Raw genomic sequence first — 55,549 nt, forward strand, 5'->3', positions numbered from 1 at the left:
TCACCTCGGCCAGGCCGGCCGCCAGCTCGCGCTGCGGCAGCGTTTCCAGCGTGGTGGTATCGGCCAGCACCACTTTCGGCTGGTAGAACGCGCCGATCATGTTCTTGCCGAGCGGGTGGTTGATGCCGGTCTTGCCTCCGACCGAGGAATCGACCTGCGACAGCAGCGTGGTGGGCACCTGGATGAAGTCCACGCCGCGCATGTAGGAGGCGGCGGCAAAGCCGGTCAGGTCGCCGATCACGCCGCCGCCCAGCGCCACCAGCGTGGTCTTGCGGTCGCATTTGTTGGCCAGCAGCGCATCGAAGATCTGCATCAGGCTGGACCAGTTCTTGAATTCCTCGCCGTCTTCCAGCACCACGGAGATCACGTCCTTGCCGGCTGCCGCCAGTGGCGCGGCGAGGCGCTCCAGGTACAGCGGCGCGACGGTGGTGTTGGTCACGATCGCCACCTTGCGGCCGCCCACGTGGCGCGCCAGCATGGCGGCATCGTCGAGCACGGCCGGGCCGATCGAGATCGGGTAGCTGCGCTCGCCGAGGTCCACGGTCAGGAGGATGTTGGTCTGTTCGTTCATGGAGGATTGTGCCTGCGTCATACAGTTCGGGGCATCCTGGCAAGCCAGGGCGTCCAGCTGGTTGATGATGATCTGGACCATCGATTGTACGTTAGGTCGGCCCGTGTCGACGACGAGGCGCGCCATCTCCAGGTACAGCGGCTCGCGCTGGGCCATCAATTCCTCGAGTTTCCTGCGCGGGTCGGCGGTCTGCAGCAGCGGCCGGTTCTTGTCGTGGCCCGTGCGGGCAAGGATGCTGGTGATGCTGGCGCGCAGGTAGATGACGGTGCCGCGCTCCTGCAGCAGCGCGCGCGATTCCGGATTGAGGATGGCGCCGCCGCCGGTGGCCAGCACGATGCCTTCCTGGGCACTCAGGTCGCGGATCACCTCCGCTTCGCGGCGCCGGAAGCTCGCTTCCCCTCGATCTCGAAGATCCACGGGATCGTGGCGCCGGTGCGCTCCTCGATCTCGTGATCGGAATCGACAAAGCGCATGCCCAGTTTGCGGGCGAGCAGGCGACCGATCGTCGTCTTGCCCGCCCCCATCAGTCCTACCAAAAAAACGTTTTGCATCGCGGATCAGATAAGTACATTTCGTACCATTGTAATCCGAGTGGCTGAAGAGACGGCTGTATGTAATCCGCCAGGACATGCTTTCACCCCAACGGCGAAAGGCTGGGGTCAGACCCGGCGGGTCTGACCCCAGATTCTGCAATTGGTTTTTTTGCCAAGTTCAGCGGGCGGAAAGCTTGTCGGCGACGATCTTGGGCGTGATGAAGATGAGCAATTCGGTTTTCTCGCTCGTGCGGCTGCTGGTCTTGAACAGGTTGCCGAGCACGGGCACGTCGCCCAGCAGCGGCACCTTCGAGACCGTGTTGCGCTCGGTCTGCTGGTAGATACCGCCCAACACGACGGTGCCGCCGTTTTCCACCATCACCTGCGTCTTCACGTGCTTGGTGTCGATCGCGAAGCCGGCACGGGTTTCGGCGCCCACGCTGTCCTTGTTGACGTCGACGTCGATGACCACGTTGCCGTCCGGCGTGATCTGCGGGATCACTTCGAGGCGCAGGTTGGCCTTGCGGAACACGATCGACGTGGCCCCGCTGCTGGTGGCCACCTGGTACGGCAGCTCGAGGCCCTGCTCGATCGTGGCCACCGACTTGTCGGCCGTGACCACGCGCGGGCTGGAAATGATCTTGCCCGTGCCATCGGCTTCCAGCGCCGACAGTTCCAGGTTCAGGAAACGGTTGGCCGCCGAGTTGAACAGGCTGACCGCCAGGCTGCCCGCCGCCACGCCGTTGATCGGCGCCGCCGGCAGGTTGATGAACTGGCTGTTGGTGAAGTCGTTGGCCGCGTCGGACGATGCCACCTGGCCCGTCAACCGGCCTACCCCGGTCATGTTGCCGCCGACGAGCGCGTGGTTGCCGCCCGCCGTGCCCTTGAAGTCGGCGAAGCCCAGCTTGGCGCCCAGGTTGCGCGTGAAGCCGTCGTTGGCTTCGACGATGCGGGCCTCGATCAGCACCTGTTTGGTGGCGATGTCGGTCTTGGAAATGAGCTTGCGCACTTCTTCCAGGCGGGACGGGATGTCGGTGACGAACAACTGGTTGGTGCGCGGCTCGATGATCGCGCTGCCGCGGCGCGACAGGATGCGGTTCTTCGCATCGCTGGCGCCATCCAGGCCGAACACCAGCTTGAACGATTCCGCCTTCTGGTAGTTGAGCTGGAAGATCTCCGACTTCAGCGGTTCCAGGTCGGCGATCTGCGCACGCTGCTCCAGTTCCAGTTTTTCCTTCGTCAGCAGCTCTTCCTTCGGCGCGATCCAGACCACGTTGCCGTTCTTGCGCATGTCCAGGCCCTTGGCCTGCAGGATCACGTCCAGCGCCTGGTCCCACGGCACGTCCTTCAGGTGCAGCGTAAGGCTGCCCGTCACGCTGTCGGACGACACGATGTTCAGGCCCGACATGTCGGCCACCGCCTGCAGCGCGGCGCGCACTTCGATGCTCTGGAAATTGAACGATACCTTCTCGCCCCGGTAGCCCTGGGTGCCCTGCACCAGCTGGTTCGGGTCTTCCTTGATCGGCTTCACTTCGATCACCAGTTGCGTATCGCTCTGGTACACGTTCTGTTCCCACAGGCCGGTCGCTTCGACTTGCAGCCGCACGTTGTCGCCCTGCGGGGCCGTGGTCACGCGCGTGACCGGGGTGCCGAAATCGGTCACGTCCAGCCGGCGGCGCAGTGTTTCGGGCAGGCCCGTCTTCAGGAAGTCGACGGTGACGCCCCTCGGACCCTGCTTCACATCGACGGCGACGGCATTGTGAAGCAGGTCGACGACGATGCGGCCTTCGCCGCCGGTACCGCGGCGGAAGTCGACCGCGCGCAATGCCGGCTTGCCGGCCGCCTTGGCCGGGGCCGTGGACGCAACGGGAGCGGCGGCGGCGGCGGGAACGCCGCGCGCATCGAGCGCGGTGGCGGCTGCGCCGGAGCCTTCGATCGTGAGGATCACATTGCGGCCATCGACCACCGTCGCGTAATTGAGTGCGCGTTTCAGGTTGAACACGAGACGCGAGCGGTCGCCCGCCTGCACCGCGTTCACGCTGCGCAGGTCACCCAGCTCGATGTCCTGCGCCGTCTTGCCGGTGGCATTGCCGGTCTTGCCGAAATCGAGCGCGATGCGCGGCGGGTTCGCGGTGGCGAAACCGGCCGGCGCCGCGACGGGGGCATGCTCGAGCGCGATCTTCACGATCACGTTCGTGCCCTGCCGGCTGGCGGTCACAGATTCGATCGCATTGCCCACCTGCGCATGGGCAAGGTTGCTGGCGCCTGCGCAGGCCATTGCGAGTGCCAGCGCCACCAGGCGGCGCACGGTAGTCATCGCGATCATTGGGTATTCTCCTTGCTTTCCTGCAGTTCCAGCGTGGCGATGCGTTCGACCCATTCGCCGCTCGCATCCTGTACCGTTTCCTTCACGTCGACGGCGCTTTCGGTCACCGACGTCACGAGGCCGAAGTTCTGGCCCAGGCGCTGTCCGGCCTGCACCTGATAGACGGAGCGGTCGATCTGCAGCAGGGCCACGACGGTGCGGCCCTTCTTCAGCATGCCCACCATCCGCATCGTATCGAGGGGAAAGCCCTCGAGGAATTCCTTGCGCCGGTTCGTGTCCGGCGCCACGCCGGTGCCGGGGCGTGCACCGGCGCGGTCGGTCAGCAGCTTGTTCGGGTTGAACGGGTCGGCCTCGTTGACCGACGCGTAGGCGAACGGCACGAACGTCTTCGGTTCGGCCAGCGGCTTGACGGCCACGCGCGTCGTCGCGTCCACTTCCTTCATCCACTGGCGCACTTCCTGTTCGTCGCGGTCGCCACATCCGGTCAACAGCGCGGCCAGCGATGCGGCGAGCAGCATGGTCATCGTCCGCTTCATTTCCTGGCACCCTTCTTCTTGTCGGCCGCTGCCTTCTTTTGCGCGGCGATTTCGTCCCCGTCGAGGTAGCGGAAGGTCTTGGCGACCGCGTTCAGCGTCAGCGCGCCATCCTTGTTGGTCACCAGTTCCAGGTTGTTCAACGTCACGATGCGGGGCAGGTTCGCCATGTCGCCAGCGAATGCGCCGATGTCGTGGTAGTTGCCGGTGACCTTGATGTCGATCGGCAGCTCGGCATAGTAGTCGCGGGCCACGACCTGGCCCGGCTTGAACAGCTCGAACTGCAGGCCGCGGCCGACGCCGGCCTGGTTGATGTCGGACAGCAGCGCGGCCATCTCGGCCTTGCTGGGCAGCTGCTTCTCGAGGCGCACCACGTAGCGGTCGACCTGCGCCTTCTGCGCCGTCAGCGCATCGAGGTTGATCGCCTGCGCCGTCTTCATGCGGTATTGCTCGCGCAGCTGCTGCTCCTGGGCGGCACCCGCCTCCTGCTCTTCGAACTGGCTGCTCCAGTAGCCGAAGTAACCCAGCACCAGCATGCCGCACGCCACGCCGATGCCGCACAGGATGCGCGGCGCCAGCGGCCACTGGCCGGGGTGCACGCCATTGAGCCCCTGGAACTGGGCGCCGAGCGAGCCTGCCAATTGTTTCATTTCAACCGCCATGTCAGCCTGCCTTTGCGGCGGCCGGGGTGCCGGCCTTGCCATCGTCTTCGCGGCTGTCGCCGTCCTTGTCGCGCGGTCGCTTGATATTGACCACGAGCGAGAATTCCACGACCTTGCGTGGGTTTTTCGCCTGGCCGATCGTGCCGGCCTTCACCTCGATGAGGTCGGGGCGCTCCAGCCACGGCGAGGCGCCGGACAGGTTGCGCAGCAGTTCGGAGACGCGTTCCTGCGATTGCGCATAGCCGTCGATGGCCACGCGCTGTCCGTCCTGCCGGAAGCCCTTCAGGTAGACGCCTTCGGGGGTTTGCCGCACCAGTTCGTCGAGCAGGTAGACCGGCTGGTTGCGGTCGCCCTGCAGGTCTTCCACGGCTTGCTGGCGCGCCTTCAGTGCATTGATTTCCTGCTTGAGCGTGGCGATGCGGGCAATCTTCACGTCCAGCGCGGCGAGTGCCGTCGTCAGTACGGCATTGCGCTGCTCCTGCACGGCGATGGCGCGTGCGTTATAGCCGCCGACCAGCAGCACGATGCCGACGCCGGCCAGTGCGGACAGCACGAGCAGGGCCAGGAACGCGGCCTTGCGCTGCTTGCGCTTTTCCTCGCGGTGCGGCAGCAGGTTGATGCGGACCATCAGTCGAACCTCCTCAATGCCAGGCCGCAGGCGACCAGGTAGGCCGGCCCGTCGGTGCGCAGTTGCTGGTCGCGCACGGTGGGCGCGAGCGCCATCCCCTGGAATGGCGAGATCACCGTGCTGGCGATGCGGGTGCGCCCCGCCACGATCTCCGGCAGGCCGGGCAGCATCGCGCAGCCGCCGGCCAGGAAGATCCGGTCGATCTTCGTGTAGGGCGTCGACGTGAAGAAGAACTGGATGGCCCGCGTGACTTCCAGCGCGGCCGATTCCAGGAAAGGTTGCAGCACGTCGGCCGCATAATTTGCCGGCAGATCGGTACCTTGCGGGCCGGCCGCCTGCAGACTCCATGCTTTTTTGCGCGCCTCCGCTTCCTCGAATGCCAGGCCATAGGCGCGCACGATGTCCTGCGTGAGCGAATTGCCGCCGAACGGCTTTTCGCTTTCCCAGACCGTCACGCCATCGATCAGTATCGAGACATGCGTCGTCGACGCGCCGAGCTGGAACAGCGCGATCACCTGTCCAGGGGCGGCACCGGGCATCTGCCCCGCCACGCGCGTTACCGCCGCGCGCGCGGCATACGATTCGATATCCATCACCGATGCCTTCAGGCCCGATGCCTCGGCCACGGCGACACGGTCCTCGATCTTTTCGCGGCGCGCGGCGGCCAGCATGACTTCGATATCGTCGTGCGAGCTGGCGACGGGGCCGATGACGTCGAAGTCCAGGCTCACGTCGTCGAGCGCGAAGGGAATGTACTGGCTGGCCTCGGACTCGACCTGCACCTCGAGCTGTTCCTCGGACAGGCCGGCGGGCAGCACGATCTTTTTCGTGATGACGGCAGCCGGCGGCATGCCCAGTGCCACGTGGCGCGCGCGGGTGCCGCTTTTTTTCAGCAGGCGGCGCACCGCGTCCACCACCTGGTCCAGGTTTTCGATGTTGCCGTCGGCAACCGCGCCGCGCGGCAGCGATTCGACCGCGCAGCGTTCGACACGCAGGCCTTCCTTGCCGGCATCGGCGAGTTCGACCAGCCGCACACCGGAGCTGCTGATGTCGAGGCCGACGAGCGGCGGCGCTGCACCGCCGAACAGGGTCTTCCAGTCTGGCATCATCGATGGGTTCCCGGTCCGGCGCGGCATGAGAACCACCCCGGAATAATTAGCATAAAGAGAAAAAAACGTTTGAAAACCGTCGCTTACGTGAATAATTCCGGACGGCAAGATGGATGCTAGCAATTCCCTACGGCAACTGTAAAGTCATTTCCGCAGTGCCCGATTACTTTCATGTGCGCAGGAAACCACACTTGCCGGCCGACGTGTGGCCGGGCAAATAACACAGTTGTCAGCTTGCTCACCGATACCACTGGTATTGCCGCGCGGACGTGCCGGGGGGAGCGGCTCGCTTATAATGCGTGCACAAAATTTCAAAGGTTTTCCCCGCATGACTCCTCCGAACAACGCTTCCAAGAAGACCAGGTCCAAGTCCCCCAGGAATCTGCTCATGATGGCACTGGGCTCCGTGGTCGGGCTGGTCCTGGTGCTGGTGCTGCTCGTGGTGTTCGGGCTGGCATTGGCCTACCCGAGCCTGCCATCGCTCGATACGCTGACCGATTACCGACCCAAGATGCCGCTGCGGATCTATTCGGCCGACAATGTGCTGATCGGTGAATTCGGCGAAGAACGCCGCAACCTGGTGCGCTTCAAGGACATCCCGGACGTGATGAAGAAATCCGTGCTGGCGATCGAGGACGACCGCTTCTACGAGCATGGCGGCGTGGATTACCTGGGCATCCTGCGGGCGGCGTTCCACAATGCCACCGGCGGCGCGCGCCAGGGCGCATCGACGATCACGCAACAGGTCGCGCGCAACTTCTTCCTCTCCAGCGAACAGACCCTCAAGCGCAAGGCCTATGAGGCGCTGCTGGCGTGGAAGATCGAGCAGAACCTCACGAAGGATCAGATCCTCGAGGTCTACATGAACCAGATCTACCTGGGCCAGCGCGCCTATGGCTTCGCGTCGGCGGCGCAGATCTATTTCGGCAAGAACCTGCAGGACATCTCGATCGCCGAGGCGGCGATGCTGGCCGGCCTGCCGAAGGCGCCATCCGCCTACAACCCGGTGGTCAATCCGAAGCGGGCCAGGACGCGCCAGCAGTACATCCTGCAGCGGATGGCGCAGCTGGGCTATATCACGCCGGCGCAGTTCGAGGAAGCAAAGAACGAACAGCTGAAGGTCAAGACCGACAGCAGCGAGTTCGGCGTGCATGCCGAATATGTGGCCGAAATGGCACGCCAGCTCGTCTACGAACAGTTCAAGGAAGACACGTACACCCGGGGCCTGAACGTCTTCACCACGATCACCAAGTCCGACCAGGATGCCGCCTACCTGGCCTTGCGCAAGGGTGTGATGGACTACGAGCGCCGCCATCCCTACCGCGGTCCGGAAGCCTATGTGGACCTGCCGAAGAACCGCGCCGAGGCGGACGAGGTGATCGAGACCGAACTGGCCGAGCATCCGGACAGCGACGACATCGTGGCCGCGATGGTGCTGTCGGCATCGCCGACGAAGGTGACGGCGATGACCGCCTCCGGCGAGGAAATCACGATCACGGGCAGCGGCCTGGCGATGGGCAAGGCCTGGTTGTCCGAAAAGGCCGCGCCGAACCGCCGCATCCGCCGCGGCGCCGTGATCCGCGTGATGCAGGAAGAGAAAGACTGGCAGATCACGCAGATGCCGGAAATCGAATCGGCCTTCGTGGCCGCCAGCACCGAGGACGGCGCCATCAAGGCGATGGTGGGCGGCTTCGACTACAACCGCAACAAGTTCAACCACGTGACGCAGGCATGGCGCCAGCCGGGTTCTTCGTTCAAGCCGTTCATCTACTCGGCCTCGCTGGAACGCGGCCTGTCGCCGGCGACGATCATCAACGACGCGCCGATTTCGTTCGATGCCGGCCAGACGGGCGGCCAGCCGTGGGAACCGAAGAACTACGACGGCCGCTACGAAGGCCCGATGACGATGCGCCGCGGCCTGACGAAGTCGAAGAACATGATCTCGATCCGCATCCTGCACAAGATCGGCGCCAAGTATGGCCAGGAATACACGACGCGCTTCGGTTTCGAAGGCGACAAGAACCCGCCTTACCTGACCCTCGCGCTGGGCGCCGGCGCCGTGACGCCGCTGCAGATGGCCGGCGCCTATGCCGTGTTCGCGAACGGCGGCTACAAGGTCACGCCCTACCTGATCTCGAAGGTGACCGATGCCAACGGCCGCATCCTGTCACAGGCCGCGCCCGACCGTGCCGGCGTGGAAGGCAACCGCGTGATCGACGAGCGCAATGCCTTCCTGATGGACTCGATGCTGCGTGACGTGGCGCGCTACGGCACCGCCGCCAAGGCCCAGCAGGTGCTGAAGCGGCCCGACCTGGCCGGCAAGACGGGCACGACGAACGACTCGATCGACGCGTGGTTTGCCGGTTACCAGTCGAAGCTGGTGGGCATCGCCTGGATCGGCTACGACCAGCCGAAGAATCTGGGCAACCGCGAAACCGGTGGCGGCCTGGCGCTGCCGATCTGGATCGGCTACATGCAGAAGGCGCTGAAGACGATTCCGGTCGAGGAACGGCCGGTACCCGACGGCATCGTGATGGCCAATGGCGATTATTACTATGCCGAGAATCCGCCGGGCGTGGGCGTGGAAAGTCTGGAAGGCGCTACCCGCGGCACCCCGGAAGAAGAAAAGGCCCGCGACGCCGTCAAGAACGAACTGTTCTAATTTAATCCAAGCAAAACCGGGGACGTACCCCTGTTTTCAGGAAATTTCCTGGAAACAGGGGTACGTCCCCAATTTTTTCAGTGGCCAACATCATGTCTTCACCAACAAGCGCGCAATTGCGCACCGATGTCCTGTCGGGCATCACCGTTTCCCTGGCGCTCGTGCCGGAGGCGATCGCCTTCGCGCTGCTGGCCCAGGTGAGCCCGCTGACGGGACTGTATGCCGCCTTCATCGTGTGCCTCGTCACGTCCGCGCTGGGTGGCCGGCCAGGGATGATCTGCGGTGCCGCCGGGGCGCTGGCGGTGGTGATGACGAGCCTCGTCGTCACGCACGGCCCCGAGTACCTGTTCGCGGCGGTCGTGCTGATGGGCGTGTTCCAGCTGCTGTTCGCCGCCTTCAAGCTGGGCAAGTTCATCCGCATGGTGCCGCATCCAGTGATGCTGGGCTTCGTCAATGGCCTGGCGATCGTGGTCTTCATCGCCCAGTTCGGGCATTTCAAGATGAACGGCCAGTGGCTGCAAGGCAGCGCGCTGTGGACGATGCTGGGGCTGGTGGTACTGACGATGGCGATCATCTACGCGCTGCCGCGGCTGACGAAGGCGCTGCCGGCCTCGCTGGCGGCAATTCTGGTCATCTCCGGGCTCGTGGCCGCGCTGGGCATCGACACGAAGACCGTCGGCGACATGGGCTCGATCGCCGGCGGCCTGCCTTCGTTCCACGTGCCGCAAGTGCCCCTGAAGCTCGACACACTGTACGTGGTCCTGCCCTACTCGCTGATCCTGGCTGCCATCGGCCTCATTGAAACCTTGCTGACGCTGAACCTGATCGACGCCATCACCGACACGCGCGGCCGGCCGAACCGTGAAAGCATGGCGCAGGGCCTGGCCAATGTCGCCAGCGGCTTCTTTGCCTCGATGGGCGGCTGCGCGCTGGTGGGACAGAGCATGATCAATATCGACAATGGCGCCCGCCACCGCATTTCGGGGATCACGGCGGCCGTCTTCCTGCTGGGCTTTATCGTGCTGCTGTCGCGCTGGATCGAGATGATTCCGCTGGCGGCGCTGGTGGGGCTGATGTTCGTCGTCTGCGAAAAGACGTTTGCCTGGGGCAGCCTGCAAACGCTGCGCAAGATCCCGCGGCAGGATGCCGTGATCGTCGTGGGCGTGACGGTGATCACCGTGCTGACGGATCTTGCCGTGGCCGTGCTGGCCGGCGTGGTGTTCGCGGCGCTGGTGTTCGCGTGGCAGCACGCGAAGGAAATCCGCGCCGAGGTGTCAACCGATGCGCGCGGCTGGAAAGTCTATACGCTGAAGGGCTCGCTGTTCTTCGCCTCCACGGCGAACTTCGCGGCGCTGTTCGATCCGAAGAACGATCCGGCACACGTGGTGATCGAATTCCGCGATGCGAAAGTGGTCGATCACTCGGCCGTCGAAGCCATCGACACACTGGCCACGCGCTACCAGCAGGCCGGCAAGACGCTGCATCTGCGGCACCTCTCGCCGGATTGCCTGGACATCCTCGGCAATGCCAAAAGCATGGTCGAGGTGAACGAGTTCGAGGACCCGCACTACCACATTGCGGATGACAGGCTGGCGTAACGAAAAAACCGGTGACAGACACCGGTAATCCTGGAACATATGTTTCAGAAAAACTGGTGTCTGTCACCGGTTTTCCGGCGACGTTGCGCTGGTGTTACAGGTTCTCGCTGACGATCACCGGTGCCCCGCCCGACTGTTCGGTGGCAATCTGCGACAGCGCATCGAACAGCTCGCCGCCGTCGCGCGTGTTGATCCAGCGGCCATCGACGCGGCGGTAGTGGAAGCCGCCGGAGCGCGCGGCCACCCACAGTTCCTGCATCGCGGCCTGGCTGTTGACGATGACCTTCGAGCCGTTGTGAAGGAACTCGATCTCGAGCACGTTGCCGTTGCGGCTGCATTCGACATCGAGCCGGTTGTCGTCGTTCAGGCGGTCCAGCGCGGCTTCGATCGCGTTCAGCGTGCTGTCGGCCAGGTCCAGGAATTCGGTTTCGGTCATGCTACACTCCAAGGGTTCAGTAATAACGAGATTCTAATCGTGAAGTCCACTCCAGCGCGTGTCTTGATTTCCATGCTGATTGCCGTGTCGCTCGCAGCTTGCGGCCAGACCGGTGCCCTGTACCTGCCGAAGCAGCCCGTCAAGGCGGATTCGCCGACCGGCAAGCCGGGCGTGGCGCCTGCTTCCGCCCCGTTGCCTTCGACGCCTCCAGCATCACAACAATAATCCCCAGCAGACCATTCAGTTCAATAATGTCCCACTTTGATTATCAGAACGGCGTGCTGCACGCCGAAGGCGTTGCCCTGCCCGCCATCGCGGAAACGTTCGGCACGCCGACGTATGTGTATTCCAAGGCCCAGTTGCTGGACAACTTCGATGCATACGCGAACGCCTGCGCCGGCCGCGACGCGCTCGTGTGCTATGCGATGAAGGCCAATTCGAACCTGGCGATCCTCGACCTGCTGGCCCGCCGCGGCGCCGGCTTCGACATCGTTTCCGGCGGCGAACTGCTGCGCGTGATCGCCGCCGGCGGCGATCCGAAAAAGGTGATTTTCTCGGGCGTGGGCAAGAGCGAGGCGGAAATGCGCCTGGCGCTCGAACACGACATCCTGTGCTTCAACGTCGAATCGATCCCCGAACTGCACCGCCTGGATGCCGTGGCCGGCGCGCTGGGCAAGAAGGCACGCGTCTCGCTGCGCGTGAACCCGAACGTGGACCCGAAGACGCACCCGTACATCGCCACCGGCCTGAAGGCCAGCAAGTTCGGCGTGGCGTTCGACGATGCGCTGGCCACCTACCGCACCGCCGCGCAGCTGCCGAACCTGGAACCGGTCGGCATCGACTGCCATATCGGCTCGCAACTGCTGGACGACACGCCGCTGCTGGAAGCACTGGACCGCCTGATCGAGCTGATCGACACGCTGGCGGCCGAAGGCATCCACCTGCACCACCTGGATATCGGCGGCGGCCTGGGCATCGACTACGGCGTGGCCGGTGAAGACCAGCCGGTGCCGGCCGGCGAATACCTGAACCGCGTGTTCCAGCGCGTGGAAGCATGGCGCGCGGAAAAGCACGATGGCCGCGGCATCAAGGTGATCTTCGAGCCGGGCCGCTCGATCGTCGGGAATACCGGCGTGCTGCTGACGAAAGTGGAATTCATCAAGCACGGCGAGGAAAAGAACTTCTGCATCGTCGACGCGGCAATGAACGACATGGCCCGCCCCGCCCTGTACCAGGCGTGGATGGACATGCAGCCCGTAGTAAAACGTGAAACCACCGGCGCCATGTTCGACGTGGTCGGCCCGATCTGCGAATCCGGCGACTGGCTGGCGCGCGACCGCGAACTGCCGGTCGAAGCGGGCGACCTGCTGGTCATGAAGACGGCCGGCGCCTATGGCATGACGATGGCATCGAACTACAACACCCGTGGCCGCGCGGCCGAGGTGATCGTCGACGGCGACCAGGTGCACCTGGTGCGCCGGCGCGAGAAGGCGGAAGAGCTGTTTGCGCTGGAATCCGTGATTCGTTAAAAATTTCCAAAGTTCGGGGTCAGACCCCGAATTGAAGAAATGTTTCCTGAAATCGGGGTCTGACCCCGGTACTGGGAAAGATTCAGGCGCTGGCGCGAGCCGGCGCTTTGCTTTTCTGCCGCGCCCACCACAGTCGCATGAGCAGCAGCGTGGCGACGATGCAGGCGAACAGCAGTGGCTGCGCCAGGTCGTTCTTGGCGGACTTCATCCACCAGTAGTGCAGCACGCCGAGCGGCGCGATCGCGTAGATCAGCCGGTGCAGCCACAGCCACTTCCTGCCGCCCAGCCGTTTCACCATCGCGTTGGTGCTCGTTGCGGCCAGCGGAATGAGCAGCACGAAGGCGATGAAGCCGACGAGGATGAACGGCCGCTTGGCCACGTCCTTCAGCATCGTCGCCACGTCGAAGAAATGGTCGAACCACAGGAACGTGGTGAAGTGCAGCAGGCCGTAGAAGAACGCATACAGGCCCAGCATGCGCCGCAGCTTCAGCACCCAGTTCCACTTCGCCAGGCGCCGCAGCGGCGTCACGGCGAGCGTGATGCAGAGGAAGTACAGCGTCCAGTCGCCGGTCGAGTGCGTGATGTATTGCAGCGGTTCGACCAGCGCGTCGGTGAACACGAGCCAGACGAGGCGGGCCAGCGGCACCAGTGCCAGCACATGCACCAGCACCTTGATGGCGGTGACCTGTTTCGCGGATGGCTGCATCAGGATCTCCGTCTCAGAACCACTTCTTCAGGTCCATGCCCGTGTACAGCGAGGCCACGTCGTTGTAGCCATTGAACGGCAGTGTCTTGCGCTTGCGGGACAGGAAGGAATCCTCGCCGATGCGCCGCTCGGAAGCCTGCGACCAGCGTGGGTGGTCCACGTCCGGGTTCACGTTCGAGTAGAAGCCGTATTCGGACGGTGCGGACTTGTTCCATGCGGTGCGCGGCATGTCGCGGGTAAAACGGATCTTGACGATGGACTTGGCGGACTTGAAGCCGTACTTCCACGGCACCACGATGCGCACCGGCGCGCCGTTCTGGTTCGGCAGCACGTCGCCATACATGCCCAGCGTGAGCAGCGTGAGCGGATGGTTCGCTTCGTCGATGCGCAGGCCTTCCACGTAAGGCCAGTCCAGCACGCGGCTGCGGATGCCGGGCATCTGCTGGCGGTCGGCCAGCGTGATGAATTCCACATATTTCGCGTTACCGGTCGGTTCCACGCGCTTGATGATCTCGGAAAATGAGTAGCCCACCCATGGAATCACCATCGACCACCCTTCCACGCAGCGCAGCCGGTACACGCGCTCTTCCAGCGGGGCAAGCTTGAGCAGCGAGTCGATATCGAGCGTCATCGGCTTTTTTACTTCGCCTTCGATCGCCACCGTCCAGGGCCGCGTGCGCAGCGTGCCGGCGTTTTCGGCCGGATCGCTTTTGTCCGTGCCGAACTCATAGAAATTGTTGTAGGTGGTCGCGTCCTTGCGCGGCGTGTGCTTGTCCAGCGCCGAGTAGGCGGGATTGAGTTTCGCCGCCAGCTTCGGGCTGGTGCCCTGGGCGAATGCTTCGCGCGTCAGCATCTCGACCAGCGCTCCGCTGGCGATCGACCCCGCGGCGATCTGCCGGATGAAGTCGCGCCGCGATTCGAACACGTGGCGCGGCGTGATTTCCGATGAAAACGGCAGGTCGATGCCGTTGGGGAACGTTTGATCAGCATGATGGCTCCGGGCGATGGATTATGAAGGTTCGATACAGCGACCTTACACCAAACCCGGGAACCATTCGTTTAGGACAGCATTAAGGCTGCCCCCTGCCTCGCTTACAGCTCGCCGTAGGAATGCAGGCCCGACAGGAACATGTTCACGCCCATGAAGGCGAATGTGGTGACCACCAGGCCGACCAATGCCCACCAGGCGGCCACGCGGCCGCGCAGGCCGGACATCAGCCGCATGTGCAGCCATGCCGCGTAGTTCAGCCACACGATCAGTGCCCACGTTTCCTTCGGGTCCCACGACCAGTAGCCGCCCCAGGCCTCGGCGGCCCACAGCGCGCCCAGGATCGTGGCGATGGTGAAGAACGCGAAGCCGGCCGAAATCGACTTGTACATGATGTCTTCCAGCACTTCGGCATCCGGAATGCGGTCGGCCAGCCGGTTGCGCAGCAGGTTCGTCACGGCGAACAGCACGGCCAGCCCGAAGATGAACTTGCTGGTGCCCACCGTCGAGCTACGAATGGCCTCGCTGGCGCCGGTGGCGAACGCCACCAGGTTGATGACGGCGATGAACCCCAGCGGCACGGCCACCAGCCAGATCCACATGGTGCGCGGCCGTTCGTATTTCAGCAGGAACGCCCAGCCCAGCATCGCCGCCAGCGCGAACGTGCCGTAGCCGATGAAGTTGGCCGGCACGTGGATCTTCATCCACCAGCTCTGCAGCGCGGGCACCAGCGGCTGGATCTCGTGCGCATCGCGCGTGACGGTGTACCACAGCAGGAAACCCACCGCGGCCGAGACGATCAGCATCACGAACGGGCCGAGCTGGCGTGTCGCGTAGCGCCCTTCGTAGTACAGGTGGAACATCGCGGTGATCAGGCAGAACAGGATGAACACTTCATACAGGTTCGAGATCGGGATGTGGCCCACGTCCGGCCCGATCAGGTAGGACTCGTACCAGCGCACCATCATCGCGGTCCAGCCCAGCAGCAGGCCACCCCAGCACAGCCGCGCGCCGATCGCGCCGCCGGCGGCGGAGCGCGCGACCAGGCCGATCCAGTAGAACAGCGTGGACAGGAAGAAGAATACGCTCATCCACAGGATCGCGGACTGGCTCGACAGCATGTAGCGCAGCCAGAAGCGCTGCTCGCCGGCCGCCAGGCTGCCGCCATACATGGCGATCGCCCCCAGGGCCAGCACCGTCATGGCCAGCATCAGGGTGCGCATCGGTTTCCAGTGCCAGCCCAGCACCGCGAACGTGGGCACGGACAGCAGCAGGATCGCCTTTTCATAGACGTCCATGTAGGCGCCATAGCGGTTCAGGCCGAACAGCGCGCCGAACAGCAGCGCCAGGCCGAATACCCAGTCGTAAGCCGACAGCCGGCGGAAGTAGCCGGGATCGGCCGCATAGGGTTGCTTTTGGGTGATGTCCATCATGGTCTCCAGCTCTTCATTTTCCTGCTTGTCCACTGCTGCGTTACTGCGGCTGCGTTGCCGCCGGCCCGCCGCGGTTCCGCCAGCTTACGCCTTCAGCGGCAGCTTTTCCTTCAGTTCGTTGAATTCGCGGTCGAAATCGAGCGTGCGGCGCTGCGTGCTCATCGCCATCAGCGCATGCGCGCCGCCCGTGCCGCCATCGTCGGCCCGCACCCATACCCACAGGCGCCGCTCGCGGATATAGAACATGGCGAACACGCCCAGCACGAGGAACAGGCAGCCCAGGTACACCACCGACTTGCCCGGCGAGCGCGTGACCTGGAAGACCGAGGCCTTCACCTGCTCGAATTCGTCGAGCTGCAGGTACACCGGCGCGCCATAGAAGAAGCTGTCGGACAGGCCGTTCATCGCCAGCTGCAGCCAGCGGGCATGGGGCTCGTCCGGCGCGATGGCGGCCAGGCCGTCGCGCTCGCGCGCCACGTTCCACAGTTCCCACAGCGTGCCGTTCAGGATCTTCATGAAGATGTCGGCGGCCTTTTCCTGCTCGGCCTGCGGCACTCTTTCCAGGAAGCGGCTGACCGACATGTAGCCGCCCGCCGCCTTGTCGCCGGCGAAGATCTCGAGGCTCTTGCGGGCCGACAGCGCCAGTTGCGACTGCACCGTTTCAGCCTTGCCATCGCCCCTGCCCGCCCCCGGCGACATGCGGCCCGCATACGCGTTGGCAGCGCGCTCGCGCAGCGCCGGGTCGTGCAGCGCGGCGCGCAGGCGCATCCAGTCGCGCACGCTGTGCTCGTCGTCGGCGGGAATGCGCAGGTAGCTGAACGGATCGCTCGGGCTGGCGCGCACGCCGGACAGGAACATCGGCACGCCGTCCAGCGTGACCGGCTGCATGTAGTTCTGGTATTCGCGCGCCTGGCCCGTGCTGTCGCGCACCTTGTACTGCACGCTCGGGCCGACGTTCTTCAGGTCCTTGTTGTTGGCGTTCTTGGCGGCCGAGCCCAGGTGCTTGTCGAGGCCCAGGGCAAAGGCGCTGCCCAGTTTCTCGCCCTGCTTGACGGCGCGCACATCCTGGTTGGCCGTGTTTTCCACGTTGAACGGCCGGAAGTCCGCCCACTCGATCGTGTGCGCATCGTCCAGTTTCGTGGCTTCGCCGACGACGCCGTCGAGCGCGAACTGGCTGCTCTTCGTGCCGAGCATGGGAAAGCCCGTCAGTTTCAGCTTGCTGCCGCCATCCTCGAAGCTGGCCTGGTACACGGCCAGCCCTTTCCAGATCAGCGGCTTGTTCACTTCGATGGTGGCGCTGCGCGTTTCGCCGGTGACGCGGTCGCGCACGACGACGTCGCTGGCGAACAGCTTCGGCATGCCGGTGCTGTAGAAATCGATCGTGAATTTCTTCAGCTCGATGACGAATGGCAGATCCTGGATCAGCACGCCATCGGGCCGCGACAGCACGGCGGACGCACTGGCCTGCCCTTCCGGAATCACGGTATTGCCGCGGAAGGTGGGGTTCGACACACCCAGCCGGTGTTTTTCCGGGATCTCCGCGATCAGGCCGTTGCCCTTGAACGGCGCCTTGTCCAGCGCCCATTCCTGCACGCGGATCGGGATGTCCGAATCAAGCAGCCCGCCCACGCAGATGATCACGATCGCACTGTGCGCGAAGATGTAGCCGAACTTGTTGGCCGCGCCGCGCTTGGCCGCCACCAGCAGGCCGCCATCCTTGGCCACCACCTTGGCCTGGTAGCCCGCATGCACGAGGCGCTGCGCCAGCTGGCCGGCCAGTGCATCGGGCGCCAGCGCCGTCTGCCACTCGGCCTTGTGGTGGAAATTGCGCAGCGACTGTTCGCGCACGTTCTCGCGCCAGCTGCGCATGTCCTTCACCATCTTCGGCGCATTGCGCAGGATGCACAGCGACGTGGAGACGACGAGGACGCCCATCATCACCAGGAACCACCAGGCGGAATAGACGGCATACAGGCCCAGCTTGCCGAACACGTCGAACCAGAACGGGCCGAACTGGTTCACGTAGTTCGACATCGGCTGGTTCTGCTGCATGATCGTGCCGATGACGGAGGAAATGGCGATCATCACCAGCAGCGCGATCGCGAATCGCATCGAGGACAGCAGTTCGAACGCTTCGTTCAGCGCCGGGCGGCGGGTATTGAGACGGATGCCCGTCGTGGAGGTGCTCATTCAGTGGTGCTCATTCAGTGGTGCTCAATCAGGGTGCTGACGTCAAACCCGGCATTTTGTATACAATTTCGCCAGGCATAGTAACAAAAAAAATGGCGGCCCCGTCGTGGTAGCCGCCCTTTTTTCATGCATATTGCCAATTCTTTTGACGAATGAATCGCGTGTGCCCGGTCTTCAACCCAGGCACCCGCTCACTTCAGCCCCGCCACGTAATCGGCCACGGCCTTGATTTCATCGTCGGACATGCGCTGCGCGATCGTCGTCATCTCGGCGCTGTTCTTGCGGCCATGGCCCTTGAACGCGCCCAACTGGGCAATCGTGTAATCCTGGTGCTGGCCGCCGATGCGCGGGTATTTCGACGGGTTGCCGGCACCCGCCGGCCCGTGGCAGCTGGCGCAGGCCGGCACGGCCTTCTCGGCCAGGCCACCCCGGTAGATCTTCTTGCCCAGCTCGATCGAGTCACGGACCTTGGCGGCACCCGGCTTTTGCGACTGCGCGGCGAGGTAGGCGGAAATGTTTTTCTTTTCCTCGTCCGTCAGCATCTTCGCGTACGTGGTCATGATGGGCTGCGCGCGCTCCGGTTTCGTGAAGTCCACCAGCTGCTTGTACAGGTAACCCTCGGGCTGGCCCGCGAGCTTGGGATTGGCGACGATCGTGGAATTGCCGGCGGCGCCGTGACAGGAAAGACAGGAAGGCAGGCCGCGGGCGGGATCGCCGTCGGCATACAGCGTGGCGCCCTTGGCGGGATCCACCTTGGGCGCCTGCGGCGTGGCGGCGCCGGCCGCTCCCGCAAAGGCCAACATTGCAATGAACATCGAGCGTACCACTGGTGAATACTTACGATACATTCAGCACCTCATTCAGACAGCGTAGGGAAACTTACGGAAACGAGTCAATAAAATGTCGCAATGTTCGGGCGCGCCGGCCCACAGGGAAGCGGGTCGTAACTCCTTATTGTACAATAGCTTCCCGGCATAACTGCCTGTTCTCGTAGCAATTCTTCATGTCCAAGCTCTGGCAAGCCCGCTTCTTCACGACCGTCAACCACCTGCGCGACCTGCCCCGTACCACGGTGCCGGAAATCGCCTTCGCCGGCCGTTCCAACGCAGGCAAATCGACCGCCATCAATATCCTCTGCAACCAGAAGGGGCTGGCGTTCGCATCGAAGACGCCGGGCCGCACGCAGCACATCAACTTCTTTTCGATCGGCGGCGCGCACGTGGCGATGCACCGCCATGATCCGATCAACATGGATGAACTGCGCTGCCTGGTGGCCGACCTTCCCGGCTACGGCTATGCCGAAGTGTCGGGCAATGCCAAGCTGCACTGGCAACGGCTGCTGGGTGACTATGTACAGCAGCGCGAACAGCTGGCCGCGCTGGTGCTCATGATGGATGCGCGCCGCCCGTTCACCGACCTGGACATCCAGATGCTGGAATGGTTCGCCCCGACGGGCAAGCCGATCCACTGCATCCTGACCAAGTCCGACAAGCTGACCCGCAACGAAGCCGTCAACGTGCTGCGGCAGACGCAGGCCAAGCTGGACAGCTATGTCGACGAAGACGGCGAGGGTTTCCCGTTCACCGTGCAGCTGTTCTCCGCGCTCAAGCGCGTGGGCATCGAGGAAGCCACCGCGAAGATCGAGGAGCTGGTCGGCCTGAACGATGAACCGGACAATGCAGCGGACGACGCAGCGGCACAGGAACAGGATGCTGGTGACAAGACCGGGGACGGCGCGCCCGCCGACACCGATCCGCCCTCCTCCACCTGACTCGGAATCACACGATGCACAGCCCACATTTCTCCGCCCAGTTCCCCGCAATGCGCATGCGCCGCATGCGCCGCGATCCGTTCTCCCGCGCGCTGATGCGCGAAAATGTCGTCACCGCGGCGGACCTGATCTACCCGGTATTCATCCTCGAAGGCACGAACGTGCGCGAGCCGGTGCTGTCGATGCCGGGCGTGGAGCGCGTGTCGGTCGACCTGCTGCTGAAGGTGGCCGAAGAATGCGTGGCGCTGGGCATTCCGGTGCTGGCGCTGTTCCCCGTCATCGACGCGGCGCTGAAGACGCCGGACGGCATCGAGGCAACGAATCCGGAAGGCCTGGTGCCGCGCGCCGTGCGCGAGCTGAAGAAGAACTTCCCGGAACTGGGCATCCTCACCGACGTGGCGCTCGATCCGTACACGAGCCATGGCCAGGATGGCCTGATCGACGATGCCGGCTATGTCATCAACGACATCACCACCGACATGCTGGTGCGCCAGGCGCTGGCGCAGGCCGAAGCCGGCGTGGACGTGGTGGCGCCATCGGACATGATGGATGGCCGCATCGGCGCGATCCGCCTGGCGCTGGAAGGCAAGGACCACATCCACACGCGCATCATGGCTTACTCGGCCAAGTACGCTTCAGCGTTCTACGGCCCGTTCCGCGACGCCGTCGGTTCCGCGAAGAACCTGGGCAAGGGTGACAAGAACCAGTACCAGATGGACCCCGCCAACAGCGACGAGGCGCTGCGCGAAGTGGCCGGCGATTTGCAGGAGGGGGCGGACATGGTGATGGTCAAGCCCGGCATGCCGTATCTCGACATCGTGCGCCGTGTAAAGGACGAGTTCAAGGTGCCCACCTTTGCCTACCAGGTTAGCGGCGAGTACGCGATGATCAAGGCGGCCGCGCAGAATGGCTGGCTCGATCACGACAAGGTGATGATGGAATCGATGCTGGCGTTCAAGCGCGCCGGCGCCGATGGCGTGCTGACCTACTTCGCGCTCGATATCGCGCGCAAGCTGAAATCCCTTTGAGGGGAATCGTGTCCTCGATCAAGCGGGCCAATGGCCCGCTTTTTTATTGCCCAGCTGGTTGCAAAACAACACCGGGGACAGTCCCCTTATTTTGGCAACTTTCTTGCAGGAATAAGCAGGCAACGCGTCGACGAGTGATAGCGAAAAGTCGCCTATTCGGGATGTTGCCAAAAATCGGGGACAGTCCCCGGTTTCAGGAAACATTAATGACAGGCAGGCAAAGGTCCGGCTCGCCCGCCAGCCGTGCCGTGATCCACTCGACGAACACGCGCAACTTCGGCGCGGCCGTGCGCCCTTGCGGGTACAGCAGCGACACGGGCATCGGCGCCGGCGGTGTATCGGCCAGCAGTTCCACCAGTTCACCCCGCTCGAGGTGGCCGCGCACCTGATAGCGCGCGGCCTGGGTGATGCCCAGCCCCTGCAGCGCGCATGCCACGTTGGCATCGGCGTTGTCGACCGCGATGCGCCCCGGCACGTGCGCTTTCACCTCCTTCCCGCCGACAATGAAATCCCAGTCGAACGGCCGGCCCGTGCGACCGGAAAAGTGCACGATGCCCTGGTGATTCGCCAGGTCCTCGATTGACCGCGGCGTGCCGTGCCGGCCGAGGTAGGCCGGCGCCGCGCACGTGACGAAGCGCATGCTGCCGATAGGCCGCCCGACCAGCGCCGAATCCTGCAAGTCGCCGACACGCAGCGCGCAATCGATGCCCTGCTGCGTGAGGTCGACGAGGCGGTCGGAAAAACTGAACGCCAGCGCCAGCTCCGGCCACGCATCGGCAAAGCCGCCGATGTGCGGCAAGATCACGTGGCGGCCGACGGCATCGGGCAAGTCGACCCGCAGCCTGCCGCGCGGCGCGGCGCCGGGCCGGAACGCCTGCTCCGAAGCGACCACCGCGTCGAGGATCTGCACGCATTGCGCATGGTAGTCGGCGCCGTCGGGTGTCAGCGCCAGCTTGCGCGTGGTCCGTTGCAGCAGCGTGGTGCCCAGGTAGGCCTCCAGGTTCTTGATCGTGGCCGTCAGCGCCGCGCGCGGCAGGCCCAGCGTTTCCGCCGCCCGGGTAAAACTGTTGGCTTCGACGATGCGCACGAACACCTGCATTGCACGAAGTTTGTCCATGATGGCGCCCATTGTTCACATGATGTGAGAAGTATAGGGCGATTATTGGTGGATTATCTTCTCTCTTTCGCTGCGTACACTTTCCCCATCCACTCTTGCCGGTATGCGGCGCCCCAGATGGCCGATCCCTGGCCGAAGGCCGCTCCGTAGACTGGTTCCATTCACTTGTCTGGGGAAGACCATGACTTCGCATGAAAAACCGCATCTCGACCATATCGCACCGTCGATGGTGCTGCTGCTGGCGGCGGCGGCCGGGCTGATCGTCGCCAACCTGTACTACGCACAAACGCTGGTGGGGCCGATCGCGGCCGCGACCGGCTTGTCGGCCGATGCCGCCGGGCTCATCGTGACGCTCACGCAGGTCGGCTATACGCTGGGCCTGCTGTTCATCGTGCCGCTGGGCGACCTGCTGGAGAATCGCCGGCTCGTCGTGACGGCGCTGGCCGCGACGGCTGTCGCGCTGGCCGTTGCCGCCTTCGCCACCAGTGCCGCGGTCTTCCTGGCCGCGGCACTGGCGATCGGGCTGGGCTCCGTGGCCGCGCAAATCCTCGTGCCGTTCGCCGCGCACCTGTCGCACGAATCAAAGCGCGGGCATACGGTGGGCAAGGTCGTCAGCGGCCTGCTGCTGGGCATCATGCTGGCGCGGCCGGTGGCCAGCCTCGTTGCCGACCATGCGAGCTGGCACGTGGTATTCGCCGGCGCGGCGGTACTCATCGCGCTGCTCGCCGTCGTGCTGCGGGTGAAACTGCCGCAGCGGGTGCCCCATGAGCGCACGTCGTATGCCAAGCTGATCGGTTCGCTGTGGACGCTGTTCCGCACGACGCCGGTGCTGCGCCGCCGCGCGGCCTACCACGCCGGCCTGTTCGGTTCGTTCAGCCTGTTCTGGACCGTCGTGCCGCTGGCGCTGGCCGGTCCCTCGTTCGGCCTGTCGCAGACGGGCATCGCGATCTTCGCGCTCGTGGGCATGGCGGGGGCGGTCGCGTCGCCGGTCGCCGGCAAGCTGGCCGATGCGGGCCACAGCCTTGCGGCAACGGCGGCCGCGCTGGGGCTGGGCATCGTGGGCTTTGCCCTGCCCTTGCTGGCGCCGGACTCGCACCACGTGGCCCTGGCCATCCTGGTGGTCGCCTCGATCGTGCTGGACATGGGCGTGGCCGCGAACCTGGTGCTGGGCCAGCGCGCGATCTTCACGCTGGGCGCGGAAGTGCGCAGCCGCCTGAACGGCCTGTATTTCGCGGTGTTCTTCGCCGGCGGCGCCGCGGGCTCGGCGCTGGGTGGCTGGATGTATGCCCGCCATGGCTGGCATGCCGCGCTGCTGGCCGGCATGGCGATGCCGGCGGCGGCACTGCTGTACTGGATGAGTGAAGCGCTCGAGCGGGCGCCCCAGCGGGCTTGAAGGGTTGCTAGCGGCCCGCCGGGCGAACGTAGCGCGGGTACATTTCCTTCAGCAGGAAAGCACGCAATTCCGCTTCGTCTTCCCTCCGGGCGCTCATCTTCACGACCCGGCCCAGCCGGTGCGATTCCCATTCGAAGTCGCCCGGCTTTTCCTTGCGGATCAGCTCGATCATCTTCGTGACGACGGCGTTTTCAATGTCGATCTCGCTGCCCAGCTCGACCTTCACCTGCGACAGCCAGCGGCGCTTGAAGTTCGTGTTCCAACCACGGAACTTCAGGTCGGCGCTGTTGAATGTCTGGTTCTGCACATCGAAGATGCCGCCCGAATCTTCCCGCTCGCCGGCCGCATTGCGCCCCTGGGCCCCCATGATGTTGGCGACCGCGCGGGCCTTGGCTTTGGCATTCTCGCTCTCGGCGCTTTCCGCGGCCGGCGTTTCCACGGCGCCACGGCGGCGGCGCGCCGCTTCGACCATTTGCGACATGTCGGTCACGTCCGGCGGCGGTGGGGTCATGTCGGCCTTGACGGGCGGCGGCGTTTCCTGCCTGCGTGGATCGGTGATCGCATCGTTGTTGGTGCGTTTGATGGGCGGCGGCACCGGTCTCGGCTTGGCCTGGGCCACTTTCGGCTGCTTTTGCGGCGACGGCTTTTGCGGCGTGGGCTGGGGCTTGGGCGGCGTGGGGGTTGGCGATGGCGGCGTGATGTACACCATTTCGCCGGCCTTCGATGGCGGGTTGAGCTTGATCTGCATTTGCGGATTCATGAGAATCAACGCGGCGAGCAGGACGTGCAGGCCGATCGCAATGGCCAGGCCAGTACGGTTCGGCTTGTTGTCACCATACCGGAGCGGCAGGCCAACGGCCGGGATGACCTGGCCGCAGGTGGGGCAGACTTCGTCGGAACCGTGGGTATGGCTGTGCTGGAGCAAGATAAACCGTTTTCTATGCGCGAACCGGCGGTGCCGGGCCAAGTCGGGCAAGCTTACGCGAGCTTGCAGTTAACGGATGTTACCGTATGTATCCGGCTTCCGGGCGACAGTTGAGGCCAAGAAACGCCGCCTTCAGGCATTCCTAATGCGCGCCATGCTGGGCAAAGTTGCCGCTAAACAGGGGTCAGACCCCTGTTTCCAGGCAATTCCTTGCCTGGAAACCAGGGTCTGTCCCCAGTTTTTTCGCCGTGCACTGGCTTCAGGAGACGGCCTTGAGTTCCACCTTCTGCGGTTCCGGGGGTGGCTCGACGAGTTCGGCGTCGCCCATCGGGCCGTTGCCGCTGTACTTGTCGAGGAACAGGTAGATGACCGGGGTGACGTATAGCGTGATCACCTGCGAGAAGATGAGGCCTCCGCAAACGGCCAGGCCCAGCGGCTGGCGCAATTCGGCGCCGGCGCCCAGGCCCAGCGCGATCGGCAGCGCGCCCATGAAGGCGGCCAGGGTCGTCATCATGATCGGGCGGAAGCGCAGGATGCACGCCTCGCGGATCGCGGCGGCCGGGGCCATGCCCTGCTCACGCTGCGCCTGCAGCGCAAAGTCGATCATCATGATGGCGTTCTTCTTGACGATGCCGATCAGCATGAGGATGCCGATGATCGCGATCATCGTCAGGTCCATGTCGAACAGCCATAACGTGAACAACGCGCCCACCGCGGCCGATGGCAGGCCGGCCAGGATCGTCAGCGGGTGGATGAAGCTTTCGTACAGCACGCCCAGCAGCACGTAGATGACGGCCAGCGCGGCCACGATCAGGATCACCTGGCTGCCCTGCGACTTCTCGAACACGGCCGCATCGCCGCCATAGTTCGTGATGATGGACGGCGGCAGGCCGAATTCCTGGCCCATCGCATCGATCTTCGCGGTGGCGCGGCCCAACGGCACGCCGGGCGCGAGGTTGAACGCCACCGTCACGGCCTGCAACTGGCCCTGGTGGTTGACGGCCGTGGGGCCGACCGTGCGCCGCACGGTGGCAAAGCTGGACAGCTTGATCAGTTGCCCGGCCGCGTTGCGCACCGAGACCTTGTTCAGCGCATCCTCGTAGCGGCGATCCTCATCGGCCGCCTCCAGGATCACGTAGTAGCTGGCGGCGGACGAGTAGATCGTCGACACCTGCCGCTCGCCGAAGGCCAGGTACAGTGCGGTGCGCAGGTCGCCGATCGCCACGCCCAGCGTGCTGGCCTTGTCGCGGTCGATGTCCAGCGTGGCTTGCAGGCCCTTGTTCTGCGAATCGCTGGTCACGTCGCGGAAGTCCGGGTCGGCGCGCATGCGCTCCAGGTAGCGCTCGGACCACTCGTTCAGCGAATCCGGGCTCACCGACTGCAGCGTGTACTGGTAGCGGCTCTTGCTGGGGCGACCGCCCAGCTGCAGGTTCTGGACCGGCGACATGTACACCTGGATGCCGGCCACGTCGCGCATCTTCTTGCGCAAGCCTTCCAGCACATCGGGCATGGCCTTGCGCTCGCCGCGCGGCACCAGCACGACGAACATGCGGCCCGAATTGCCGCCACCGGTAAACGACACCACGCTCTTCACGGCCGGATCGGCCTGGATGATCGCGGCCACGCGGTCCTGCAGCGCCAGCATCGCGCTGGTCGAGATGTCTTCGGAGGCTTCCGTGTTCACGCGGAACTGGCCGATATCCTCTTCGGGGAAGAAGCCCTTCGGCATCGTCGCATACATGACGACGGTCAGCACGAACGTGCCCACGGCCACGGCCAGCACGATGTAGCGGTGGCGCAGCGCCGCGTCCAGCGTGCGGCCATAGCCCTTCAGCACGGCGTTGAAGCCCCGTTCGAAATGGCGGCCGAGGAAGGTGTCGTCGCCTGCCCCTTCGTGTGCCTCATGCGAATCGGCCGGCAGGAAGCGCGCCGCCATCATGGGCACCAGGGTCAGCGAGACCAGCGCCGAGACCAGCACGGCCAGCGCGACGATGACGGCGAATTCACGGAACATCAGTCCCATCACGCCGGGCATGAAGAAGATCGGGATGAACACGGCCACCAGCGAGATCGAGATCGACACGATGGTGAAGCCCATCTCCCGCGAGCCGACCAGCGCCGCCTGCAGCGGTTTCTTGCCGTGCTCGATGTGCCGCACGATGTTTTCCAGCACGACGATGGCATCGTCGACCACCAGGCCGACGGCCAGCGTGATGCCCAGCAGCGATATATTGTCCAGGCTGTAGCCCAGCGCATACAGCAGCGCCAGCGCGCCCAGCAGCGAGATCGGCATGGTGATGGCCGGGATCAGCGTGGCCACGGCGCGGCGCAGGAACAGGAAGATCACCAGCACCACCAGCACGATCGTCAGCGCCAGCGTGAGGTTCACATCGTGGATCGCCTCGCGGATCGACACCGAGCGGTCGTTGACGAGGCTGATGTTGATCGACTCCGGCAACTGGGCACGGAAGCGCGGCAGCAAGGCCTTCACGCTGTCGACCACCTGCACCGTGTTGGCATCGGGCTGGCGCTGCACCAGCAGCACGATCGAACGCTCGCCGTTGTAGCTGCCGAACGACTTGGTGGACTGGAAGCTGTCCTCGACGACGGCCACGTCCTTGAGCCGCACCGGTTCGCCGTTGCGGGTGGCGATGATCAGGTCGCGGTAGTCCGCCGCCTTCATCAGCTGGGCGTTGCCCTGGATCGTCAGGGTCTGGTCGGGGCCATCGAGCACGCCCAGCGGCGTGTTGGCGTTGGCGCTGCGGATCGCCGCCTGCACCTCGGCCAGCGTGAGATCGCGCGCGTTGAGCAAGTCCGATTTCGCGCGCACCCGCACGGCGAAGCGCTTCTGGCCGTTGACGTTCACCTGCGCCACGCCGGGCAAGGTGGAGAGACTGGGCGCGATCAGGTTTTCCGCATAATCGTTCAGCTCCGACAGCGACAGCGATGGCGAATTCATCGCCATGAACAGCACCGGCGCATCGGCGGGGTTGATCTTGCGGTAGGACGGCAAGTCCGTCATTTCCTGCGGCAGCTGGCGCTGCGCGCGCAGCAGCGCGGCCTGCACGTCGACGGCCGCTTCGTTGATGTCGATGCTGGAATCGAACTCCAGGGTCAGCGAGGTATTGCCCTGCGTGCTGGTCGAGGTGATCAGCGTGAGGCCGGGAATCGTGGAAAACTGCTTTTCCAGCGGCAGCGCGACGGATGACGCCATCGTGTCCGGGCTGGCCCCGGCCAGGTCAGCCGACACGTTGATGATCGGGGTGTTATAGCTGGGCAGCGCGGCGACGGGGATGTACAGGTAAGCCAGCACGCCCGCCAGGATCAGCGACAGCGACAGCAGCACCGCCATCACGGGGCGCCGGATCGAGAGCTCGGAGAGGTTCATTCGACGCTGCCCTTGGCTTTGCCCTGCTCGGCCACCCGCACCTCGGCGACACGCACCTTGCCGCCGGGGCGCAGGTTCTGCTTGCCTTCGACGATCACCTTTTCATTGCCAGCCAGCCCGCGCACGGCCGCATCGCCGCCGAACGCGTGCAGGCGTTCGACATTCGCGACCTTCGCCGTGCCGTCCGGCCCCACCGTGTAGACAAAGGTGCCACGGGTGTTCGTGATGATCGCGTTCTGCGGCACCACGAGCGCATCGCGCAGCGTCTGCACGGTGACTTCCGTATTCACGTACTGGCCGGGCCACAGCCGCGTATCGCTGTTGGCAAACTGCGCTTTCACGCGGATCACGCCGGCTTGCGGGTCGACCGTATTGTCGATGAACGACAGGCGGCCCTCGATGGGCGTCTTCGAATCGCGGTGGAATACCTGCACCGGCACCTTGCCGGCGCGCTGGGCATCGAGCAGTGCGGCCAGGTTCGTTTCCGGGATCGTGAAGGCGACGTTGATCGGATCGAGCTGGGTGATCGTCGTCAGCGACGTGGACAGTTGCACCAGGCTGCCCGGATAGACGTCGATGCCGCCCACCCGGCCCGACATCGGGGCGCGGATCGCCGTGTAGCTCTGGCCCACCTGGATCGCGCGGGCCGCCGCAACGTTCGCTTCGAGCTCCGCGCGGGCGGCGTCGACCTGGCTTTTCAGCGTGTCGACGGCACCCTGGGCGATGAATTTCTGGCCCAGCAGTTCCAGGCTGCGCTTGTATTGCCGCTCCAGGTCGGCCAGCGTGGCGCGGTCGCGCGCCACCTCGGCTTGCGCCTTTTGCAGGTTGGCCGACTCGCTGCGGCTGTCCAGCGAGAACATCAGCTGGCCTTCCTTGACGAATTCGCCTTCCTTCACGTGCACCTTGGCGATCGTGCTGGTGGTCTGCGGGTGCAGGTCCACGGTGCTGATCGGGCTGACGGTGCCATTGGCCTGCAGGATCACGGGCACGTCCCGCCGTGTCGGCGACACGACGTTGACGGTGGTGGGGCCATTACCCCTTCCCTCGCCCTTGCCGGGGCCGGCGTGCTGCGCTTCCGGTGACGTGTGCGTGAAATGCCATGCGCCGGCTCCCACGGCGATGGCGGCAGCGGCCAGTACTCCCAAGGTGGACTTTTTCATTGTAATTTTGAATGCTGGTGGTGGTGAGTGAGCTTTTATTGCAAGCGTTGACTGCGAAGCTTTTACTGCGTGCTTTTACTGGATGCTCTTGCAATACTTCCCTAAGGAATTGGCCGGGATTGTGCCAGCCAACTGCTACGGCCCGGTGACGTCACCAGGCCGCGCGGTTACTTGCCCGCATACAGCTCGGGCAACGTCAGCACCGCTTCGAGGCCGCCGGTATCGCCATTGGCCAGGCTCAGCGTGGCGCCGTGCTGTTCGGCGATATTGCGGGCAATCGTCAGGCCCAGGCCGGTACCGCCCGATTCCCGCGAGCGCGACGTTTCGACCCGGTAGAACGGCTCGAACACCCGCGCCAGCTGGTCTTGCGGAATGCCCGGGCCTTCGTCACGGATACGGATGCGGGCCGCGCCGGCCAGCCGTTCGACCGTCACGTGGGCTTTCTGGCCATATTTCACGGCGTTGTCGATCAGGTTCACGAGGCAGCGCTGCACGTCCAGAGGCCTCCCCAGCAGCGCCATGCCGGCCCGGCCCTTCAGTTCGACCTGCTGGCCCGCATCGATCGCATCGGCGCACACGCTGTCGAGCAGGGAGTCGAGATCGAGCTTCTGCATCGTGCCGGTCGTGTCCATGCTGCGCGCCAGGTCGAGGCCTTCGCGGATCATCTGCTGCATGGCCGACAGGTCGCCGATCAGCTTTTGCTGCAGGTCGGCGTCGCTGACCTTTTCCAGGCGCAGGCGCATGCGGGTCAGCGGCGTTTGCAGGTCGTGCGTGATCGCGGCCAGCATCTCGGTGCGCTGGATGATGTGCTGGCGGATCCGCCCCTGCATGGCATTGAATGCGGCACTTGCCTGGCGGATCTCGGCGGCACCGGCCAGTTCCAGCGGCGGCTTGTTGATGTCGTTGCCCAGGTCCTTCGCGGCCTGGGCCAGCTGCTTGACCGGGCGCACCGCCATCCGCGTGACGAAGTAGGCCAGGATGGCGATGCACAGCAGGAAAGGCACGAACACGGCGTATTCATTGTGGCCGGTGGGGATCGAACCGCGCGGGGGCAGCACCGACAGCTTGAGCACTTGCCCATCCGTCATGACGATCTTGACGGATTCGCATGTGCCCCGCCATGGGCCGGGGCCGAACAGCGTCATCGTGCTGGTACGCTGCTCGCATTGCGGCGGGCGCTCGGTCATGGGAATCACCTGGAAATCGCGCGGCAGGCGCTGTGCCAGCGCGGTGGAGAATTCCGTGGCCGGGTGCAGCGTGAGATCGTTGTCGGTGGCGATCTCCAGCCGCATGCTGCTCTTGCTGGACACGGCCAGGTATTGCGCGCGCGATTCGGGCCGCACCACGTCGGTGGTTTCGATGATCTGCTCGGCACGCTCCAGCGCATGGTAGGTGCGATAACGTTCCAGCGTGCGCTGGCGTTCGTTGACGGCCAGCCATTGCGTGAGCGCGGCGGAAGCGACAATGCCGACCATGAGCGCGAAGAACACGCGCCCGGTCATGGAGTTGACGAAATTTTTCAGCGTGCTCACCGGCCGCTCCGCTCCCTGGTCACGCGCGTGGCTCGACCGATACGGCGCCGGCCAGCACATAGCCGCCATTGCGCACCGTCTTGATGATCTGCGGCACCCGCGCATCCTCGCCCAGCTTTTGCCGCAGGCGGCTGATCTGGATATCGATCGAGCGGTCGAATGGATCGGCATCGCGACCCTGGGTCAGGTTCAGCAACTGGTCGCGGTTCAGCACGCGATTCGGGTGCTCGAGGAATACTTTCAGCAGGCGGAACTCGGCACCCGACAGCATGATGACCACGCCTTCCGGGTTCAGCAGGTGACGCGCGGTGAGGTCGAGCGTCCAGTTCGAGAAACGGATCTGCGACGCCTTGTCCATGCCGCTGGAGGGCATTGAGTTACTGCGACGCAACACGCTGCGGATGCGGGCCAGCAGCTCGCGCGGTTCGAATGGCTTGGGCAGGTAGTCGTCGGCGCCCATCTCGAGGCCGAGGATGCGGTCCAGCGGCTCGCTGCGGGCGGTGAGCATGATCACGGGCAGGTTCGAATGCGCACGCAGCTTGCGGCACAGCGTGAGGCCATCCTCGCCCGGCATGTTCAGGTCCAGCACGATGAGGTCGGGCTTGGTTTCGTCCAGCAGCTTCCACATGGCCGTGCCATCCGCCGCGCCGAACGTGCGGTAGCCATTGGTCTCCAGGTAATCCGCCAGCAGCGTGCGGATATCGCGATCGTCGTCGACGATCAGAATGCTAGATGTGGGTTCCATCCTCCAATTATCGCCAGTTCGGCAGAGGAAGACCAACGGCGGTTTGTATCGTCTTGTATATGCAGCGCGGTTTTTTCATGTGGCAGCAAAGGGAAACAAACAGATACAAAACCGGGCGTTCGCGAAACTTCGTGGAAACACGGCGTTGAGAAACTGTTTTCCGTGCAGTGCTGCAAGCACATTCGAATTGACTCCATAAAGGATTTAAAAATGAACATCCTGCGTAAAAATATTATTGTCGGTATGACCGTACTGAGCATTGGTTCCGCCGCCATTGCGGCCCCTGCCGCTGAAACGGCGCAGCACCGCGCTTATGCGGAAACGAAGTTCGATCCGGTGAAGCGCGCCGAACGGATCGAGCAGCGTCAGCAGAAATTGCACGATGCGCTGAAACTGACGGCAAATCAGGAAACTGCCTGGAAAACCTATATCGCGGCCATCAAGCCCCAACAACCGGTTGGCCGGGCGGATCGCGTATCGTTCAAGGAATTGAATGCGCCACAACGTGCGGAGAAAAGGCTCGAGTTATCGAAAGCGCGTATCGCACATCAGGAAACCCGCCTGGAAGCACTGAAGACGTTTTACGCGACGTTGACGCCGGAGCAGCAAAAAGTGTTCGATGAGCAGCGCGGCCACGGGAAGCACAGGGGCCGTGCGCATCGTCACGGCTGATCGATGACCTAGTCCAGGGACGGTGCGCCGTCCCCTTTTTTTCTTCATTGCATGCCAGATTCTGGCCTGATCGTGCCTGATTCTGGCTTTGTCGACCTGATCTGGCCTCCTTGGCACACCGGTGTGCGAAGAACAGGCGTAAAAAAAGCGCCCTGAGGCGCTTGGCATCAAGCGTGGCTGGATCACTCCAGCTTGCTCAGCGATACGAGAAACCGGTCGGCTCCCTGGAAACCGATCACGCGGCTGTCGGCGATTTCCCGGCCATTGCGATCGAAGAAAATAATGCCGGGTGGGCCGAACAAGGTGAATCGCTTCAACAGCTGCTTGTCGTCCTCATTATTCGCCGTGACATCTGCCTGAAGCAGGATCGTGTTTTTCAGGCGTTCCTGAACTGCGGGCGCGACAAATGTAAGTTTCTCCATTTCCTTGCAGGCGACGCACCAGTCGGCATAGAAATCGAGCATGACGGTTTTACCGCCCGTGTCGGCCAATACCCGGTCCAGTTCAGCCACGCTTTTGATGCGCTTGAAATGCAGTTCATTCCCGACGGCACCGCGCAAATGCGCCAGCGGCGCCAAGGGATCGCGTGCGCCAGTGGCGACACCGATCATTTGCACGATGCCGAAGCCGATGAATGCCGCCGCTGCCAATTGGGCCGGCCAGCCCTTGTGGTGCCGGAACAGATAAATACCATAGGCGATTCCCAGCAGCGTCCATCCGGCCATTTGCACGATGCCGGGCAATACAGGGGAAACAAGCCACCATGCCATTGCCAGCAGTAATACGCCAAAGAAGCGCTTGACCGTATCCATCCAGGCGCCCGCTTTCGGCAACAGTGCGCCAGCCGATACGCCGACCAGGATCAGCGGCAAGCTCATGCCGACAGCCATCGAGAACAGCGCGGTGCCGCCGATCACCACGTCGCGGGTCTGGCTGATATACACGAGGGCGCCGGCCAGCGGTGCGGCCACGCAGGGGCCGACGATGAGCGCCGAAATGGCGCCCATGGCAAACACGCCGGCCAGCTTGCCGCCGGCACGGCGTCCGGATGCGGCGGCCAGACGGGTCTGGACCGCGGCGGGCACTTGCAGTTCATACACGCCAAACATGGACAGGGCGAGCACGACCATCAGCGCGCCGAAAGCGCCGAGCACCCACGGGTTTTGCAAGGCCGCCGCGAGGCCTTCGCCGGCCAGGCCCGCGGCGATACCGAGCCCGGTATAGACGATCGCCATGCCCAATGAATAGCTCAGTGACAAGACAAAGCCGCGCCCACGGCCCGCCTGGCGGCCTTCGCCAACGACGATCGACGACAGGATCGGCACCATCGGCAGCACGCATGGCGTGAAGGCCAGGCCGAGGCCGAGCAGCAGGAACAGGGGCACAATGACGGTCATCCGTCCGCCCTGCAGCGCGCCTTCAATGCGGCCCAGCTCGCTTTGGGGCGCACTGGCGGCCGGCGCCGCTGCCTCTGCCGGCATGTCCATGGCCGGATCGCCGGGGCGGCTCATCGATGGCAAGCCCAACGCCCCGCCGGACGCCATGGCGCCGCCCGTGGGAGACAGACGCGCCGTCGCATCCTGCGGCGAATAGCACAGGCCCTTGTCCGAACATCCCTGGCCGGTAGCCGTCAGCGTGAAGGCGCCGGCAGCTTCGGCCGGCACGCGGATCGTCACGCGGTGGCGATAGGTTTCCACGTCCTTGTTGAACGTTTCATCGAACTTGACCTTGCCGGGCGGGATGGTCGGGTTACCCAGCTGCGCTCCTGCCGCGCGAAATTTGAACTGCTCGCGGTACATGTAGTAGCCCTCGGCGATCTGCCAGGTGGCTTCGACGGTGTTCGCATCGGCCATGCGTGCCGAGAACTGGAAGGCGACGTTGGGCGGCAGGAAGTCTTCCTCGGCATGCGCCGGGAACGACAGGATGAGGGCCAACAGGATGAGGATGCGGGAAAGGAAGGGCATACGGCGACTCGGCGGGGTGAACCCCGAGATGGTATCCCTAAATGCACGAACGATGGGCTGTGGAAAAGAAAAAGCCGGGCAAGCCCGGCTTTTTCATGACTGGCGAAGATTACTCTTCAGCGGTCGGTGCTGCTTCGATGTCGCTTGGTTCCGGACGGTCCAGCAGTTCGACGTAGGCCATCGGTGCATTGTCGCCAACGCGGAAGCCCATCTTCAGGATGCGCAGGTAGCCGCCGTTACGGGTAGCGTAGCGCGGGCCCAGTTCAGCGAACAGCTTCTGGACGATTTCGCGGTCGCGCAGACGGGCGAATGCCAGGCGCTTGTTAGCCAGCGTGTCGGTCTTGCCCAGGGTCAGGATCGGCTCGACGACGCGACGCAGTTCCTTGGCTTTCGGCACGGTGGTCTTGATGGCTTCATGACGCAGCAGCGAAACGGTCATGTTGCGCAGCATTGCCAGACGGTGGGACGAGGTACGGTTCAGTTTACGGAGGCCGTGACGGTGACGCATGGTACTTCCTTTCGAGGTGTTTAATTCCGGACTCTTCGATCGCCAATGGCGCGGGTCGGTTAATAAGGGTAAAACGCCCGCGGCGACATGCCGCGGGCGGGTACTGCATATGAATTACTTCTCGAGACCTGCGGGCGGCCAGTTTTCCAGCTTCATGCCCAGGGTCAGGCCGCGCGAGGCCAGCACTTCCTTGATCTCGTTCAGCGACTTGCGGCCCAGGTTCGGCGTCTTCAGCAGCTCGTTTTCCGAACGCTGGATCAGGTCGCCGATGTAGTAGATGTTCTCGGCCTTCAGGCAGTTCGCCGAACGCACGGTCAGTTCCAGGTCGTCGACCGGGCGCAGCAGGATCGGATCGACCAGCGGAGCACGCGACGGTGCTTCGGCAGTGGCTTCCGTGCCTTCCAGCGCAGCGAACACGTTCAGCTGGTCGACCAGCACGCGTGCGGACTGGCGGATCGCTTCTTCCGGCGTGATCACGCCGTTCGTTTCGATGTTGATGATCAGCTTGTCCAGGTCGGTACGCTGTTCCACGCGGGCCGATTCCACGGCATACGAAACACGGCGCACTGGCGAGAACGATGCGTCCAGGATGATGCGGCCGATCGTCTTGTTCGTGTCTTCGGACAGGCGGCGCACGTTACCTGGCACATAGCCACGGCCTTTTTCGACCTTGATCTGCATGTCCAGCTTGCCACCGGCGGTCAGGTGAGCGATCACGTGATCCGGGTTGATCAGTTCCACGTCGTGCGGCAGGTCGATATCCGATGCCAGCACGGCGCCTTCGCCCTCTTTCTTCAGCGTGAGGGTGACGGAATCGCGGTTGTGGACCTTGAAGACCACGCCCTTCAGGTTCAGCAGCAGGTCGACCACGTCTTCCTGCACGCCATCCAGCGACGAGTACTCGTGCACGACGCCGGCGATGGTGACTTCGGTCGGCGCGTAGCCGATCATCGACGACAGCAGCACGCGACGCAGGGCGTTGCCCAGCGTGTGGCCGTAGCCGCGCTCGAACGGTTCCATCACGACTTTAGCGTGACCGGCGCCCAGCGCTTCGACGTCGATGATACGTGGCTTCAACAAACTGTTTTGCATTGAAATGTCCTTTTCATTACCCTCGGCTCGTTACACCGATAAGGCTGATGGCATTAGTGAAAAAGCCCACTCGATCGAGTGGGCAGGTGCCAGGCCTTCCAATGGAAGGCTTGGCGAACTGAATGTGCTTCGACTGCGATTGCCGCGAAGATTAACGCGAGTACAGTTCGACGATCAGCGATTCGTTGACGTCGGCAGCGATTTCGCTACGTTCCGGGAACGACTTGAAGGTGCCTTCCATTTTCTTGGAATCGACCGACACCCATGCCGGCATGCCGACTTGTTCTGCCAGCGACAGCGCTTCCAGGATACGGGTCTGCTTCTTGGCCTTTTCACGCACGGCGATCACGTCGCCGGTCTTGACCACGTACGAAGCGATGTTCACGACATTGCCGTTCACGGTGAAGGCCTTGTGCGATACCAGCTGACGCGCTTCAGCGCGGGTCGAGCCGAAGCCCATGCGGTATGCAACGTTGTCCAGGCGGGTTTCCAGCAGCGTCAGCAGCGTTTCGCCGGTGTTGCCCTTGCGACGGTCGGCTTCGGCGAAGTAACGGCGGAACTGGCGTTCCAGGATGCCGTACATACGCTTGACCTTCTGCTTTTCGCGCAGCTGGTTGCCGTAGTCGGAGGTGCGGGCACCCGACTTGACGCCGTGCTGGCCAGGCTTCACGTCCAGCTTGCACTTCGAATCCAGCGAGCGGCGGGCGCTCTTCAGGAACAGGTCGGTGCCTTCACGGCGGGAGAGTTTTGCTTTCGGTCCGATATAACGTGCCACGGTGTTTTCCTTAAATATTAGATGACGCCCCAGGGTCACATCCACTACGCGCATCGAGTGCACGCAAGAGCTGTGAAGCAGGCGCTAGTCTGACCCTCTAATCCGTCAGACAGTGGCTCAACAAGCCCGCCGACCAGAAATCGACAGGCAAAAATAGCCGGACAGTGTAACCGTTTCCGATCAACTGTTCCAGCAATTTTTACTTCGGTGTGACGGTGGCCGGTTCGCGAGGGAACCGGCCATGGTCAATGCATCCGATGGTGCTTAGATGCGGCGACGCTTCGGCGGACGGCAGCCGTTGTGCGGCACTGGCGTCACGTCCTGGATCTCGGTGATCTTGATGCCCAGGTTGTTCAGCGCGCGAACAGCGGATTCACGACCAGGACCTGGGCCCTTGATACGCACTTCCAGGTTCTTCACGCCGCATTCCTGTGCAACTTTACCAGCCGCTTCGGCAGCAACCTGCGCTGCGAACGGGGTCGACTTACGGGAGCCCTTGAAGCCGGCGCCGCCCGAAGTTGCCCACGACAGGGCATTGCCCTGGCGGTCGGTGATCGTGATGATCGTGTTGTTGAAGGAAGCGTGAACGTGAGCGATGCCTTCAGCGACGTTCTTCTTGACCTTCTTGCGAACGCGTGCTGCTGCAGCGCTGCTTTGTTGCTTAGCCATAGTGGTTTCCTAGATTATTTCTTCAGCGATTGAGCGGCTTTGCGCGGACCTTTGCGGGTACGTGCATTGGTGCGGGTGCGCTGGCCGCGGACCGGCAGGCCCTTGCGGTGACGCATGCCGCGATAGCAACCCAGGTCCATCAGACGCTTGATGTTCATCGACAGTTCACGGCGCAGGTCGCCTTCAACAACGAACTTGCCGATCTCATCACGCAGCTTTTCCAGCTCGCTGTCGTCCAGGTCCTTGATCTTCTTGTTGGTCGCAACACCCGTTTGCGCGCAGATGAACTGCGCGCGCGGGCGGCCGATACCGTAAATTGCCGTCAGGCCGATCACGGTGTGCTGATGATTTGGGATGTTAACCCCTGCAATACGTGCCATTCGTTATTCCTCGATTAACCTTGACGCTGCTTGTGACGCGGTTCGACGCAGATAACACGAACGACGCCTTTGCGCTTGATGATCTTGCAGTTGCGGCAGATCCGCTTGACTGAAGCGTTAACTTTCATTTTGCACTCTCTTCTTGGATTCGATACTTAAAATTACTTGGTCCGGAACACAATACGGGCCCGGGAGAGGTCGTACGGCGTCAACTCCACCGTCACCTTGTCACCGGGGAGAATGCGGATATAGTTCATCCGCATTTTACCCGAAATGTGGCCGAGCACCACGTGGCCGTTTTCCAGCTTTACTCGAAACGTTGCATTCGGGAGATTCTCCAGAATCTCGCCCTGCATCTGTATAACGTCGTCTTTTGCCATAGTGACCTTATCGCTTAGCGGGTCGGAATGCCGCCTTTGAAGTTAGCCTTGCGCAGCAGCGAATCGTATTGCTGCGACATCACGTAGTTCTGGACCTGGGCCATGAAGTCCATGGTCACGACCACGATGATCAACAGGGAGGTGCCGCCGAATACAAAGGACACTTTCCACTGGGCTTGCATAAACTCCGGCAACAGGCACACCAGGGTAATGTAGACGGCGCCTGCCAGGGTCAATCGGGTCAGGATCTTGTCGATGTAACGGGCAGTCTGCTCACCGGGACGAATCCCTGGCACAAAGGCCCCGCTCTTCTTCAAGTTGTCCGCTGTTTCCTTGCTGTTGAACACCAGTGCGGTGTAGAAGAAGCAGAAAAACACGATCGCCACAGCATACAGCAGTGCATGGATGGGCTCGCCTGGGCTCAACGACGCAGCCAGATCTTTCAGGAAGCGCACAACAGGGTTGCTGTTGTCCGCGCCACGTGCGAACCAGTCCACGATAGTGGCCGGGAACAAGATGATCGACGATGCGAAGATCGGCGGGATCACGCCTGCCATGTTCAGCTTCAGCGGCAGGTGACTGGTTTGCCCACCGTAGATCTTGTTGCCGACCTGACGTTTGGCATAGTTCACCAGGATCTTGCGCTGGCCACGTTCCACGAACACCACGACATAGGTCACGGCTGCAACCAGGATCACGATGATGATGGCGGAGATCGCACTGATCGCACCGGTCGACACCTGGGTGAACAAGCTACCCATTGCGCTCGGCAGACCGGCGGCGATACCGGCAAAGATGATGATGGAGATGCCGTTACCAAGACCGCGCTCGGTAATCTGCTCCCCCAGCCACATCAGGAACATGGTGCCGGTCAGCAGCGTCACCACGGTGGTGAAGCGGAACGCCATGCCCGGGTCGATCACCAGGCCAGGCTGGGCTTCCAGCGCGACGGAGATGCCGAATGCCTGGAACAAAGCCAGGCCCACGGTGGCGTAACGGGTGTACTGGGTGATCTTGCGACGACCAGCCTCCCCTTCCTTCTTCAGCGCTTCCATCTGCGGAGACACGATCGACAGCAACTGCATGATGATCGAGGCCGAGATGTAGGGCATGATGCCCAGCGCAAACACCGTGAAGCGCGACAGGGCGCCACCCGAGAACATGTTGAACATGCCCAGGAGACCACCCTCTTGCGACTTGAACAGTGCGGCCAGCTGTACCGGGTCGATCCCCGGCACCGGGACGTGTGCCCCGATGCGGTAGACTACCAGAGCGCCCAGCAAAAACCACAGACGGTTCCAGGGGAACCCGGCTGCGGCACTTTTAGCAAGCTGCGGATTAGTCGCCAATTTTCGCTCCGTTCAAGCTCAAGCGTCTCAGGCTACCGAGCCGCCAGCCGCTTCGATGGCCGCTTTCGCGCCGGCGGTCACTTTCAGGCCCTTGATGGACACTGCTTTAGTGATTTCACCGGATGCGATCACGCGCACGTCGCGGGCCAGCACGGACAGCACGCCAGCCTGCTTCAAGACCAGCAGGTCGACTTCGCCGACTGCCAGGTTGTTCAGGTCGGACAGGCGCACTTCAGCCTTGAAGGTTGCGTTCAGCGATTTGAAGCCGCGCTTCGGCAGACGACGCTGCAGAGGCATCTGACCGCCTTCGAAGCCGACTTTGTGGAAGCCGCCCGAACGCGATTTCTGACCTTTGTGACCACGGCCGGCGGTCTTGCCCAGGCCGGAGCCGATACCGCGACCAACACGGCGCTTGGCGTGTTTCGCGCCTTCGGCTGGTTGAATGGTATTCAATTCCATTGTGTTCTCCAGATCGTAAGCCGGGGCTTACGATACAACCTTAACGAGGTAAGCGACCTTGTTGATCATGCCGCGTACCGATGGCGTGTCCTGCAGCTCGGAAACCGAGTTGACACGGCGCAGGCCCAGACCACGCACCGTAGCGCGGTGGTCTTGGCGGGTGCCGATCAGGCCCTTCACCAGTTTGACTTTGATAGTGCTCATGGTCATCCCCTTAAGCCAGAATGTCTTCTACCGACTTGCCGCGTTTCGCAGCGATATCGGCAGGAGTGCTCATTTTCGACAGGCCGTCCAGGGTGGCGCGCACCAGGTTGTACGGGTTGTTCGAACCGGTGGATTTCGCCACCACGTCCGTCACGCCCATCACGTCGAAGATAGCGCGCATTGCGCCACCAGCGATGACGCCAGTACCAGGCTTGGCCGGGCTCATCATGACGCGCGAGGCGCCATGGCGGCCGGTTACCGTGTGCTGCAGCGTACCGTTCTTCAGAGGCACCTTGATCAGGTTGCGACGGGCTTCTTCCATTGCCTTCTGCACACCGACCGGAACTTCCTTCGACTTGCCCTTGCCCATGCCGATGCGGCCATCGCCGTCACCAACCACGGTCAGCGCCGCGAAGCCCATGATACGACCACCCTTGACCACTTTGGTCACGCGGTTGATCGCGATCATTTTTTCGCGCATGCCGTCATCCGGCTTGTCGCTTTGCATTTTTGCTTGCATTTTTGCCATGATCGTACCCTTAGAACTTCAGACCGGCTTCACGCGCGGCATCAGCCAGCGCCTTCACACGGCCGTGGTAACGGAAACCGGAGCGGTCGAACGCTACTTCGGTGATACCTGCCTTGATTGCCTTTTCGGCGACGCGCTTGCCCACCAGTGCGGCAGCGGCGGCGTTACCACCCTTGCCCGACTTGCCGGCCAGTTCGGCGCGAACTTCTGCTTCCACGGTAGACGCCGAAACCAGAACTTTAGCGTCCGGGCTGATCAGGTTCGCGTAAATGTGCAGGTTAGTGCGGTGGACCGACAGGCGGTTCACTTTCAGTTGCGCGATCTTGATGCGGGTTTGACGTCCGCGGCGCAGACGAGATTGCTTTTTATCCATCGTCAGCCCCTAATTACTTCTTCTTGGTTTCTTTGATCTTGACCACTTCGTCCACATAGCGGACGCCCTTGCCTTTATAAGGCTCAGGGGAGCGGTAAGCACGAACTTCTGCGGCAACCTGGCCGACCTGTTGACGGTCGACACCCTTGATCACGACTTCGGTCGGGGTCGGGGTAGCCACGGTCACGCCAGCCGGCATTGCATGCACGACAGGGTGGGAGAAGCCCAGCGACAGGTTCAGCTTGTCGCCTTGGGCTTGCGCCTTGTAACCCACGCCAACCAGGGACAGCTTCTTCTCGAAGCCCTTGGTGACGCCGGTGACCATGTTGTTGACCAGTGCGCGCAGCGTGCCGGACATGGCGTTCGCTTCACGGCTGTCGTTGGCAACAGTGAACGACAGCGTGCCGTTGTTGTTTTCAACGTTGACCAGGCCATTCAGGCTCTGGGTCAGGGTGCCCAGCGGGCCCTTGACGGTGATCGCTTGTGCGGAGATGGCGACTTCGGCGCCAGCCGGCACGGCGATCGGCATTTTAGCTACTCGAGACATGTGTTACTCCTTAAGCCACGAAGCAGATGACTTCGCCACCGACGCCGGTAGCGCGCGCTTTGCGATCGGTCATGACGCCTTGCGGGGTCGACACGATTGCCACGCCCAGGCCGTTCATCACGGTCGGGATTTCATCCTTGCCTTTGTAGACGCGCAGGCCCGGACGGGACACGCGCTCGAGGCGCTCGATGACAGGACGGCCAGTGTAATACTTCAGGCCAATTTGCAGCTCCGCTTTGCCTTCGGAGGAAGACACTGCGAAATCTTCAATGTAGCCTTCGTCCTTCAGGACGGAGGCGATCGCCACTTTGACTTTCGATGACGGCATTGCAACGGTGGTCTTCTTCACACCCTGTGCATTGCGGATACGGGTCAGCATATCGGCGATAGGATCGCTCATACTCATTGCTTATTCTCCTATTACCAGCTGGCTTTGGTCATACCCGGGATTTCACCACGCATGGCGAATTCACGGAGCTTGGTGCGGGCCAGACCGAATTTACGGAAGGTGCCACGTGGACGGCCGGTGATGGCGCAGCGGTTACGCTGGCGGGTCGGTGCAGAGTTACGCGGCAGGGCCTGCAGTTTCAGGCGGGCTTCGTAACGCTCTTCTTCCGACTTCGACTGGTCGTCGATGATGGCTTTCAGGGCGGCGCGCTTGGCGGCGAATTTCTCCACCAGGTCGGCACGCTTCTGTTCACGGTTAATCAGTGCGAGTTTTGCCATGATCGGTTAGTTCCTGAACGGGAATTTGAATGCGGCGAGCAGAGCTTTCGCTTCGTCGTCGGTCTTGGCGGTCGTGGTGATCGAGATGTTCATGCCACGCAGCGCGTCGATCTTGTCGTACTCGATTTCCGGGAAGATGATCTGCTCTTTGACACCGATGTTGTAGTTACCACGGCCATCGAACGAGCGGCCGGACACACCACGGAAGTCACGCACGCGCGGCAGTGCCACGGTGATGAAGCGATCCAGGAATTCGTACATACGGGCGCCACGCAGGGTCACCATCGTACCGATCGGGTAGCCTTCGCGGATCTTGAAACCTGCGATTGCCTTGCGCGACTTGGTCGTCACTGGCTTCTGACCGGCGATCTTGGTCAGGTCGCCAACGGCGTGTTCCAGGACTTTCTTGTCAGCGATTGCTTCGCCCACACCCATGTTCAGGGTGATTTTCGTCAGGCGCGGCACTTCCATTACCGATTTGTAGCCGAATTTCTCGGTCAGCTCGGAAACGACTTTCTCTTTGTATACTTGTTGCAGACGGGCCATTTTCAATTACCCCTTCACTACTTCGCCGGAGGACTTGAAGACGCGGACTTTTTTACCGTCCACTTCCTTGAAGCCCACGCGATCGGCCTTGCCGGTCGCAGCGTTGAACAGAGCAACGTTGGACACGTGAATCGGCATGGTCTTGTCGACGATGCCACCAGTTACGCCCGTCATCGGGTTCGGCTTGACGGCCTTCTTGGCCACGTTCACGCCATCTACCACGACATGCTCAGCGTCTACACGCTGGGTCACGACACCGCGCTTGCCCTTGTCCTTACCGGTCAGGACGACAACTTCGTCGTTTTTGCGAATCTTATCCATTGCGACTCCTTACAGGACTTCCGGTGCCAGGGACACGATCTTCATGAACTTCTCGGTGCGCAGTTCACGCGTCACCGGGCCAAAGATACGGGTACCGATCGGTTCCAGCTTGGAGTTCAGCAGAACGGCGGCGTTGCCGTCGAACTTGACCAGGGAACCGTCCTGGCGACGCACACCCTTAGCGGTGCGCACAACCACGGCGTTATAAATTTCACCTTTTTTGACACGGCCGCGTGGCTGTGCCTGTTTAACCGTGACCTTGATCACGTCGCCGATGCCAGCGTAACGGCGCTTGGAACCGCCCAACACCTTGATGCACATAACTTCTTTCGCACCGGTGTTGTCGGCTACCTCGAGCCGGCTTTCAGTTTGAATCATAGTATTCTCTTTCCCAACTTAAGCCGAAGAATCCACACAATGCGGACCTCTCGGTCAGTCTTGGTCCCGCCAGCGATGCTGCTGCATTGCTGTTTGGGTGCTTGACCTTCATACAGTACTGACCGCGAAACCGCGTCTGCGGAGAGACACTTAGCGGCGATACATGAACGAAGCCCGCAAGTATTACATACAACCTGCGGGCCTGCAAGAACTAATTGGAAAACGGACCGGAGCGCAACGCTCCGGTCCAGCCTTCTTTTTAGACGATTTGTGCAGCTTGCACTACACGCGTCACCGTCCACGCCTTCGTCTTGGAGATCGGACGACCTTCCGCGATCTCGACCGTATCACCGGCCTTGACCTGGTTGGTTTCGTCATGTGCGTGGTATTTCGCCGAACGCACGATGATCTTGCCGTACAGAGGGTGCTTGACGTGACGCTCGATCAGCACGGTAACGGTCTTGTCCATCTTGTCGGACACCACTTTACCGATCAGCGTGCGCTTGAGCGACTGTTTCACTGGTTCGTTCATTTGGCTTCCTTCGTGTTCATTACCGTTTTGACGCGTGCGATGTCGCGGCGGACCTTCTTCAGCTGCGAATTGTTGCTCAGCTGTTGCGTGGCGCTTTGCATACGCAGGCCGAACTGTGCCTTCAGCAGGTCATTCAGTTCTTTCTGCAGAGCAGCCTGGTCTTTGCCGCGGAGTTCAGATGCTTTCATATTTCACTCCAATTATTGGCCAACCTGGCGCACCACGAAGGTGGTTGCCAGCGGCAGTTTGGCAGCAGCCAGGCGGAACGCTTCGCGTGCCAGCTCTTCGCCAACGCCGTCCATTTCATACAGCACTTTACCTGGCTGGATTTCAGCCACGTAGTACTCCGGGTTACCTTTACCGTTACCCATACGGACTTCAGCCGGCTTGTTCGAAATCGGCTTGTCCGGGAAGACACGGATCCAGATACGGCCGCCACGCTTGATGTGACGGGTCATGGCACGACGGGCAGCTTCGATCTGGCGTGCCGTGATACGGCCACGCGCGACGGCTTTCAGACCGAATTCGCCGAACGACACGGCGGTGCCGCGCGAATGCGAGATACCGGTGTTACGGCCCTTCTGCTCTTTACGATACTTCCTGCGAGATGGTTGCAGCATGCTTGTTCTCCTGCTTATTCAGCTGCAGCCGGCTTCGCAGCGCGGCGAGCGGCTGGGGCGCCTGGTTTAGCGCCCGGACCTGGACGTGGGCGGCCGCCCGGCTTGCCATCATCGCGGCGCGGGCCGCGTGGCTTCTTCTCGTCAGCCGGGGTGTCGATGACTGGTGCTTCGCCGGTAGCGGAGCGGTCACCCTTGTACACCCAAACCTTGACGCCGATGATGCCGTAGGTGGTCGATGCTTCGGACGTGCCGTAGTCGATGTCCGCCTTCAGGGTATGCAGAGGCACGCGGCCTTCGCGATACCATTCGGTACGGGCGATCTCGATGCCGTTCAGACGGCCGGACGACATGATCTTGATGCCGACGGCACCCAGGCGCATTGCATTTTGCATTGCGCGCTTCATGGCGCGGCGGAACATGATCCGCTTTTCCAGCTGCTGGGCGATCGAATCGGCGATCAGCTGCGAATCGATTTCCGGCTTGCGGATTTCCTCGATATTGACGTGCACCGGCACGCCCATGATCTTGGTCAGTTCCGCTTTCAGCACTTCAATGTCTTCGCCCTTCTTGCCGATCACAACGCCCGGACGGGAGCTGTACACGGTGAAGCGCGCGTTCTTCGCAGGACGCTCGATGACGATGCGGCCGACGGAGGCGTTCTTCAGCTTCTTCTTCAGGTAAGCGCGCGCCTTCAGGTCTTCGTTCAGCATCTGAGCGAAGTTACCGTTGGTCGCGTACCAGCGGGAAGCCCAGTTACGGGTAACGGCCAGACGGAAGCCGGTTGGATGAATTTTCTGTCCCATCTTGGCTCCTTAGTTTCCGACCGTCAGGTAGACGTGGCAGGACTGCTTCGAGATACGATCGCCACGGCCCTTTGCACGCGCGGTGAAGCGCTTCAGGATCGGGCCCTTTTCGACGTAGATCGTTTTCACGTACAGTTCGTCGATGTCGGCACCATCGTTGTGCTCGGCGTTCGCAATGGCGGACTCCAGCACCTTCTTGATGATGGTGGCGCCTTTTTTCGGGCTGAACTGCAGGATGTTCAGCGCGGCGTCAACCTTCTTGCCGCGGATCAGGTCAGCCACCAGGCGACCCTTTTGATCCGACAGGCGCACGCCTTTGAGGATTGCTTTGGTTTCCATTATTTCTTCGCCTTTTTGTCAGCAGCGTGGCCCTTGAACGTACGGGTCAGCGCGAACTCGCCGAGCTTGTGACCAACCATGTTCTCGGACACGTACACAGGCACGTGGACCTTGCCGTTGTGCACGGCAATCGTCAAGCCGATGAAGTCAGGCATGATCGTCGAACGGCGGGACCAGGTTTTGATTGGCTTCTTGTCTTTGGTCGCTTGCGCGGTTTCGACTTTCTTCACCAGGTGGGCGTCGCAGAACGGCCCTTTTTTCAATGAACGGGTCATGATTTATCCTTATTTCTTGCCGCGGCGCGAGACGATCATCGAAGAAGTGCGCTTGTTCGAACGCGTCTTCTTGCCCTTGGTCTGCTGGCCCCATGGCGACACTGGGTGACGACCAGCTGCCGTCTTGCCCTCACCACCACCGTGCGGGTGGTCGACCGGGTTCATGACGACACCACGGACGGTCGGGCGGACACCGCGCCAACGCATCGCACCGGCTTTACCGATCTTGCGCAGGCTGTGTTCGGCATTGCCGACTTCGCCCACGGTTGCGCGGCACTCGATGTGCACGCGGCGCACTTCGCCGGAGCGCAGACGCACCTGGGCGTAAGTACCTTCGCGGGCCATCAGCACGACTGCGGCACCGGCGGTACGTGCCATCTGGGCACCTTTACCTGGCAGCATTTCGACGCAGTGGATCACGGTACCAACCGGGATGTTGCGGATCGGCAGGGTGTTACCGGCCTTGATCGGCGCTTCCGAACCGTTCATCAGCGTATCGCCGACGGACAGGCCTTTCGAAGCGATCACGTACTTGCGCTCGCCGTCGGCGTAGCACAGCAGGGCGATGTGCGCCGTGCGGTTCGGATCGTATTCGATGCGTTCCACTTTCGCAGGAATACCGTCCTTGTTGCGCTTGAAGTCAACGATACGGTAGTGCTGCTTGTGACCACCACCGATGTGACGGGTGGTGATGTGGCCGTTGTTGTTACGGCCGGCGGTCTTCGATTTTTTCTCAACCAGGGCTGCCAGCGGACGACCTTTGTACAGGTCGGCGTTGACAACCTTCACCATGCCACGACGGCCTGGGGAGGTTGGCTTCATCTTAACGAGTGCCATTAGTTAGCCTCCTCGGTGAAATTGATTTCCTGGCCAGGCTTCAGGCACACGAAAGCACGCTTGGTAGCATTGCGACGACCGATGAAACGGCCCGAACGCTTGACTTTACCTTCGCGGTTAACGGTCTGCACCGATTCCACTTCGACCTTGAACAGCAGTTCAACGGCGGCCTTGATTTCTGGCTTGGTCGCGTCCGGAGCAACACGGAACACGATCTGCTCGTTCTTTTCCGCGACCATGGTGGCCTTTTCGGAAATGACCGGCGCCACCAGCACCTTCAACAGGCGCTCTTCGCTAAATTTGACGGCGCTCATGCCAGCAACTCCTCAATCTTGGCCAGTGCCGCTTTGGTAACCAGGATCTTCTTGTAGAAGACCAGCGACATTGGATCTGCGTGACGCGGTTCCACGACCAGCACGTTCGGCAGGTTGCGGGAAGCCAGCAGCAGGTTTTCTTCGATGTTCTCGGTGATGATCAGGACCGAATCCAGACCCATGCCAGCCAGCTTTTGCGACAGCAGCTTGGTTTTCGGGGCTTCGATCGACAGATCTTCGATCACGACCAGGCGCTCTTCGCGAGCCAGCTGGGACAGGATCGAGCACAGGCCAGCGCGGTACATCTTCTTGTTCACTTTGTGGGTGAAGTTCTCGTCAGGCGAGTTCGGGAAGATGCGACCACCGCCACGCCACAGTGGCGACGACGACATACCAGCACGGGCGCGGCCGGTGCCTTTCTGGCGCCAAGGCTTCTTGGTCGTGTGGTGAACCTGTTCACGGTCCTTCTGCGCGCGGTTGCCGCTACGGGCGTTCGCTGCATAAGCAACCACGATCTGGTGGATCAGGGCTTCGTTGTAATCACGGCCGAAGACGGTGTCTGCAGCAGCTACGTTCGACGCGGCTTGACCTTCAGCGTTCAAGAGCTTGAGTTCCATGAATTAAGCTCCCTTCTTAGCTTTGACTTTAACGGCTGGCGAAACAACCACCTGGCCGTTTTTCGCGCCTGGTACCGCGCCCTTGACCAGCAGCAGCTGGCGTTCAGCGTCGATACGAGCGATTTCCAGGTTCTGGGTGGTGACGGTGACGTCGCCCATGTGACCGGTCATGCGCTTGCCAGGGAACACGCGGCCCGGGTCCTGCGCCATACCGATGGAGCCTGGTACGTTGTGCGAACGCGAGTTACCGTGAGTCTGACGACCCGATGCGAAATTGTGACGCTTGATGGTACCGGCGTAGCCTTTACCGATCGAGGTGCCCTGCACGTCGATCTTCTGACCGACTTCGAACAGCGAAGCGGCGACAACTTCGCCAGCTTTCAGTTCGGCAGCTTTGGCTGCATCGACACGGAACTCCTTCAGCAGAGTACCGGCTTCGACACCAGCTTTGGCGTAGTGACCCGCAGCGGCTTTGGTCACGCGGGAAGCGCGACGTTGACCGAATACGACCTGAACAGCGGAGTAACCATCCGTTTCAGGAGTTTTGATTTGGGCGATACGGTTGTTCGACACGTCCAGCACGGTCACAGGGATCGAATCCCCGTCGTCCGTGAAGATGCGCATCATGCCAACCTTGCGACCGAGGAGGCCAAGGCTCATTTTTTCTCCATTCCCACCTACGATTGGGCAGGGCTATGTTGAACTACAAAAATGGCAGGACAAAAAAAGACGTATCCATACCGAAGCCGGCTAGTGTACTTTGATTTGCCTCTTGACGCAACAAGTAAGTACGAGGTATGTCGATGCCTGTTGCACAAGGTTTGCACACATAATTGCCACGCTTCACGGCGATGCATTTTCGATATCGAAATGAGGCATGATGGCGCTTTTCAACCGTCAGGAGTTCCAATGCGCCACCGCCGTATCGCCCTCGCTTCTTCCCTCCTTACCACCGTGCTGGCCGGCTGGCTCGGCATTGCCGGTGCGGCCCATGCCCAGGCCGCCGAGCTGGCGCAGATGCGCAAGGGCTATGCGGACATGTGCAAGCAGGCCGTGGCGATTCCCGCGGAATATGGGGGCGAAAGCGACCTGAAGGGGCATGCGAAACTGGCGCCGTACTGCGATTGCGTGGCGATTCCGTGGACCGACCGGGCGGTGAAGGCGATGAACGGCGCGGCCCCGCCCTCCGCCGAACAAGTCGCCATGGACGAACTCGCTACCCGCACCAGTTGCCGGAAGAAGGTCGGCGCGCCGCCGCCGCCGGCCATCAAGCCGGTGGCTTGACCCGGAGCGCCCACGCCATCGCGTGGTCACGCATCGGCACAGTGCTTCGCCACGATTGAAGAGTGCCCAAGGGCGCTGTCGCGCGTTTCAGACAGGCTTGTTCAACATCAGCCAGAAGATGACGACCAGGGCGCTGAAGGCAGGAATGCCCAGCAGGAACCATAGCCGCTGGTAGCGCCAGTACAGCGGCGGCAAGGTGGCACCGTCGACATTGGCCCTGCGGGCGAGGTCCCGCATCTTGATCTGCAGCCACACGACAGGAAGCCAGCACACGCCGGCCAGCAGGTACAGCGCGACCGACCAGGCAATCCACGTCGAGTGCAGCGGGTAGCCGGCCAGCCAGATCATCGCGAACCCGGTGACCGGTTGAATGATCACGGCCGGGGTCGTGAAGACATAATCGGCCAGCACCGTCCGCTCGGTGACGATGCGGATCGCTCGCACGTCGCCGCTGCGGTCGGTGATCCATTTGAAGAACGCGATACCCATCCCCGTGCCGAACAGCACGGTGGAGCTGAGCACGTGGAGCAGTTTCAGCAGCATATAGAAGGACATGCTGCATTATGACATTTCCCGGGGTCTGGCCGCTGGCGACCGTGTAGGCGACGTCAGCTCTTCCGCATCGGGCGACCTACGTGCGCCGCTGGCGCGGTTGCTGCAGGAAGTGTCACGCAGCGGTGCGCTGCCCTACCCTTCCGGCGCCAGGATATCGACAATTGCCACTTCTACCTGTTCCGTTCATCACTCTCGCCGACGAAAAAAAGCCAGCCCTTACGGGCCGGCTTGTCATTGCCAACTGGACGGGTAATCAGAACGCGTAGCGCGCGCTGACGGTGAAGTACCGCCCGTAGTTGTTATGCAGCCCCTGGTTGTAGCCGGGGTCCGGCAGGAAGCTCGTCGTAATGCCCTCGCCCGGATCGTAAGGCGCACGCTTGTCGAACAGGTTCTGCACGTTCACGTTCAGCGTCAGGTTCTTGAAGCCCGTGTACGTGTAGCCCAGCCCGAACGTCACCCAGCGGGCGATCTTGCAGTCCGGATAGTAATCCTCGTACAGCGGCACCGTGGCGTTGCGGTTCGGCTCGGCATCGCCTGGCTTGGCCGTGCCGTAGTGGCAGAACGCCTGGTCGTAGACGGTGTCGGCATTGACGTAGCGCTTCAGCGAAACGGTGCCCACGTAGTTGACCGAAGCGTTCACGGCATGGTCGCCCCGGGTCCACGTGCTGGCCAGGTTGAACTTCAGGCGCGGCAGGTCAATGCCACTCGACAGGTTCCAGTCGTAGAGGCCGGCATTGCCGCCGACCAGGTTGTGCTCGATGTCGCCGGCGTGCTGCGACAGCGAATAGTGCGTCATGTAAGTACCGTTCAGCTTGGTGCTGAGGCCGCCCCATTCACCCAGCCGCGCGCGGTGGCGCACTTCGAAGTCGATGCCGCGCACTTCGGTCGCGCCCTGGTTTTCCCATGGCAGCTTGACCATCAGCAGCGGCCCCGTGTTGGGAATCGGGTTGCCGCTGGCATCGGTGACGAAGTTGGCGGGATTCGTGTCGCGCACCACGTTCTGCGGGAAGCGGTCCTCGTTCTTGATTGCCTCGAACGCCGAGCCCTGCACCACTTCGCCTTCCTTGCGGATGCGGAAGTACTCGACCAGGAAGTCCAGGCTGCTGGTGGGCGAATAGATCAGGCCCAGCGAGTAGCTGCGCGATTTTTCCGGCACCAGGTCCGGATTGGCGCCACCGGTACCGGCGGCGGATTTCGCGCAATCGACCTCGGTCGCGCCCGGTTTCGGCGTGCGCTCGTCGGCCTCGCAGCGGCGGCGGTCGAACAGGTCGCGCAGGAAAACTTGCGAGCCGCCCGGCGTCACCTGCACCAGTGCCGGCGCGCGGAAGCCCTTGGCATAGGTGCCGCGGAAGGCCAGGCCATCGGCCACCGTCCACTTCGCGCCCACTTTCGGCACGTAGTTCGTCTTGATGTCCGGATACTTGTCCGCGCGGCCGGCAAAGTCCAGCTCCAGGTTTTTCAGGATCGGCGTGCGCAGCTCGACAAAGGCGGATTTCACGTTGCGCTCGCCGTCGATGATCGAGTTGACCAGGCCGAAGATTTGGCCGGAGGCCAGTGCTGGCGTCGGGTCCAGCTCGATTTTCTCGCGGCGCACCTCGACACCCAGCGCCAGGCCCATGGCACCGCCCGGCAGCTGGCCGAACTGCGTGCTGGCCTTGGCATCCCACTGCAGGATGGATGCACGGCCTGTGTTGGCCACGTCCTGCGCGATGGTCGGATCGGCGGCCAGCTGGGCCAGCGAGGTGCCCGTGTTCAGCTTGCGCAGCGTCGGCAGGTAAAGGCGGTCGTAGTAAGTGTCTTCTTTTTCGGAGCGATTCCACAGCAGGCCGGTATCCCAGGTCCAGCCGCGGAATTCGCCCTCCGCACCCACCAGCACGCGGGTGCTTTCGTTGATGACCTCGTTGCCGCCCCGCAGGTTGGCAAAACGGTAGCCGACCGACGCGCGCGCGTTGGGGAACGGATTGTCCGGATGGCCGATCTCCAGAATGGCCTGGAACGGTTCGGCAACGCCGGTCGCCGTGAAATTGTTGGTCGAGGACTGGCCGATCGTGATCGGCGTGCCTGTGTACTGGCGCTCGGAACGGGCATACGCCACCTCGGCGAAGGCACGTGCGTTATTGCCGATCTTCAGCACGCCGCGGCTCATCACGACGGCATCCTTGCCTTCACTTTGCGCTTCCAGGAAGCGGGTCGCATCGAAGTTGCAGAACGTGCGGTCGACCCACACGCTGGTCGCCGGGAAGCCCATCTGTGTGGTGCCCACCAGTTGCTGGGATGGGTCGCAGCTGAGCGTGGTGCGCAGCCGGTCGGCCGCGTTGGCGCGGGTGACGCCGAAATTGCGCGAACCCGGCGAGCTCTCGCGATAGAACGTGGGGTGCTGGGAGATCTGGCTGCCGTACGGGGTGGCGAAGCGGCCGTTCAGTTGCTGGTACTGTTCAAACGCGATATCGGTGGCGTCGCGCAGCGCGGTGCGATCGCGCTTCGACACGTCGGCCGTGAAGAACACGTTGTAGCCATCGGTGTCCAGGTCGCCCTTGCCCCAGGCGGCGGTGAAGCCGCGGCGGGCGAATTCGCCATCGTCGTTGGCGCTGGCGCGGGCGCCGAATTCGAGGCCCTGGTAATTGCTCTTCGTGATGAAGTTGATGACGCCACCGATGGCATCGGAACCATACACGGCGGAGGCGCCGTCCTTGAGGATTTCCACGCGGTCGAGCGCGCTGACCGGAATACTGTTCAGGTCATACAGCGTCGAGTTGCCGTCGTTCGGGTCGGCATAGGCCGATGGCGACATGCGCCGGCCGTTCAACAGGATCAGCGTGGACGTGGACGACAGGCCACGCAGCGACGCCGTCGATACGCCACGGGAGAACCCGCCGTCGGTACTGTCATAGTTGCTGTCCGAACCGATTGCCGGTACAAAGCGCATCAAATCCTGCACGGTCTGGGCACCCGTGTCCTTGATGTCCTGGGCCGTGACGACCTGGACCGGGGAAGTGCCTTCCTTGTCGGCGCGCTTCAGGTTGGAACCGGTGATGTAGACAGTCTGGCTGGGCTGCGGGGCCGGCGCCTGTTGCGCCAGCACGGCCGGAACCACCAGTGTCGCAGCCACCGCCACCACACTTCGTTTCAAAATTAGCTGCATGCGTATCGCTCCCGAATCTAATATATGAAATCGCCGTTACATCTCGTAACGATTCTTAGCAATTTCTCACACGTGATATAAAACCACAAAAATATTCTGTGGTTCTCGGAATGCAAGTCGCCATTGTGTTGTATTCGCGCTAACGCGCCGTGGGACATACTGTGCTTGAAGCTTAATTTCGAATTTTATTTAGCTCGGCAAATCGCGTTCAGAACCCTTTCGATAGCGCATTGCGGCATATCCCCGTCAGCCAGTACACAGCGATTGCTACCGCACTTGCGCGCTGCGCCAGCGTGGCGGCCAATGGGAGCTCCGACTGGAAAGGGGTGCCGTTGCAGTTCCGCCTGAAAGCCATGCGTTTGAAATTCATGAAAAAAAACGCTCCGGCATTGGCAGAGGCGCAGTCTTTCCTGCCCGAGATAGTTGGCAAGTCGGATGAGTACAAAGTGTCGACGAGATTCCTGGAAGATTACTCGGCCACGCTCGCAGCAACGACCGGCACAGCAAGCGTTATACGGCTTCCATCGAGCGCGGGAACGTGGATTGCCGCATTCTGCAACCACCGCTATACTCGTCGTAGTTGCCGTTATTATAACTTCAAGTATGATAGCGACAACTCGGCCCGTAGTCCGCCCTACGGTATACCTGTGAGGTATCGTCCATGCACCGTACATTGACAGCTGCACTTGCCATTGCTTCTGCCGTCCTGATCGTTCCTTCCATCCATGCCGCACCACGCACCTCTGGTGCAGGGGAAATCAGTAATGTTCAATACACCCTCGTGGACTTGACGCCCGACGACGGCAATGCTTCGTATTACCAGTTTGGGCCACGTACGACCCTTATACAAGCGTCCATTTCGGTCGGGGCCGGGAATCACGGGGACGGTAGCCAATTTGCGCCAACCTTCCCGGTCCCGGTTACCGCGGAAGGGCGATTCTTTGACTTCTACGCCCGCGCCAGTACCAATGGTCAGTTAGGTGACCTTCATTCGGCCGCGGACACCGGGGCGCTGCAATGGCAGGGAGATTACGCCAGGGCAGCGGCTTCGCAAACCGTGAACATTTTGCTGAGCGCTCACAGCGCCTTCACCGTCAGCGGCGTCGCGAACACATGGTTGTCCACGACCGATCCTGCATATCCTGTCCTGCCCGGCAACGCGGAGACTTCTGTGAGTCTGGGTTATGCATCGGAGGACCGGCCTAGCGACATCTTTTCGCGGAACATCGTGCTGGGCACCGGGCAATCCTATGACAGCTTCAACGACACGTTCTCACTGACGGCCAGGAACGATTTCGACCACGACATCGAATTGACGCTTTACTTCAACACACTAACCAGCGTCTATTACGACGTCTCAGCCGTGCCGGAGCCGGCAACATACCTGATGTTCGGTGCCGGCCTGGCCGTACTGGCCGGTGCAATGCGTCGGCGTCAGCGCGTGCTGCCGCCTGTCTGACAAGGGCCTGGAGTACCGGGATGCAGCACTCGGCGCCGGCGGGCGCGCTTGGTGCCCCATGCTACAGCATCGACAGGCTCTCGCTGCTGCCATTGGGGCCTTGGCCGGCGGCCCGTGCGGCCGGCCCAATGCGCCCGTTGCATCCCGTCGTAGTCCGAGTCACACGCGGCTGGACGGCAAGGATTTGCTGATCAAAACAAAACTGGCGCGCTGGCCAAATTTGTGCTCCGGGCGGAACGATGCAGGCCGGATCCGCGTGCGGTGCGCCCCACCAAAGAAAAACGGGCACTGCGCCAATGCGAAGTGCCCGCTCTTTACGCGGCGGCCACCGGCCACCGGGTACGAATCGATTACTGCAGCTTGATCTCGACGTCCACGCCAGCTGGCAGGTCCAGCTTCATCAGTGCGTCAACGGTCTTGTCGGTCGGATCCACGATGTCCATCAGGCGCTGGTGGGTGCGGATTTCGAACTGGTCGCGCGAAGTCTTGTTCACGTGCGGGGAACGCAGCACGTCGAAACGCTGGATGCGGGTCGGCAGGGGAACCGGACCTTTGACAACGGCGCCGGTGCGCTTGGCGGTGTCAACGATTTCCAGTGCGGACTGGTCGATCAGTTTGTAGTCGAAAGCCTTCAGGCGGATGCGGATCTTTTGATTCGGGGTGGACATGCTGATTCCTTAAAAAGAACGAACCGGCGCAGTGTACAAACACTTCTCCGGCAATATGGAAATATGCGACTCTTTACAACACTACAACGACTGCTCAACATAAAAGCAGCGGGACCGGCATGATATCACGCCCGGTCCCGCCGCTCAACGCAAAGCTTAGCCCAGAATCTTGGCTACAACACCCGCGCCGACTGTACGGCCGCCTTCACGGATTGCAAAGCGCAGGCCTTCTTCCATGGCGATCGGGGAGATCAGCTTGACGGTGATCGACACGTTGTCGCCCGGCATGACCATCTCTTTGTCCGCTGGCAGCTCGATCGAGCCGGTCACGTCCGTCGTACGGAAGTAGAACTGAGGGCGGTAGTTGTTGAAGAACGGGGTGTGACGACCGCCCTCATCCTTCGACAGCACGTAGATCTCGCCGGTGAAGTGGTTGTGCGGCTTGATCGAGCCCGGCTTGGCCAGAACCTGGCCACGCTGCACGTCTTCACGCTTGGTGCCGCGCAGCAGCAGGCCGACGTTGTCGCCAGCTTGACCCTGGTCCAGCAGCTTGCGGAACATTTCCACGCCGGTGCAGGTGGTCTTCACGGTGTCGATGATGCCGACGATTTCGATTTCTTCGCCAACCTTGATCACGCCACGCTCGACACGGCCGGTCACCACGGTACCGCGGCCGGAGATCGAGAACACGTCTTCCACAGGCATCAGGAAGGCGCCGTCCACAGCGCGCTCAGGCGTCGGGATGTAGGTGTCCAGTGCGTCCGCCAGGCGGATGATGCACTCTTCGCCCATTTCGCCCGGCTGGCCTTCCAGGGCCATACGTGCCGAACCTTTGATGATCGGCAGGTCGTCGCCAGGGAACTCGTACTTCGAAAGCAGCTCGCGCACTTCCATTTCGACCAGTTCCAGCAGTTCTGCGTCGTCGACCAGGTCGCACTTGTTCAGGAACACGATGATGTAAGGCACGCCAACCTGACGGGCCAGCAGGATGTGTTCGCGGGTCTGCGGCATCGGGCCGTCAGCTGCGGAGCACACCAGGATCGCGCCGTCCATCTGGGCAGCACCGGTGATCATGTTCTTGATGTAGTCGGCGTGGCCTGGGCAGTCAACGTGCGCGTAGTGACGGGCAGCGGTTTCGTACTCGACGTGCGCGGTGTTGATCGTGATGCCGCGTGCTTTTTCTTCCGGAGCAGCGTCGATCTGGTCGTAGGCTTTGGCTTCGCCGCCGAATTTCTTCGACAGCACCGTTGCGATTGCCGCGGTCAGCGT

59 protein-coding genes and 2 pseudogenes (2 of these 61 only partly in view) are annotated in these 55,549 nt (G+C 62.5%); 10 read left to right on the forward strand and 51 right to left on the reverse strand.

The genetic code is table 11. The annotated features are described in order from the left end of the window. The 6 genes and pseudogenes from aroKB to EWM63_RS10795 all read right to left on the reverse strand — a co-directional run. A pseudogene (gene aroKB, locus EWM63_RS10770) lies at positions 1–1,095 on the reverse strand (bifunctional shikimate kinase/3-dehydroquinate synthase AroKB); it reaches 524 nt to the left of the window's first position. Between the two features lie 187 nt (positions 1,096–1,282). Beyond that, positions 1,283–3,430 carry a type IV pilus secretin PilQ gene (locus EWM63_RS10775; RefSeq protein WP_130186515.1) on the reverse strand — a complete coding sequence of 716 codons (2,148 nt, stop codon included), beginning with the start codon at positions 3,428–3,430 and terminating at the stop codon, positions 1,283–1,285. Next, positions 3,427–3,954 carry a pilus assembly protein PilP gene (locus tag EWM63_RS10780; RefSeq protein WP_229487848.1) on the reverse strand — a complete coding sequence of 176 codons (528 nt, stop codon included), beginning with the start codon at positions 3,952–3,954 and terminating at the stop codon, positions 3,427–3,429. The genes EWM63_RS10775 and EWM63_RS10780 overlap by 4 nt, the downstream gene beginning before the upstream one ends. A gap of 8 nt (positions 3,955–3,962) precedes the next feature. Next, positions 3,963–4,613 carry a type IV pilus inner membrane component PilO gene (locus EWM63_RS10785; protein WP_229487849.1) on the reverse strand — a complete coding sequence of 217 codons (651 nt, stop codon included), beginning with the start codon at positions 4,611–4,613 and terminating at the stop codon, positions 3,963–3,965. A 13-nt stretch (positions 4,614–4,626) separates the two neighbouring features. After that, entirely contained in the window at positions 4,627–5,253 is a 627-nt protein-coding gene (locus EWM63_RS10790; RefSeq protein ID WP_130186518.1) for a PilN domain-containing protein, read from the reverse strand. Further along, positions 5,253–6,359: a pilus assembly protein PilM gene (locus tag EWM63_RS10795; RefSeq protein WP_130190318.1), complete on the reverse strand. Its 1,107-nt coding sequence runs from the start codon at positions 6,357–6,359 to the stop codon at positions 5,253–5,255. Before EWM63_RS10795 ends, EWM63_RS10790 begins: the two co-directional genes overlap by 1 nt. Before the next feature lie 391 nt (positions 6,360–6,750). Between EWM63_RS10795 and EWM63_RS10800 the strand changes: the two genes are divergently transcribed. Both EWM63_RS10800 and EWM63_RS10805 read left to right on the forward strand, forming a co-directional pair. Next, entirely contained in the window at positions 6,751–9,024 is a 2,274-nt protein-coding gene (locus EWM63_RS10800) for a penicillin-binding protein 1A (RefSeq protein ID WP_229487850.1), read from the forward strand. 92 nt (positions 9,025–9,116) lie between these two features. Further along, complete coding sequence (locus tag EWM63_RS10805) at positions 9,117–10,622, forward strand: SulP family inorganic anion transporter (protein WP_130186520.1); 1,506 nt, start codon at positions 9,117–9,119, stop codon at positions 10,620–10,622. A gap of 94 nt (positions 10,623–10,716) precedes the next feature. Here EWM63_RS10805 and cyaY read toward each other — a convergent pair whose 3' ends face one another. Next, entirely contained in the window at positions 10,717–11,058 is a 342-nt protein-coding gene (gene cyaY / locus EWM63_RS10810) for an iron donor protein CyaY (RefSeq protein ID WP_130186521.1), read from the reverse strand. Between the two features lie 39 nt (positions 11,059–11,097). On the opposite strand from cyaY, the gene lptM reads away from it, so the two are divergent. Both lptM and lysA read left to right on the forward strand, forming a co-directional pair. Then, positions 11,098–11,283: an LPS translocon maturation chaperone LptM gene (lptM, locus tag EWM63_RS10815; protein WP_207221272.1), complete on the forward strand. Its 186-nt coding sequence runs from the start codon at positions 11,098–11,100 to the stop codon at positions 11,281–11,283. Positions 11,284–11,309: 26 nt separating this feature from the next. Further along, positions 11,310–12,587: a diaminopimelate decarboxylase gene (lysA, locus tag EWM63_RS10820; protein ID WP_130186522.1), complete on the forward strand. Its 1,278-nt coding sequence runs from the start codon at positions 11,310–11,312 to the stop codon at positions 12,585–12,587. Between the two features lie 82 nt (positions 12,588–12,669). Here lysA and msrQ read toward each other — a convergent pair whose 3' ends face one another. The 5 genes and pseudogenes from msrQ to EWM63_RS10845 all read right to left on the reverse strand — a co-directional run bounded on the left by msrQ (position 12,670) and on the right by EWM63_RS10845 (position 18,752). Next, positions 12,670–13,299 (reverse strand): protein-methionine-sulfoxide reductase heme-binding subunit MsrQ, encoded by a 630-nt coding sequence (gene msrQ, locus EWM63_RS10825; RefSeq protein ID WP_130186523.1) that lies wholly within the window; start codon positions 13,297–13,299, stop codon positions 12,670–12,672. Between the two features lie 7 nt (positions 13,300–13,306). After that, a pseudogene (msrP, locus tag EWM63_RS10830) lies at positions 13,307–14,283 on the reverse strand (protein-methionine-sulfoxide reductase catalytic subunit MsrP). A 102-nt stretch (positions 14,284–14,385) separates the two neighbouring features. Beyond that, the gene (ccsB, locus tag EWM63_RS10835; protein ID WP_371861208.1) at positions 14,386–15,714 is read right to left on the reverse strand and encodes a c-type cytochrome biogenesis protein CcsB; all 1,329 of its coding nucleotides are present in this window, start codon (positions 15,712–15,714) and stop codon (positions 14,386–14,388) included. An 84-nt stretch (positions 15,715–15,798) separates the two neighbouring features. After that, a complete protein-coding gene (locus EWM63_RS10840) occupies positions 15,799–17,904 on the reverse strand; it encodes a cytochrome c biogenesis protein ResB (protein WP_130186524.1) in 2,106 nt (701 codons plus the stop codon). 191 nt (positions 17,905–18,095) lie between these two features. Then, the gene (locus tag EWM63_RS10845; protein ID WP_130186525.1) at positions 18,096–18,752 is read right to left on the reverse strand and encodes a c-type cytochrome; all 657 of its coding nucleotides are present in this window, start codon (positions 18,750–18,752) and stop codon (positions 18,096–18,098) included. A 155-nt stretch (positions 18,753–18,907) separates the two neighbouring features. Here EWM63_RS10845 and yihA point away from each other — a divergent pair, with 155 nt between their 5' ends. Together yihA and hemB are read left to right on the forward strand one after the other, a co-directional pair. Further along, positions 18,908–19,675 carry a ribosome biogenesis GTP-binding protein YihA/YsxC gene (gene yihA / locus EWM63_RS10850; protein WP_130186526.1) on the forward strand — a complete coding sequence of 256 codons (768 nt, stop codon included), beginning with the start codon at positions 18,908–18,910 and terminating at the stop codon, positions 19,673–19,675. A 14-nt stretch (positions 19,676–19,689) separates the two neighbouring features. Continuing rightward, the gene (gene hemB, locus EWM63_RS10855) at positions 19,690–20,703 is read left to right on the forward strand and encodes a porphobilinogen synthase (RefSeq protein WP_130186527.1); all 1,014 of its coding nucleotides are present in this window, start codon (positions 19,690–19,692) and stop codon (positions 20,701–20,703) included. A 193-nt stretch (positions 20,704–20,896) separates the two neighbouring features. Here the strand turns inward: hemB and EWM63_RS10860 are convergent, their stop codons facing one another. Further along, a complete protein-coding gene (locus tag EWM63_RS10860) occupies positions 20,897–21,820 on the reverse strand; it encodes a LysR family transcriptional regulator (RefSeq protein WP_130186528.1) in 924 nt (307 codons plus the stop codon). 181 nt (positions 21,821–22,001) lie between these two features. On the opposite strand from EWM63_RS10860, the gene EWM63_RS10865 reads away from it, so the two are divergent. Next, a complete protein-coding gene (locus EWM63_RS10865; RefSeq protein WP_229487852.1) occupies positions 22,002–23,213 on the forward strand; it encodes an MFS transporter in 1,212 nt (403 codons plus the stop codon). Positions 23,214–23,220: 7 nt separating this feature from the next. Here EWM63_RS10865 and EWM63_RS10870 read toward each other — a convergent pair whose 3' ends face one another. The 5 genes from EWM63_RS10870 to EWM63_RS10890 form a co-directional block, all read right to left on the reverse strand. After that, the gene (locus tag EWM63_RS10870) at positions 23,221–24,138 is read right to left on the reverse strand and encodes a hypothetical protein (RefSeq protein ID WP_130186529.1); all 918 of its coding nucleotides are present in this window, start codon (positions 24,136–24,138) and stop codon (positions 23,221–23,223) included. A 259-nt stretch (positions 24,139–24,397) separates the two neighbouring features. Then, positions 24,398–27,526: an efflux RND transporter permease subunit gene (locus EWM63_RS10875; RefSeq protein WP_130186530.1), complete on the reverse strand. Its 3,129-nt coding sequence runs from the start codon at positions 27,524–27,526 to the stop codon at positions 24,398–24,400. After that, positions 27,523–28,686, reverse strand: coding sequence for an efflux RND transporter periplasmic adaptor subunit (locus EWM63_RS10880; protein ID WP_130186531.1), 1,164 nt, complete (start codon positions 28,684–28,686; stop codon positions 27,523–27,525). Before EWM63_RS10880 ends, EWM63_RS10875 begins: the two co-directional genes overlap by 4 nt. A 167-nt stretch (positions 28,687–28,853) precedes the next feature. Continuing rightward, positions 28,854–30,209 (reverse strand): ATP-binding protein, encoded by a 1,356-nt coding sequence (locus EWM63_RS10885; protein WP_165391034.1) that lies wholly within the window; start codon positions 30,207–30,209, stop codon positions 28,854–28,856. Positions 30,210–30,237: 28 nt separating this feature from the next. Beyond that, complete coding sequence (locus EWM63_RS10890; RefSeq protein WP_130186532.1) at positions 30,238–30,963, reverse strand: response regulator; 726 nt, start codon at positions 30,961–30,963, stop codon at positions 30,238–30,240. Positions 30,964–31,173: 210 nt separating this feature from the next. Between EWM63_RS10890 and EWM63_RS10895 the strand changes: the two genes are divergently transcribed. Then, positions 31,174–31,635 carry a Spy/CpxP family protein refolding chaperone gene (locus EWM63_RS10895; RefSeq protein WP_130186533.1) on the forward strand — a complete coding sequence of 154 codons (462 nt, stop codon included), beginning with the start codon at positions 31,174–31,176 and terminating at the stop codon, positions 31,633–31,635. Between the two features lie 182 nt (positions 31,636–31,817). Here EWM63_RS10895 and dsbD read toward each other — a convergent pair whose 3' ends face one another. The 29 genes from dsbD to rplC form a co-directional block, all read right to left on the reverse strand. After that, complete coding sequence (gene dsbD, locus EWM63_RS10900) at positions 31,818–33,599, reverse strand: protein-disulfide reductase DsbD (RefSeq protein ID WP_130186534.1); 1,782 nt, start codon at positions 33,597–33,599, stop codon at positions 31,818–31,820. 109 nt (positions 33,600–33,708) lie between these two features. After that, positions 33,709–34,107, reverse strand: a complete 399-nt coding sequence (rplQ, locus tag EWM63_RS10905; protein ID WP_130186535.1) for a 50S ribosomal protein L17 — start codon at positions 34,105–34,107, stop codon at positions 33,709–33,711. A 114-nt stretch (positions 34,108–34,221) separates the two neighbouring features. Further along, on the reverse strand, positions 34,222–35,199 hold the full coding sequence (locus EWM63_RS10910) for a DNA-directed RNA polymerase subunit alpha (RefSeq protein WP_130186536.1): 978 nt from the start codon (positions 35,197–35,199) through the stop codon (positions 34,222–34,224). A gap of 151 nt (positions 35,200–35,350) precedes the next feature. Continuing rightward, the gene (gene rpsD / locus EWM63_RS10915) at positions 35,351–35,974 is read right to left on the reverse strand and encodes a 30S ribosomal protein S4 (protein ID WP_130186537.1); all 624 of its coding nucleotides are present in this window, start codon (positions 35,972–35,974) and stop codon (positions 35,351–35,353) included. A gap of 264 nt (positions 35,975–36,238) precedes the next feature. Next, a complete protein-coding gene (gene rpsK, locus EWM63_RS10920; RefSeq protein ID WP_028101645.1) occupies positions 36,239–36,643 on the reverse strand; it encodes a 30S ribosomal protein S11 in 405 nt (134 codons plus the stop codon). 14 nt (positions 36,644–36,657) lie between these two features. Continuing rightward, positions 36,658–37,023 carry a 30S ribosomal protein S13 gene (gene rpsM, locus EWM63_RS10925; RefSeq protein WP_130186538.1) on the reverse strand — a complete coding sequence of 122 codons (366 nt, stop codon included), beginning with the start codon at positions 37,021–37,023 and terminating at the stop codon, positions 36,658–36,660. A gap of 14 nt (positions 37,024–37,037) precedes the next feature. Next, positions 37,038–37,151 carry a 50S ribosomal protein L36 gene (gene rpmJ / locus EWM63_RS10930; protein WP_005663407.1) on the reverse strand — a complete coding sequence of 38 codons (114 nt, stop codon included), beginning with the start codon at positions 37,149–37,151 and terminating at the stop codon, positions 37,038–37,040. Between the two features lie 33 nt (positions 37,152–37,184). Next, the gene (gene infA / locus EWM63_RS10935) at positions 37,185–37,403 is read right to left on the reverse strand and encodes a translation initiation factor IF-1 (RefSeq protein ID WP_005663428.1); all 219 of its coding nucleotides are present in this window, start codon (positions 37,401–37,403) and stop codon (positions 37,185–37,187) included. 14 nt (positions 37,404–37,417) lie between these two features. Continuing rightward, entirely contained in the window at positions 37,418–38,752 is a 1,335-nt protein-coding gene (gene secY, locus EWM63_RS10940) for a preprotein translocase subunit SecY (RefSeq protein WP_130186539.1), read from the reverse strand. Between the two features lie 27 nt (positions 38,753–38,779). Further along, positions 38,780–39,211 (reverse strand): 50S ribosomal protein L15, encoded by a 432-nt coding sequence (gene rplO, locus EWM63_RS10945; RefSeq protein ID WP_130186540.1) that lies wholly within the window; start codon positions 39,209–39,211, stop codon positions 38,780–38,782. Positions 39,212–39,238: 27 nt separating this feature from the next. Further along, entirely contained in the window at positions 39,239–39,421 is a 183-nt protein-coding gene (gene rpmD, locus EWM63_RS10950; protein WP_130186541.1) for a 50S ribosomal protein L30, read from the reverse strand. Positions 39,422–39,425: 4 nt separating this feature from the next. Then, positions 39,426–39,944, reverse strand: coding sequence for a 30S ribosomal protein S5 (gene rpsE / locus EWM63_RS10955; protein WP_107144083.1), 519 nt, complete (start codon positions 39,942–39,944; stop codon positions 39,426–39,428). 10 nt (positions 39,945–39,954) lie between these two features. Next, entirely contained in the window at positions 39,955–40,317 is a 363-nt protein-coding gene (gene rplR / locus EWM63_RS10960) for a 50S ribosomal protein L18 (RefSeq protein WP_130186542.1), read from the reverse strand. Positions 40,318–40,330: 13 nt separating this feature from the next. Beyond that, on the reverse strand, positions 40,331–40,864 hold the full coding sequence (gene rplF, locus EWM63_RS10965) for a 50S ribosomal protein L6 (RefSeq protein WP_130186543.1): 534 nt from the start codon (positions 40,862–40,864) through the stop codon (positions 40,331–40,333). Positions 40,865–40,874: 10 nt separating this feature from the next. Next, complete coding sequence (gene rpsH / locus EWM63_RS10970) at positions 40,875–41,270, reverse strand: 30S ribosomal protein S8 (RefSeq protein WP_130186544.1); 396 nt, start codon at positions 41,268–41,270, stop codon at positions 40,875–40,877. Positions 41,271–41,284: 14 nt separating this feature from the next. Next, positions 41,285–41,590, reverse strand: a complete 306-nt coding sequence (rpsN, locus tag EWM63_RS10975; protein WP_130186545.1) for a 30S ribosomal protein S14 — start codon at positions 41,588–41,590, stop codon at positions 41,285–41,287. A gap of 6 nt (positions 41,591–41,596) precedes the next feature. After that, positions 41,597–42,136: a 50S ribosomal protein L5 gene (gene rplE, locus EWM63_RS10980; protein ID WP_130186546.1), complete on the reverse strand. Its 540-nt coding sequence runs from the start codon at positions 42,134–42,136 to the stop codon at positions 41,597–41,599. Between the two features lie 6 nt (positions 42,137–42,142). Continuing rightward, positions 42,143–42,457, reverse strand: a complete 315-nt coding sequence (gene rplX, locus EWM63_RS10985) for a 50S ribosomal protein L24 (RefSeq protein ID WP_130186547.1) — start codon at positions 42,455–42,457, stop codon at positions 42,143–42,145. A 9-nt stretch (positions 42,458–42,466) separates the two neighbouring features. Further along, a complete protein-coding gene (gene rplN, locus EWM63_RS10990) occupies positions 42,467–42,835 on the reverse strand; it encodes a 50S ribosomal protein L14 (RefSeq protein ID WP_130186548.1) in 369 nt (122 codons plus the stop codon). A 259-nt stretch (positions 42,836–43,094) separates the two neighbouring features. After that, positions 43,095–43,367, reverse strand: a complete 273-nt coding sequence (gene rpsQ / locus EWM63_RS10995; protein WP_130186549.1) for a 30S ribosomal protein S17 — start codon at positions 43,365–43,367, stop codon at positions 43,095–43,097. Next, positions 43,364–43,555, reverse strand: a complete 192-nt coding sequence (rpmC, locus tag EWM63_RS11000; protein ID WP_130186550.1) for a 50S ribosomal protein L29 — start codon at positions 43,553–43,555, stop codon at positions 43,364–43,366. Before rpmC ends, rpsQ begins: the two co-directional genes overlap by 4 nt. Before the next feature lie 12 nt (positions 43,556–43,567). Beyond that, the gene (rplP, locus tag EWM63_RS11005) at positions 43,568–43,987 is read right to left on the reverse strand and encodes a 50S ribosomal protein L16 (RefSeq protein WP_130186551.1); all 420 of its coding nucleotides are present in this window, start codon (positions 43,985–43,987) and stop codon (positions 43,568–43,570) included. Between the two features lie 14 nt (positions 43,988–44,001). Further along, complete coding sequence (gene rpsC / locus EWM63_RS11010; RefSeq protein WP_130186552.1) at positions 44,002–44,790, reverse strand: 30S ribosomal protein S3; 789 nt, start codon at positions 44,788–44,790, stop codon at positions 44,002–44,004. A gap of 9 nt (positions 44,791–44,799) precedes the next feature. Beyond that, a complete protein-coding gene (gene rplV / locus EWM63_RS11015) occupies positions 44,800–45,132 on the reverse strand; it encodes a 50S ribosomal protein L22 (RefSeq protein WP_174800461.1) in 333 nt (110 codons plus the stop codon). Continuing rightward, positions 45,129–45,404, reverse strand: coding sequence for a 30S ribosomal protein S19 (rpsS, locus tag EWM63_RS11020; RefSeq protein WP_055937623.1), 276 nt, complete (start codon positions 45,402–45,404; stop codon positions 45,129–45,131). Before rpsS ends, rplV begins: the two co-directional genes overlap by 4 nt. A gap of 9 nt (positions 45,405–45,413) precedes the next feature. Continuing rightward, the gene (rplB, locus tag EWM63_RS11025) at positions 45,414–46,241 is read right to left on the reverse strand and encodes a 50S ribosomal protein L2 (RefSeq protein ID WP_130186554.1); all 828 of its coding nucleotides are present in this window, start codon (positions 46,239–46,241) and stop codon (positions 45,414–45,416) included. Continuing rightward, a complete protein-coding gene (rplW, locus tag EWM63_RS11030; protein ID WP_130186555.1) occupies positions 46,241–46,555 on the reverse strand; it encodes a 50S ribosomal protein L23 in 315 nt (104 codons plus the stop codon). The genes rplB and rplW overlap by 1 nt, the downstream gene beginning before the upstream one ends. Further along, positions 46,552–47,172, reverse strand: coding sequence for a 50S ribosomal protein L4 (gene rplD, locus EWM63_RS11035; protein ID WP_130186556.1), 621 nt, complete (start codon positions 47,170–47,172; stop codon positions 46,552–46,554). The genes rplW and rplD overlap by 4 nt, the downstream gene beginning before the upstream one ends. A gap of 3 nt (positions 47,173–47,175) precedes the next feature. Next, a complete protein-coding gene (gene rplC, locus EWM63_RS11040; RefSeq protein ID WP_130186557.1) occupies positions 47,176–47,832 on the reverse strand; it encodes a 50S ribosomal protein L3 in 657 nt (218 codons plus the stop codon). A 249-nt stretch (positions 47,833–48,081) separates the two neighbouring features. On the opposite strand from rplC, the gene EWM63_RS11045 reads away from it, so the two are divergent. Next, positions 48,082–48,456 carry a hypothetical protein gene (locus EWM63_RS11045; RefSeq protein ID WP_130186558.1) on the forward strand — a complete coding sequence of 125 codons (375 nt, stop codon included), beginning with the start codon at positions 48,082–48,084 and terminating at the stop codon, positions 48,454–48,456. Positions 48,457–48,543: 87 nt separating this feature from the next. Here the strand turns inward: EWM63_RS11045 and EWM63_RS11050 are convergent, their stop codons facing one another. Both EWM63_RS11050 and EWM63_RS11055 read right to left on the reverse strand, forming a co-directional pair. Then, the gene (locus EWM63_RS11050; RefSeq protein WP_130186559.1) at positions 48,544–49,011 is read right to left on the reverse strand and encodes a DUF2269 family protein; all 468 of its coding nucleotides are present in this window, start codon (positions 49,009–49,011) and stop codon (positions 48,544–48,546) included. Between the two features lie 253 nt (positions 49,012–49,264). Next, positions 49,265–52,141 (reverse strand): TonB-dependent receptor, encoded by a 2,877-nt coding sequence (locus tag EWM63_RS11055; RefSeq protein WP_165390801.1) that lies wholly within the window; start codon positions 52,139–52,141, stop codon positions 49,265–49,267. A gap of 673 nt (positions 52,142–52,814) precedes the next feature. On the opposite strand from EWM63_RS11055, the gene EWM63_RS11065 reads away from it, so the two are divergent. Continuing rightward, the gene (locus EWM63_RS11065) at positions 52,815–53,612 is read left to right on the forward strand and encodes a PEP-CTERM sorting domain-containing protein (protein WP_130186562.1); all 798 of its coding nucleotides are present in this window, start codon (positions 52,815–52,817) and stop codon (positions 53,610–53,612) included. Positions 53,613–53,962: 350 nt separating this feature from the next. On the opposite strand, the gene rpsJ is transcribed toward EWM63_RS11065, so the two are convergent. Both rpsJ and tuf read right to left on the reverse strand, forming a co-directional pair. Continuing rightward, the gene (gene rpsJ / locus EWM63_RS11070) at positions 53,963–54,280 is read right to left on the reverse strand and encodes a 30S ribosomal protein S10 (protein WP_130186563.1); all 318 of its coding nucleotides are present in this window, start codon (positions 54,278–54,280) and stop codon (positions 53,963–53,965) included. Between the two features lie 156 nt (positions 54,281–54,436). Then, positions 54,437–55,549: the 3' portion of an elongation factor Tu gene (tuf, locus tag EWM63_RS11075; RefSeq protein ID WP_130186564.1), read on the reverse strand. 78 nt of this gene lie beyond the right edge of the window; 1,113 of the gene's 1,191 nt are visible here — the last part of the coding sequence; its start codon lies beyond the right edge, outside the window — the gene reads right to left on this strand; its stop codon occupies positions 54,437–54,439.

The sequence above is a fragment of the Pseudoduganella lutea genome, assembly GCF_004209755.1.
Lineage (GTDB): Bacteria > Pseudomonadota > Gammaproteobacteria > Burkholderiales > Burkholderiaceae_D > Rugamonas > Rugamonas lutea.

Excerpts from the sequence above, each read along its gene's own strand:
- EWM63_RS10775 (WP_130186515.1), bottom strand. The coding sequence starts at position 3,430 with ATGATCGCGATGACTACCGTGCGCCGCCTGGTGGCGCTGGCACTCGCA.
- EWM63_RS10780 (WP_229487848.1), bottom strand. The coding sequence starts at position 3,954 with ATGACCATGCTGCTCGCCGCATCGCTGGCCGCGCTGTTGACCGGATGT.
- EWM63_RS10785 (WP_229487849.1), bottom strand. The coding sequence starts at position 4,613 with ATGAAACAATTGGCAGGCTCGCTCGGCGCCCAGTTCCAGGGGCTCAAT.
- EWM63_RS10790 (WP_130186518.1), bottom strand. The coding sequence starts at position 5,253 with ATGGTCCGCATCAACCTGCTGCCGCACCGCGAGGAAAAGCGCAAGCAG.
- EWM63_RS10795 (WP_130190318.1), bottom strand. The coding sequence starts at position 6,359 with ATGCCAGACTGGAAGACCCTGTTCGGCGGTGCAGCGCCGCCGCTCGTC.
- EWM63_RS10800 (WP_229487850.1), top strand. The coding sequence starts at position 6,751 with ATGATGGCACTGGGCTCCGTGGTCGGGCTGGTCCTGGTGCTGGTGCTG.
- EWM63_RS10805 (WP_130186520.1), top strand. The coding sequence starts at position 9,117 with ATGTCTTCACCAACAAGCGCGCAATTGCGCACCGATGTCCTGTCGGGC.
- cyaY (WP_130186521.1), bottom strand. The coding sequence starts at position 11,058 with ATGACCGAAACCGAATTCCTGGACCTGGCCGACAGCACGCTGAACGCG.
- lysA (WP_130186522.1), top strand. The coding sequence starts at position 11,310 with ATGTCCCACTTTGATTATCAGAACGGCGTGCTGCACGCCGAAGGCGTT.
- ccsB (WP_371861208.1), bottom strand. The coding sequence starts at position 15,714 with ATGATGGACATCACCCAAAAGCAACCCTATGCGGCCGATCCCGGCTAC.
- EWM63_RS10840 (WP_130186524.1), bottom strand. The coding sequence starts at position 17,904 with ATGAGCACCTCCACGACGGGCATCCGTCTCAATACCCGCCGCCCGGCG.
- EWM63_RS10845 (WP_130186525.1), bottom strand. The coding sequence starts at position 18,752 with ATGTATCGTAAGTATTCACCAGTGGTACGCTCGATGTTCATTGCAATG.
- yihA (WP_130186526.1), top strand. The coding sequence starts at position 18,908 with ATGTCCAAGCTCTGGCAAGCCCGCTTCTTCACGACCGTCAACCACCTG.
- hemB (WP_130186527.1), top strand. The coding sequence starts at position 19,690 with ATGCACAGCCCACATTTCTCCGCCCAGTTCCCCGCAATGCGCATGCGC.
- EWM63_RS10860 (WP_130186528.1), bottom strand. The coding sequence starts at position 21,820 with ATGGACAAACTTCGTGCAATGCAGGTGTTCGTGCGCATCGTCGAAGCC.
- EWM63_RS10865 (WP_229487852.1), top strand. The coding sequence starts at position 22,002 with ATGACTTCGCATGAAAAACCGCATCTCGACCATATCGCACCGTCGATG.
- EWM63_RS10875 (WP_130186530.1), bottom strand. The coding sequence starts at position 27,526 with ATGAACCTCTCCGAGCTCTCGATCCGGCGCCCCGTGATGGCGGTGCTG.
- EWM63_RS10880 (WP_130186531.1), bottom strand. The coding sequence starts at position 28,686 with ATGAAAAAGTCCACCTTGGGAGTACTGGCCGCTGCCGCCATCGCCGTG.
- EWM63_RS10890 (WP_130186532.1), bottom strand. The coding sequence starts at position 30,963 with ATGGAACCCACATCTAGCATTCTGATCGTCGACGACGATCGCGATATC.
- EWM63_RS10895 (WP_130186533.1), top strand. The coding sequence starts at position 31,174 with ATGAACATCCTGCGTAAAAATATTATTGTCGGTATGACCGTACTGAGC.
- dsbD (WP_130186534.1), bottom strand. The coding sequence starts at position 33,599 with ATGCCCTTCCTTTCCCGCATCCTCATCCTGTTGGCCCTCATCCTGTCG.
- rplQ (WP_130186535.1), bottom strand. The coding sequence starts at position 34,107 with ATGCGTCACCGTCACGGCCTCCGTAAACTGAACCGTACCTCGTCCCAC.
- EWM63_RS10910 (WP_130186536.1), bottom strand. The coding sequence starts at position 35,199 with ATGCAAAACAGTTTGTTGAAGCCACGTATCATCGACGTCGAAGCGCTG.
- rpsK (WP_028101645.1), bottom strand. The coding sequence starts at position 36,643 with ATGGCTAAGCAACAAAGCAGCGCTGCAGCAGCACGCGTTCGCAAGAAG.
- rpsM (WP_130186538.1), bottom strand. The coding sequence starts at position 37,023 with ATGGCACGTATTGCAGGGGTTAACATCCCAAATCATCAGCACACCGTG.
- rpmJ (WP_005663407.1), bottom strand. The coding sequence starts at position 37,151 with ATGAAAGTTAACGCTTCAGTCAAGCGGATCTGCCGCAACTGCAAGATC.
- infA (WP_005663428.1), bottom strand. The coding sequence starts at position 37,403 with ATGGCAAAAGACGACGTTATACAGATGCAGGGCGAGATTCTGGAGAAT.
- rplO (WP_130186540.1), bottom strand. The coding sequence starts at position 39,211 with ATGGAATTGAATACCATTCAACCAGCCGAAGGCGCGAAACACGCCAAG.
- rpmD (WP_130186541.1), bottom strand. The coding sequence starts at position 39,421 with ATGACCATGAGCACTATCAAAGTCAAACTGGTGAAGGGCCTGATCGGC.
- rpsE (WP_107144083.1), bottom strand. The coding sequence starts at position 39,944 with ATGGCAAAAATGCAAGCAAAAATGCAAAGCGACAAGCCGGATGACGGC.
- rplR (WP_130186542.1), bottom strand. The coding sequence starts at position 40,317 with ATGGATAAAAAGCAATCTCGTCTGCGCCGCGGACGTCAAACCCGCATC.
- rplF (WP_130186543.1), bottom strand. The coding sequence starts at position 40,864 with ATGTCTCGAGTAGCTAAAATGCCGATCGCCGTGCCGGCTGGCGCCGAA.
- rpsH (WP_130186544.1), bottom strand. The coding sequence starts at position 41,270 with ATGAGTATGAGCGATCCTATCGCCGATATGCTGACCCGTATCCGCAAT.
- rpsN (WP_130186545.1), bottom strand. The coding sequence starts at position 41,590 with ATGGCAAAACTCGCACTGATTAACCGTGAACAGAAGCGTGCCGACCTG.
- rplE (WP_130186546.1), bottom strand. The coding sequence starts at position 42,136 with ATGGCCCGTCTGCAACAAGTATACAAAGAGAAAGTCGTTTCCGAGCTG.
- rplX (WP_130186547.1), bottom strand. The coding sequence starts at position 42,457 with ATGGATAAGATTCGCAAAAACGACGAAGTTGTCGTCCTGACCGGTAAG.
- rplN (WP_130186548.1), bottom strand. The coding sequence starts at position 42,835 with ATGATTCAAACTGAAAGCCGGCTCGAGGTAGCCGACAACACCGGTGCG.
- rpsQ (WP_130186549.1), bottom strand. The coding sequence starts at position 43,367 with ATGAACGAACCAGTGAAACAGTCGCTCAAGCGCACGCTGATCGGTAAA.
- rpmC (WP_130186550.1), bottom strand. The coding sequence starts at position 43,555 with ATGAAAGCATCTGAACTCCGCGGCAAAGACCAGGCTGCTCTGCAGAAA.
- rplP (WP_130186551.1), bottom strand. The coding sequence starts at position 43,987 with ATGCTGCAACCATCTCGCAGGAAGTATCGTAAAGAGCAGAAGGGCCGT.
- rpsC (WP_130186552.1), bottom strand. The coding sequence starts at position 44,790 with ATGGGACAGAAAATTCATCCAACCGGCTTCCGTCTGGCCGTTACCCGT.
- rpsS (WP_055937623.1), bottom strand. The coding sequence starts at position 45,404 with ATGACCCGTTCATTGAAAAAAGGGCCGTTCTGCGACGCCCACCTGGTG.
- rplB (WP_130186554.1), bottom strand. The coding sequence starts at position 46,241 with ATGGCACTCGTTAAGATGAAGCCAACCTCCCCAGGCCGTCGTGGCATG.
- rplW (WP_130186555.1), bottom strand. The coding sequence starts at position 46,555 with ATGAGCGCCGTCAAATTTAGCGAAGAGCGCCTGTTGAAGGTGCTGGTG.
- rplD (WP_130186556.1), bottom strand. The coding sequence starts at position 47,172 with ATGGAACTCAAGCTCTTGAACGCTGAAGGTCAAGCCGCGTCGAACGTA.
- rplC (WP_130186557.1), bottom strand. The coding sequence starts at position 47,832 with ATGAGCCTTGGCCTCCTCGGTCGCAAGGTTGGCATGATGCGCATCTTC.
- EWM63_RS11045 (WP_130186558.1), top strand. The coding sequence starts at position 48,082 with ATGCGCCACCGCCGTATCGCCCTCGCTTCTTCCCTCCTTACCACCGTG.
- EWM63_RS11050 (WP_130186559.1), bottom strand. The coding sequence starts at position 49,011 with ATGTCCTTCTATATGCTGCTGAAACTGCTCCACGTGCTCAGCTCCACC.
- EWM63_RS11065 (WP_130186562.1), top strand. The coding sequence starts at position 52,815 with ATGCACCGTACATTGACAGCTGCACTTGCCATTGCTTCTGCCGTCCTG.
- rpsJ (WP_130186563.1), bottom strand. The coding sequence starts at position 54,280 with ATGTCCACCCCGAATCAAAAGATCCGCATCCGCCTGAAGGCTTTCGAC.